Annotated in this window: 49 protein-coding genes and 1 riboswitch; of the genes, 39 read left to right on the top strand and 10 right to left on the bottom strand. The window is 30.6% G+C overall.

Annotated elements, in window-relative coordinates:
* Positions 1-431: 431 nt before the first annotated feature.
* The 9 genes from N4A57_RS06265 to N4A57_RS06220 all read left to right on the top strand — a co-directional run bounded on the left by N4A57_RS06265 (position 432) and on the right by N4A57_RS06220 (position 10,206).
* Positions 432-1,289 (top strand): SatD family protein, encoded by an 858-nt coding sequence (locus tag N4A57_RS06265; RefSeq protein WP_293656902.1) that lies wholly within the window; start codon positions 432-434, stop codon positions 1,287-1,289.
* Between the two features lie 80 nt (positions 1,290-1,369).
* Positions 1,370-1,726, top strand: coding sequence for a hypothetical protein (locus N4A57_RS06260; RefSeq protein ID WP_293656901.1), 357 nt, complete (start codon positions 1,370-1,372; stop codon positions 1,724-1,726).
* Between the two features lie 351 nt (positions 1,727-2,077).
* Positions 2,078-4,357, top strand: a complete 2,280-nt coding sequence (locus tag N4A57_RS18505; RefSeq protein WP_330671469.1) for an RtcB family protein — start codon at positions 2,078-2,080, stop codon at positions 4,355-4,357.
* A 9-nt stretch (positions 4,358-4,366) separates the two neighbouring features.
* The gene (locus tag N4A57_RS06245) at positions 4,367-4,474 is read left to right on the top strand and encodes a helix-turn-helix transcriptional regulator (RefSeq protein WP_293656900.1); all 108 of its coding nucleotides are present in this window, start codon (positions 4,367-4,369) and stop codon (positions 4,472-4,474) included.
* An 89-nt stretch (positions 4,475-4,563) separates the two neighbouring features.
* Positions 4,564-4,743, top strand: a riboswitch (cobalamin riboswitch).
* A gap of 151 nt (positions 4,744-4,894) precedes the next feature.
* Complete coding sequence (locus tag N4A57_RS06240) at positions 4,895-5,836, top strand: ABC transporter substrate-binding protein (protein WP_293656898.1); 942 nt, start codon at positions 4,895-4,897, stop codon at positions 5,834-5,836.
* Positions 5,829-6,833, top strand: coding sequence for a FecCD family ABC transporter permease (locus tag N4A57_RS06235; protein WP_293656897.1), 1,005 nt, complete (start codon positions 5,829-5,831; stop codon positions 6,831-6,833). Before N4A57_RS06240 ends, N4A57_RS06235 begins: the two co-directional genes overlap by 8 nt.
* Entirely contained in the window at positions 6,830-7,585 is a 756-nt protein-coding gene (locus N4A57_RS06230; RefSeq protein ID WP_293656896.1) for an ABC transporter ATP-binding protein, read from the top strand. The genes N4A57_RS06235 and N4A57_RS06230 overlap by 4 nt, the downstream gene beginning before the upstream one ends.
* A 425-nt stretch (positions 7,586-8,010) precedes the next feature.
* On the top strand, positions 8,011-9,117 hold the full coding sequence (locus N4A57_RS06225; protein WP_293656895.1) for an ABC transporter ATP-binding protein: 1,107 nt from the start codon (positions 8,011-8,013) through the stop codon (positions 9,115-9,117).
* A 48-nt stretch (positions 9,118-9,165) separates the two neighbouring features.
* Positions 9,166-10,206: a PucR family transcriptional regulator gene (locus N4A57_RS06220; protein ID WP_293656894.1), complete on the top strand. Its 1,041-nt coding sequence runs from the start codon at positions 9,166-9,168 to the stop codon at positions 10,204-10,206.
* Positions 10,207-10,384: 178 nt separating this feature from the next.
* On the opposite strand, the gene N4A57_RS06215 is transcribed toward N4A57_RS06220, so the two are convergent.
* Positions 10,385-10,942 (bottom strand): cupin domain-containing protein, encoded by a 558-nt coding sequence (locus N4A57_RS06215; protein ID WP_330671468.1) that lies wholly within the window; start codon positions 10,940-10,942, stop codon positions 10,385-10,387.
* 301 nt (positions 10,943-11,243) lie between these two features.
* Here N4A57_RS06215 and N4A57_RS06210 point away from each other — a divergent pair, with 301 nt between their 5' ends.
* On the top strand, positions 11,244-12,593 hold the full coding sequence (locus N4A57_RS06210) for a diguanylate cyclase domain-containing protein (RefSeq protein ID WP_293656893.1): 1,350 nt from the start codon (positions 11,244-11,246) through the stop codon (positions 12,591-12,593).
* A gap of 63 nt (positions 12,594-12,656) precedes the next feature.
* On the opposite strand, the gene N4A57_RS06205 is transcribed toward N4A57_RS06210, so the two are convergent.
* Positions 12,657-13,055 (bottom strand): hypothetical protein, encoded by a 399-nt coding sequence (locus N4A57_RS06205; RefSeq protein WP_293656892.1) that lies wholly within the window; start codon positions 13,053-13,055, stop codon positions 12,657-12,659.
* A 551-nt stretch (positions 13,056-13,606) separates the two neighbouring features.
* Between N4A57_RS06205 and N4A57_RS06200 the strand changes: the two genes are divergently transcribed.
* The 23 genes from N4A57_RS06200 (at position 13,607) to N4A57_RS06085 (ending at position 39,774) form a co-directional block, all read left to right on the top strand.
* A complete protein-coding gene (locus N4A57_RS06200) occupies positions 13,607-14,986 on the top strand; it encodes an MATE family efflux transporter (RefSeq protein ID WP_330671467.1) in 1,380 nt (459 codons plus the stop codon).
* 236 nt (positions 14,987-15,222) lie between these two features.
* On the top strand, positions 15,223-15,816 hold the full coding sequence (locus N4A57_RS06195) for an RNA polymerase sigma factor (protein ID WP_293656890.1): 594 nt from the start codon (positions 15,223-15,225) through the stop codon (positions 15,814-15,816).
* Positions 15,813-17,138 carry a DUF4179 domain-containing protein gene (locus N4A57_RS06190; protein WP_293656888.1) on the top strand — a complete coding sequence of 442 codons (1,326 nt, stop codon included), beginning with the start codon at positions 15,813-15,815 and terminating at the stop codon, positions 17,136-17,138. Before N4A57_RS06195 ends, N4A57_RS06190 begins: the two co-directional genes overlap by 4 nt.
* A gap of 107 nt (positions 17,139-17,245) precedes the next feature.
* Complete coding sequence (locus N4A57_RS06185) at positions 17,246-18,169, top strand: DHHA1 domain-containing protein (RefSeq protein ID WP_293656887.1); 924 nt, start codon at positions 17,246-17,248, stop codon at positions 18,167-18,169.
* A gap of 283 nt (positions 18,170-18,452) precedes the next feature.
* Positions 18,453-19,700: a serine/threonine transporter SstT gene (gene sstT, locus N4A57_RS06180; protein WP_293656908.1), complete on the top strand. Its 1,248-nt coding sequence runs from the start codon at positions 18,453-18,455 to the stop codon at positions 19,698-19,700.
* A gap of 234 nt (positions 19,701-19,934) precedes the next feature.
* Complete coding sequence (locus N4A57_RS06175; RefSeq protein WP_293656886.1) at positions 19,935-21,689, top strand: sensor histidine kinase; 1,755 nt, start codon at positions 19,935-19,937, stop codon at positions 21,687-21,689.
* Positions 21,664-23,037: a sigma-54-dependent transcriptional regulator gene (locus tag N4A57_RS06170; protein ID WP_293656885.1), complete on the top strand. Its 1,374-nt coding sequence runs from the start codon at positions 21,664-21,666 to the stop codon at positions 23,035-23,037. The genes N4A57_RS06175 and N4A57_RS06170 overlap by 26 nt, the downstream gene beginning before the upstream one ends.
* Before the next feature lie 221 nt (positions 23,038-23,258).
* Complete coding sequence (glsA, locus tag N4A57_RS06165) at positions 23,259-24,179, top strand: glutaminase A (RefSeq protein WP_293656883.1); 921 nt, start codon at positions 23,259-23,261, stop codon at positions 24,177-24,179.
* Positions 24,180-24,592: 413 nt separating this feature from the next.
* On the top strand, positions 24,593-26,032 hold the full coding sequence (locus tag N4A57_RS06160; protein ID WP_293656881.1) for an alanine/glycine:cation symporter family protein: 1,440 nt from the start codon (positions 24,593-24,595) through the stop codon (positions 26,030-26,032).
* A 119-nt stretch (positions 26,033-26,151) separates the two neighbouring features.
* Positions 26,152-27,564, top strand: coding sequence for a cache domain-containing protein (locus tag N4A57_RS06155; protein ID WP_293656880.1), 1,413 nt, complete (start codon positions 26,152-26,154; stop codon positions 27,562-27,564).
* 28 nt (positions 27,565-27,592) lie between these two features.
* Positions 27,593-28,672, top strand: coding sequence for a M24 family metallopeptidase (locus N4A57_RS06150; RefSeq protein ID WP_293656878.1), 1,080 nt, complete (start codon positions 27,593-27,595; stop codon positions 28,670-28,672).
* Between the two features lie 99 nt (positions 28,673-28,771).
* Positions 28,772-29,224 (top strand): MarR family winged helix-turn-helix transcriptional regulator, encoded by a 453-nt coding sequence (locus N4A57_RS06145; protein WP_293656877.1) that lies wholly within the window; start codon positions 28,772-28,774, stop codon positions 29,222-29,224.
* A gap of 188 nt (positions 29,225-29,412) precedes the next feature.
* Positions 29,413-30,795: an MATE family efflux transporter gene (locus N4A57_RS06140; protein WP_293656875.1), complete on the top strand. Its 1,383-nt coding sequence runs from the start codon at positions 29,413-29,415 to the stop codon at positions 30,793-30,795.
* 498 nt (positions 30,796-31,293) lie between these two features.
* Positions 31,294-31,878: a class I SAM-dependent methyltransferase gene (locus tag N4A57_RS06130; protein WP_293656873.1), complete on the top strand. Its 585-nt coding sequence runs from the start codon at positions 31,294-31,296 to the stop codon at positions 31,876-31,878.
* A gap of 189 nt (positions 31,879-32,067) precedes the next feature.
* Positions 32,068-32,334, top strand: coding sequence for a hypothetical protein (locus tag N4A57_RS06125; protein ID WP_293656871.1), 267 nt, complete (start codon positions 32,068-32,070; stop codon positions 32,332-32,334).
* Between the two features lie 486 nt (positions 32,335-32,820).
* On the top strand, positions 32,821-33,705 hold the full coding sequence (locus N4A57_RS06120) for an ABC transporter ATP-binding protein (protein WP_293656869.1): 885 nt from the start codon (positions 32,821-32,823) through the stop codon (positions 33,703-33,705).
* Positions 33,706-33,710: 5 nt separating this feature from the next.
* On the top strand, positions 33,711-34,508 hold the full coding sequence (locus N4A57_RS06115) for an ABC transporter permease subunit (protein ID WP_293656868.1): 798 nt from the start codon (positions 33,711-33,713) through the stop codon (positions 34,506-34,508).
* A gap of 33 nt (positions 34,509-34,541) precedes the next feature.
* Complete coding sequence (locus N4A57_RS06110) at positions 34,542-35,339, top strand: ABC transporter permease subunit (protein ID WP_293656866.1); 798 nt, start codon at positions 34,542-34,544, stop codon at positions 35,337-35,339.
* A gap of 548 nt (positions 35,340-35,887) precedes the next feature.
* Positions 35,888-36,463, top strand: a complete 576-nt coding sequence (locus N4A57_RS06105) for a ferritin family protein (protein WP_293656864.1) — start codon at positions 35,888-35,890, stop codon at positions 36,461-36,463.
* Between the two features lie 87 nt (positions 36,464-36,550).
* A complete protein-coding gene (locus N4A57_RS06100; RefSeq protein WP_293656863.1) occupies positions 36,551-37,255 on the top strand; it encodes a hypothetical protein in 705 nt (234 codons plus the stop codon).
* A 210-nt stretch (positions 37,256-37,465) separates the two neighbouring features.
* Positions 37,466-37,996 (top strand): hypothetical protein, encoded by a 531-nt coding sequence (locus N4A57_RS06095; protein WP_293656861.1) that lies wholly within the window; start codon positions 37,466-37,468, stop codon positions 37,994-37,996.
* Between the two features lie 90 nt (positions 37,997-38,086).
* Positions 38,087-39,457, top strand: coding sequence for a putative bifunctional diguanylate cyclase/phosphodiesterase (locus tag N4A57_RS06090; protein WP_293656860.1), 1,371 nt, complete (start codon positions 38,087-38,089; stop codon positions 39,455-39,457).
* A 95-nt stretch (positions 39,458-39,552) separates the two neighbouring features.
* Positions 39,553-39,774 carry a YdbC family protein gene (locus tag N4A57_RS06085; RefSeq protein WP_293656859.1) on the top strand — a complete coding sequence of 74 codons (222 nt, stop codon included), beginning with the start codon at positions 39,553-39,555 and terminating at the stop codon, positions 39,772-39,774.
* A gap of 69 nt (positions 39,775-39,843) precedes the next feature.
* On the opposite strand, the gene N4A57_RS06080 is transcribed toward N4A57_RS06085, so the two are convergent.
* Positions 39,844-40,365: a hypothetical protein gene (locus N4A57_RS06080; RefSeq protein WP_293656858.1), complete on the bottom strand. Its 522-nt coding sequence runs from the start codon at positions 40,363-40,365 to the stop codon at positions 39,844-39,846.
* A 64-nt stretch (positions 40,366-40,429) separates the two neighbouring features.
* Complete coding sequence (locus N4A57_RS06075) at positions 40,430-41,797, bottom strand: rhodanese-like domain-containing protein (RefSeq protein ID WP_293656856.1); 1,368 nt, start codon at positions 41,795-41,797, stop codon at positions 40,430-40,432.
* 179 nt (positions 41,798-41,976) lie between these two features.
* On the opposite strand from N4A57_RS06075, the gene N4A57_RS06070 reads away from it, so the two are divergent.
* Genes N4A57_RS06070 through N4A57_RS06060 form a run of 3 tightly spaced genes read left to right on the top strand, consistent with a single transcriptional unit; the run spans position 41,977 to position 44,091 of the window.
* Entirely contained in the window at positions 41,977-42,234 is a 258-nt protein-coding gene (locus N4A57_RS06070; protein WP_293656854.1) for a GIY-YIG nuclease family protein, read from the top strand.
* A complete protein-coding gene (locus tag N4A57_RS06065) occupies positions 42,231-43,499 on the top strand; it encodes a M20 family metallopeptidase (protein WP_293656852.1) in 1,269 nt (422 codons plus the stop codon). Before N4A57_RS06070 ends, N4A57_RS06065 begins: the two co-directional genes overlap by 4 nt.
* Positions 43,500-43,533: 34 nt before the next feature.
* Positions 43,534-44,091 (top strand): hypothetical protein, encoded by a 558-nt coding sequence (locus N4A57_RS06060; RefSeq protein ID WP_293656850.1) that lies wholly within the window; start codon positions 43,534-43,536, stop codon positions 44,089-44,091.
* Positions 44,092-44,326: 235 nt separating this feature from the next.
* On the opposite strand, the gene N4A57_RS06055 is transcribed toward N4A57_RS06060, so the two are convergent.
* On the bottom strand, positions 44,327-44,614 hold the full coding sequence (locus tag N4A57_RS06055; RefSeq protein WP_293656848.1) for a hypothetical protein: 288 nt from the start codon (positions 44,612-44,614) through the stop codon (positions 44,327-44,329).
* A gap of 141 nt (positions 44,615-44,755) precedes the next feature.
* On the opposite strand from N4A57_RS06055, the gene N4A57_RS06050 reads away from it, so the two are divergent.
* Positions 44,756-45,895 (top strand): amidohydrolase, encoded by a 1,140-nt coding sequence (locus tag N4A57_RS06050; RefSeq protein ID WP_293656847.1) that lies wholly within the window; start codon positions 44,756-44,758, stop codon positions 45,893-45,895.
* A gap of 77 nt (positions 45,896-45,972) precedes the next feature.
* Here N4A57_RS06050 and speB read toward each other — a convergent pair whose 3' ends face one another.
* From speB to N4A57_RS06030, 4 genes are all read right to left on the bottom strand, one after another.
* On the bottom strand, positions 45,973-46,830 hold the full coding sequence (gene speB, locus N4A57_RS06045) for an agmatinase (protein WP_293656845.1): 858 nt from the start codon (positions 46,828-46,830) through the stop codon (positions 45,973-45,975).
* Entirely contained in the window at positions 46,817-47,671 is an 855-nt protein-coding gene (gene speE, locus N4A57_RS06040) for a polyamine aminopropyltransferase (RefSeq protein ID WP_293656843.1), read from the bottom strand. The genes speB and speE overlap by 14 nt, the downstream gene beginning before the upstream one ends.
* A 21-nt stretch (positions 47,672-47,692) precedes the next feature.
* Positions 47,693-48,118: an adenosylmethionine decarboxylase gene (speD, locus tag N4A57_RS06035; RefSeq protein ID WP_330671466.1), complete on the bottom strand. Its 426-nt coding sequence runs from the start codon at positions 48,116-48,118 to the stop codon at positions 47,693-47,695.
* A 305-nt stretch (positions 48,119-48,423) separates the two neighbouring features.
* Positions 48,424-49,875 carry an aminotransferase class I/II-fold pyridoxal phosphate-dependent enzyme gene (locus N4A57_RS06030; protein ID WP_330671465.1) on the bottom strand — a complete coding sequence of 484 codons (1,452 nt, stop codon included), beginning with the start codon at positions 49,873-49,875 and terminating at the stop codon, positions 48,424-48,426.
* Between the two features lie 199 nt (positions 49,876-50,074).
* On the opposite strand from N4A57_RS06030, the gene N4A57_RS06025 reads away from it, so the two are divergent.
* Positions 50,075-50,644: an ATP-binding protein gene (locus tag N4A57_RS06025; RefSeq protein ID WP_293656841.1), complete on the top strand. Its 570-nt coding sequence runs from the start codon at positions 50,075-50,077 to the stop codon at positions 50,642-50,644.
* A gap of 81 nt (positions 50,645-50,725) precedes the next feature.
* On the top strand, positions 50,726-51,268 hold the full coding sequence (gene yfcE / locus N4A57_RS06020) for a phosphodiesterase (RefSeq protein ID WP_293656839.1): 543 nt from the start codon (positions 50,726-50,728) through the stop codon (positions 51,266-51,268).
* A gap of 44 nt (positions 51,269-51,312) precedes the next feature.
* Here yfcE and hydE read toward each other — a convergent pair whose 3' ends face one another.
* Positions 51,313-52,350, bottom strand: a complete 1,038-nt coding sequence (hydE, locus tag N4A57_RS06015; RefSeq protein ID WP_293656837.1) for a [FeFe] hydrogenase H-cluster radical SAM maturase HydE — start codon at positions 52,348-52,350, stop codon at positions 51,313-51,315.
* Positions 52,351-52,655: the final 305 nt, after the last annotated feature.

The following is a 52,655-nucleotide window of genomic DNA, read 5'->3' as shown; positions in this document are numbered from 1 at the left end:
TTGACTATTTATAATATGTATTTGGGGTAGTATATATTTAGCTGCAATCATCATAATATCTCCTAAATAAATTTGTACTGATTACATATTAATGCATTAATATTCATTTATCAATTTTTTCACCAAAATTAACGAAGAACCACTTTTAAAATTATAGAATACAATTTTAAAATGGAACGAAAGAATCAGGGGTTGAGAGGGATGAAAAGCAAAATTAAATATTGTTAATAGATAAATTACATCTATCCATATAGGATAGGTGTTTTGGAGGTAAGAATATATTATCAAAGGAACTAAAAATAATTAGGATTAGAAAAAACTTGGCCCGGGTTAGGACTCGGAAAAATCTTGGTCCGGGTTAAGGCCCGGAAAAATCTTGCGAAACAAAGAAGGTTATGATAATATACTCCGTAGAAAGGAAGTGAGAGATATTGAGTGATATTAGGAACTTGCATATTGAAGAATTAAAGAAAAGGTTTCAGTCATATGATACAATTAGCGTTGATGATTTTAATGATTTTTATAAAGATGTTTATGGAGAAATAAAAAGAAATACTGTAGATTGGCTGATATATAAATTGAAAAAGAGTAAAATCATTAGAAATGTATCAAGGGGACAATATGTTTTGGAAGATAATAGAAAAGGTCCTGTAACCGAATATGCTGTTATCACAATGGATATCATAAAATCTTCTGAAATGAGTTATAAGAAATTTAATTTAGAACTAAGAAAAAGAGTAAAAGAGTTAAATTTGGCAATTAAGCATAGTTATAACTGTGAAAGAGAATTTTTTATTTCACAAGGTGATGAAATTCAAATTATATGTCCATTTGAAAACGAAATAATATATTTATTAATAATTACATTGTGTTATTTACACCCATTTAAAGTAAGATATGCAGTTAGTTTTGGTATGATTGAAAGCGAATTGAAAAAGAATTCATGGGAAATGAATGGACCGATTTTTTGGAATGCGAGAGATTGCTTAACTAAATTAAAAAATAGCAAAGATTATGACGGATTAGTTATAAGTGAGTATAATTATACAGATAAACTTTGTAACAATATATTATCTTTAGTTAATAAAACTATAAGAAGAATTACTGATAAACAATGGGATGCAATTAGATGTGAATTATCAAAAAAGCATATCGATAGTGCTTTAGAAGAACTTGAAATTAGCAAAACGAGTTATTATGATAGATTAAATGTATCAAATATGGAAGAAATAATAAAAGCACTAGAAACAATAGTTGAAATTATGAAAAAAAGGAGATTAATTGTATAATGTTTACAAAAAATAAAGAACTAACAGTGGATAATATCATATAGTAGAATTATTCAATTACAAAGGTAGGGGGGATATGAATGCCTTGTAGACATGAATTTGGAATAATAGATTGCTTAGAAGAATATAGAGAGGAGTATGAGCCTAAAAAATATAATTGTACTTATGTAGAGGATGATTTATTAGATGAAATATATGATGAAGAGTTTAAAGCTAAAATAGAAAACCTTCACACTTTTGCACATAATACAGATAGACCGTATAAAAACCTTGCGTATTATGGAATAACTTTGATTCCACCAAAATCTCTTAAAAAATTTTTAGATATTATCATTGAGGCTAATGCAAAACATAAAGCAAAAGAACTTGAAATGTTGATTGATAAAATAGCTGATGCAATTAAAGAAAATAAATGGATGATTCATTATGGTATTTAAAGAGTAATTCTTTGAGGCATACAAAAGGGATACATAGTAGTATTGGCTATTTAACTCCACAGGAATATGAAGATTTAACTAAAAAAATCATATGAAAAGTTCAACTTTTTCTGTCTAATATATTGACATAGAACCAGTATAACTAACTATAAAAATTAGTATACTGGATTTTGTTATTTATCCTGAGTTGTCAGTAACTGCGTAAATGTAAAGGAATAGACGGATATAAAATGATTTATGTTAAGGCACTTATTTATGGAGTACCTTCTATAATTGATAGAAAAGGGAATTATTTGAAAGATTACACATTGTGTTACAATTAAAATAAAAACGAGTGAAAAGGAGATAGACATGCCAATAAAAAAATATGATAAGCCCAATAAGACTATACAGTGCATTAGACTCCTGAAAATACTCAAATCGAAAAAATATGTAAAAAAAGCAGAAATAGCATACCTATTAGGAGAAGAAACTACCAGAAATATAAATAACTATAAAAATACATTATATGATGCAGGCTATCCCATATATTATAAACCTGGCAAAAATGGCGGATATACTTTGGAATTTGATGCAATGTTGCCAAGTATGAAAATGAATGAATTTCAATTAAAATCACTAAGTGTAGCATATGAATACTTGTTAAAAGAGAGTAATGTTCCTAACAAAAACACATTACTTGATTACTTAGGTAATGGATTTTTAGAAAATGAGAAGACTTATAGTAAAGAGAAATTAGCACTTTATGGTCATTTTCCATTAAGTATGCCTCCACAAGAAATTGAAAAAAGATATTACATAATTCAGACAGCAATAGATTCAAAAAGAAAAGTGAGGATATTGTACAAGGGATATAAGCAAGATAACTATAAAATCATTCACCCGTACAAGCTTTTCAAATACACCAATTGGCTTGTTTTTGCTTATGATGAAAGTATTTCAAATAAGGCCTATTCAAGATTTAGTAAGTTTAAATTGCACAGAATGAAAGAGATTGAATTACTTGATGATGAGTACATTGAAGATACCAATTATAAGGAAGAAGAGTATTTTGATAATCAAGGGGCTAAAGAATCCATTACCCATGTAAAATTAAAAGTTTATGGACCAATGGGACGGATGTTAGATGAAAAGATCTATGGTGAGAATCAAGTGGTTACATGTCTTGATCCAAATAGACAAATTTATTTATTTGAAGCAGATATGCGTAATCCATTGGTAATAAGAAAATTCATTCTTTCATTTGGTTCAAGGTGCGAAGTGATTGAGCCAGCAGAAATAAGAGATGAAATAATAGCTGAAGTAAAAAATACACTGGCTTCTTATGAAAAATATTATTTTACTGAACAATCTTTGTGTAATAAAACGGATTATGATGGTGTTATAAATAATGAAGAGAGGTCAAATAAAATGATTATCAAAGGGAAATATAGTGAAGCTATAGTTTATACAGACATAATTGAAGAAGGTGCAATGAGTCAGATAAAAGAAATATGTGATATTGAAGCATTTGCTAATTCTAAGATTAGAATAATGCCAGATGTTCACCAAGGAAAAGGGTGCGTAATTGGATTTACCGCAAATTTGGGAGAGAAAGTGATACCAAATATTGTAGGTGTTGATATTGGTTGTGGTATGTTAACTGTGAAATTAGGGAAAGTTCATATAGACCTGAAAAAACTTGATGATTATATTAATACAAATATCCCAAGTGGAAAATCCATTAATCAGCATAAGCAAGTTGAATTTTTGTCAGTATTAGAAGAATTGAAATTGCTTAAGGATGTAAGACAAGACTTGAAAAAATGGAATAGAGCCATTGGATCCCTTGGTGGAGGAAACCATTTCATTGAGGTGAATATTGATGAGGAGGACAATAAGTATCTTGTCATTCACTCTGGTTCAAGAAATTTGGGACACGTAGTAGCTACTCATTATCAGAACCAAGCTATTGAATACCATTCTGGATACGATAATGAATATCTAGAAAGCAGACAAGAATTAATTCATACTTACAAACGTGATGGTAGACGAAAAGAAATTCAAAATGCCATTGTTGAATTAAAGGCGAAATTTTATAAAGATAAAAAACTTCCTGATGGGATGTGTTACTTAGAAGGACATAAGAGAGGGGAATATCTTCATGATATGTCAATATGTCAACGTTTTGCAGAGCTAAATAGAGAGATAATAGCGAAAAGAATTTTGACGTATATGTTTGGTCATGATGATTTTCAAAGTTTCCAAACCACTCATAATTATATTGATTTTCAGGACAATATCGTTAGAAAGGGAGCCATAAAAGCTTCAAAAGACACTGAAGTATTGATACCCATAAATATGCGTGATGGTTCAATCTTTGCTGTAGGTAAAGGGAATGATGAATGGAATTGTTCTGCACCTCATGGTGCTGGAAGGTTAATGTCAAGAACTAAGGCTTTTGAGTTAATTGAGTTCAAAGACTTTAAAGAAGAGATGAAAGGTATTTACTCTACTTCTATCACACCAAAAACTATTGATGAATCTCCAATGGCGTATAAATCAATAGAAGATATTCTAGATAATATTGGAGATACGGTAGAAGTAAAAGCCATACTTAAGCCAATTTATAACTTTAAGTCCCAGAATTAGTAGGTCAAAATGGATATTGCAAATCATGTATATATGTATTCTACCCACGTTTCCAAGTTATTTAAGAAAGAAACAGGTATGATACCTACGGAATTTAGAAATAAAAATATGAAATAAGGTATATGAAAAAAATATATAAAAACGGGAAATTATAAAGTAATTGCTTATGATTTCCCACTATGCTATAATTGATAACAAATCGCAATAAAATATAGTCGCTTTATGGTTTATTTATAAAAATGATGAAAAGGGAAATAGGTGAAAATCCTATGCAGCCCCCGCTACTGTAAGATTGACGACATTACAATATGCCACTGTGTTTAACGGGAAGGCGTGATGAAGGATGATATCAAAGCCAGGAGACCTGCCATATAAGCATTAAGTGTATTCTTCGGTGGGAAGAATTGCAATGTAACTCTTTTGTATTGCAGCAGCTCCCTACTTGATGGCTGTTTTTTTATTGCACAAAAACATAAAAGGAGATGTATTATGCAAAACAAATTAATCGTACTTGTACTTGTTCTATGCCTTGGTCTAATGGCTGGTTGTACAACAAAAGAAGTAGAACAAGTAACACCAGAGACTGAAATGCCTTATACTTACACTGAAAATTTTAATAATCAAGACCATGAGATGACAATTTCATCAGCTCCTAAAAAAGCTGTTTCCATGTCTCAATTTACAACTGAAATTCTACTGACTTTAGGGTTAGAAGACCAAATGGCTGGTACAGCCTTTTTAGAAGAAGAAATTTATTCACCCCTTGCAGATGCTTATAAAAAAGTACCTGTTTTATCAGAAAAATGGCCAGCTTATGAAGTTCTTATGGGAGCAGAACCTGATTTTGTTACTGGTTGGGCAGTGGCATTTTCTAAGCGTGGAGTAGAATCTTCTACTATCTTACAGAATAATATTCCAATTTATGTACCAAATTCTACAAAGTCAATGGATGCAACACTAGATACCCTATTTGTAGATATGATTGAAATGGGAAAAATCTTTGATGCTTCAGATAGAGCTCAAGCTTATGTTAAAGATCAGCAAGAACTTCTGAAAAATGTACAAAAGAAAATTCAGGACTTGCCTGAAAAACGTGTATTTATTTTTGATTCAGAAGATGAAGAACCCTTTACTGTTTATGAAGGTTTTACAACAAATCTTCTATCTATGATTAACGCCAAAAACATTCTTTCTGGTAAAGGTGTTGAAAGAACATGGGGTAAAGCTAGCTGGGAAGAAATAATACAAGAAGACCCTGAGTATATTATTGTTGTGGATTATGGTACAAGTATTCGTAACACACAAGATTTTGATGGCAAAGTTGCATCATTAAAGGCCAATCCAATTCTTAAAGATGTAACAGCAGTAAAGGAAAATCAATTCATTCGTGTCAAGTTATCAGAAATCGTACCTGGAGTTAGAAATGTTGAAGCCCTTGAAAGGTTAGCAGAAACAATTCATGGGGTGACTCTTGAATAAGTGTGAAAAGGGGCCTTTTATGGGCCTCTTTTTTTTATTAATCTTAATAATTAGCAGCTTAATATTAATATCAATTACGCTTGGTGCTGTTACCATTCCCCTAGGACATATTTTCAATAAAGAATTGACAAAGACACAAACCCTTATTTTATATGATATACGATTACCACGGGTTATTGTGGTTGCTTTAGCAGGGGCTTGTTTATCTATGGTTGGTGTTTTTATGCAAACTATTACGAAAAATCATTTGGCAGAGCCTTATATTCTTGGTATTGCTTCTGGTGCTTCTGCTGGTGCTGTTGCTGCAATCATCCTTGGAATATTTAACTTCCTAGGCTCGTGGCATGTGTACGGTGGTGCGTTTATGGGGAGCTGTATTGCAGTTGCCATGGTTATCTATTTTGTTGGCTATAGCAACAATCCTATTAAACTTATATTGGTGGGTGTTGGGGTATCTGCTTTCTTCTCTGCACTTACCACAATGATTATATATACTTCTACAAATGAGGCTCAAATTCGTAGTGCCATGTTTTGGATGGTTGGCAGCTTTTCGGGTATTCATTGGCATGACCTTCCAGGAATTTTAGGTGTGACTGTATTTGTTGCTTGTGTTGGAATTGTTTTTTCAAAAGATCTAGACATTCTCTTGCTTGGTAGAAGGGAGGCTCAGTTTCTTGGGCAATCTGTGAGTAGGTTCTATATATTTATTACTGTTAGTGCATCCCTAGCAGTCTCTGTACTCGTATCAAAAACTGGTGTTATAGGATTTATAGGTCTTATTGTACCACATATGAGTCGAAAATTAGTTGGGGTAAAACATGGCTATTTATTACCCACTTCTGCATTAGTGGGAGGGATTGTACTTATAATTGCCGATAACATGGCCAGAACACTCTTTCGTCCAGAAGAACTGCCCATAGGTATTATGACAGCCCTTATTGGTGCCCCACTTTTTATCCATATTATTCTTAAAACTTATGACAAGGAGGGTTTATGATTAGAATAGAACATCTCTCATATACCATTGGAAATAAGCACATACTAAATAATATTAACTGCCATATTGAAAAAGGACTAATTTATGGAGTTATTGGTCCTAATGGAAGTGGTAAAACAACCCTTTTGAAGCATCTTTACAAGGAAATTCCTTCAGATAAGAGTATTAGGATAAATGGAGAATATATAGAAGACTATACATATAAGGAGTATGCACGCTGTAGTGCTATTGTCACTCAAAATCAAGATATGATTGAAGGGAATTTATTGGTTAAAGACCTGGTATTAATGGGACGATATCCATATAAGAGACCATTTGAACCCTATGATGAGGAGGATTATGATAAAGTTGAAGGGGCACTGGTGAAAGTTGGACTTTTAACCTGTGCAAACCAAAGCTTTTCTACCTTATCTGGTGGTGAAAGACAAAGGGTTCTTATTGCAAAGGCCCTTTGTCAAGAAACAGAACTATTGATTATGGATGAGCCAACTAATCATCTTGACTTGAAACATCAGGTCACCTTAAAAAAATTGCTACAAGACTTTCAAGGAACGGTTATTTTAACATTACATGACTTAAATTTTGCAAGTCAACTTTGTGATAGATTGCTTCTACTCAAAGACGGTGAAGTATTGGTGGAGGATAATACTGAACATGTCCTAAGGAGTAAGTCACTTTCTGAAGCATATGAACTTGACTTTCATATTAAAACAGAAGAGGGCCATGTAAATATTACACCAATATACGAATAAAAAGATTAATAGATAAAAGCATCCTATAGGCTAGATTTTCTCATTTAATCCTTCTAAGGAAATTTCATCTATATTATCATTTGAATCACTGATTTTCCAATCTGAATATAATTTGTCCTAAATTTTAATTCTAACATTCATAGGACAGTGAACAGAATAGATTCCAAATAATGTTACACCTCGTAAAAGGAAAGGATATACTTACTTTAGGCATATTCAAAAAATAACCTAGTCAAATTCCTCAGTGACATGACTAGGTTATTTTTTTATATGCTTAATTAATTCATCTGTTAAGTGATGAACCTGACTTAGGTTTAGTCAATAGGTATAAAAATATGTAAAAATCTTTGTGACAATTGTCAATTTACATGTAAATCTCCTAAAGGTATAATTTTCTTAAGAAATGGGAAGAGGAGAGGGTAAAGATGGCAGGATTAACACTGAAAAATATTGAAAAAAAGTATCCAAATGGGTTTCATGCAGTGAAAGATTTTAATTTAGATATAGAAGATAAGGAATTCATTGTATTAGTAGGGCCTTCAGGGTGTGGAAAGTCAACGACTCTTAGAATGATAGCAGGACTTGAAGAAATTTCATCTGGTGAATTGTATATAGAGGAAAAACTTGTAAATGACATGGCACCTAAGGATAGGGATATTGCCATGGTATTTCAAAACTATGCACTATATCCACATATGACAATTTATGACAATATGGCTTTTGGCTTAAAACTTAGGAAAAAACCAAAGAAAGAGATTGAAGAAAGGGTAGTTGGAGCAGCTAAAATACTTGGTATTGAGGATTTGTTAAAAAGAAAACCAAAGCAACTTTCAGGAGGACAAAGACAAAGAGTTGCATTAGGTCGTGCCATTGTTAGAGAACCAAAGGTGTTTTTAATGGATGAACCCCTTTCAAATCTAGATGCAAAGCTAAGAGTACAAATGAGAGCCGAGATTAGTAAACTTCATCAAAAACTTCAAACCACATTCGTTTATGTAACCCATGATCAAACGGAGGCCATGACTATGGGAACAAGAATTGTAGTTATGAAAGATGGTATAGTGCAACAAGTGGCAGACCCTCAGACTATTTATTCTTCACCATCAAATATGTTTGTGGCATCATTTATTGGTTCCCCTCAAATGAACTTCATTAACTGCAAATTAATTAAGGATGGTAATAATCTTTATGCTGAATTCCAAAATAACAAAGTACAGATTTTAAAAGATAAGTCTAAATTATTAGAGGAAAAAGGATATGTAGGAAAAGAGGTTGTTTTAGGTATTAGACCGGAAGAAATATTCGTTAAAGATGATAAATTAGAAGGAGGGGACAATTCTATAGAAGTAAAAGTTGATGTAACGGAAATGTTGGGCTCAGAGACATATCTGTATTTAGATATGAAAGGTCATAACATGATTGCAAAAGTAGATCCAAGCACAAATGTAAAGATCGGACAAAAAATTCATGTTGCTTTTAATTTAGAAAAAATCCATATATTTGATAAAGAGAGTGAAAAAACAATATTCTAATATGAAAAGATAAGCCTATGAAGGATAGGATTAATAGGGGAATAGAACATGGATAGATGTAAAATAGAGCTATTATTTAGCAAAATAAAAGGGATTATAGATGCAGAAATAAATTTAATAGATTTATCTGGATATGTAATAGAAAGTACATGTGATAAAAAAATGGATACCTATGATTCACAATTTAAGGGATTACATATTGAAAAGGGTATTCTAAAAAAGGGAAATTATCTTTATTTCTTTTATATGGATAGATATATAATATCCATAAGGGAAACAGATGATCAAGCAGAGAAACTTGCAAAAATCTTGGGACTCTTTATGACGGAAGATAGTCATAATCCATATGAAGAAGAAGTTATAAAAGATATTCTTCTTAGACGAGCTGTGAAAAGTGACCTAAGAGATGATCATAAAATCATAAATAGAGATTCACAGGATCCCATGCAGGTTAGTGTGATTAAAATAAAGAAAGATATGGGACATGAAGTAAAAAGCCTAATCACACATATTTATCCCAAAGATTATTTTATAAAAATCAATAGGGATTTATTTGTATTTATTAAACATGACAAGGATGGATGGGAAGAATATGTGCCCAATATTTATGAATCCATGTATTCAGAACTGTTTTATGAAGCACAAATAGGGGTAGGTACAATTGTTTACCATATACAGGATTTGCCTACTTCCTATGAAAAAGCCATGGTAGCTATGAAATTGGGAAGTATTTTTTTGAATAATAAGGATATATCCTATTATAAGGATCTAGGAATTCCTGTTCTTATAGAGAATATGAATATGGAAAAATTAAAAGAATTTAAGAAAGATATGCATTATGAAATCGGAGAGGTTTTAAAAGATAAAGAATTGGAAATGACTATTTTACAGTTTTTCAAAAACGATTTAAATGTTAGTGAAACGGCAAAAAAAATTTTCATACATAGAAATACATTGATTTATAGATTAAATAAAATCTATAAGTTAACGGGTTATGACTTGAGGAAATTTGAAGATGCCATGAATTTTAAAATTGCAATGTTGATCCATGTGTATCTACAAGAGGATCAATTAGGGACTTATGACTAGGTGAGATTCAATTGTCAAAGTAGCTATTGGCTAATTTAGCATAACCTATTTAATGCATACTTACCATGCTAGGAAAAGAAAGATATTTACCTGTTTAGAAAAGTTGCTGTATAAGAAAAGCCCTGATTTCTTAGAATTTAGGGCTTTTAGTCTTTATTTAAATACTATTCTTTTCATATTAATGAGTGTGGTTCTTTTCATCAGCTTCAGCATCTGCTTTAGTTTCATGAACTGTACCACGTGGATGTTCAGGTGGTCCATAGATAGCATATAATTTAAGTGGTGTATCACCTGTATTGATTAAATTATGCCACTTACCAGCGGGTATCATTATCCCATAGTCATCATAGACTTTTTCCTGAAAATCCAATTTGTTTTTACTATCCCCCATTAAAACAAGTCCTTCACCTTCTTCAATGCGTATAAATTGGTCCCCTTTGGGATGAACTTCTAAACCTATGTCCTCTCCAACAGGTATGCTCATCAATGTAACTTGTAAATTGTCTCCTGTCCATAAAGCAGTACGGAAAGTATCATTTTGTTTAGTAGCCTCCTCAATATCAATTGTAAATGGCTCTGGACCATAATCTTTTAATTTAGGAATATACACTGGTGTGTTAATGTAGTAGGGACATGGATAGGTTTTATACATATTACACATGGGTGTGTAAATACAATAAGGGTATGGATAAGGATAGGGCCTATACATATTATACATACTGTTCATTCCTTTCATAGTCTTATAAAATTATCATATGTGCCACCTATAGAAAAGGTGCCTTGATTCACTAATACCCCATGGGATTGAGATCACATAACTATCTATTTACCCATCGTAAAGTATAGTTGCTGCTAACTTGTAATAAACCAGTTATATGCCTTAGTTGAAAAAATCCGTGCAAATTTCCCATGGGTATAGTAATATTAAGTTAATGAGTCCTTATGATTGGATATAAAAAATTAATTTAAATTTATAGGAAAATAAAATGACTTTCAATTAACATATTAATTAGGTTGAAAAATATGGGGGAATAGCATTGGGTGCTAAAACAAAGAAACAACAGTTTATATATTCTATAAGTATAGGTATTTTAACAAGTATAATACTTACTGTATTGTTTTTTTTCGGTATTGATAATATAGAAAGTAAGGACAAACATAGGGAAAAACTAGAAGTAATGGGAAGATTTCTTAGATTCCAATCTGAAGCAGAGGCTACGATAAGTGATAGCATAAATTTACTAGAAGGCTATTTAGCATATATACAAACAAATCCTAATATATCAGAAGAGGATACAAATAGATATTTGAAGCAGCTATTGTCAAAAAAAACAACTTTCATAAGAAATATAGGCATTTTGAAGGAAACTACAATTATATGGAATTATCCCAGAGAAGGTAATGAAAAAGCCATAGGTCAAGATTTAACAACTATACCTAAACAAAAGGATGAAGTAATAAGGGTAAAAAAAACATTAAAGGGCATATTTACAGGACCTACTAATTTAATACAAGGAGGAGTTGGATTCATTGCTCGCTTACCCATAGTAATTGATGAGGAATATTGGGGCCAGATTAGTGTTATTTTAGATGCAGACAAATATCTTAAATATATAGGTGAAATGGCAAAAGAAGCCCACCTTAATATAGCCATATATAATGAAGGGAACTTTCCATTAAAACCATTTTATGGTGATGATGAAATAATAAATAGGGAGGGTATAGTCCTAAACGTAGAAAAACTTAATAGTAGATGGAAAGTTGTTATAGAACCTTTAGGGGGATGGAAAGGCTATGAAAGGAAAATTCTCATTTTGAAATGGTTAGCCATACTAGTTAGCACTATAATTGGATTTTTCGTACATATGATCTTATATACAAGGTATCAGCTAAATTATCAAGCTACAAATGATCAATTAACAGGACTAAACAACAGATATGTCTTAGAGTACTATTATGAAACTGTCTTAAAAAAAGCAGAGGCAAATAATAGATTCATGGGTATATTTTTAATGGATATTAATGATTTCAAAAGGATCAATGATAATTATGGACACAAGGTAGGAGACTTGGTTTTAATTGAATTTGCAAAGAGATTGAAATCCATTGGAATAAATGAAAAAAGAGTATTTAGACTAGGTGGGGATGAGTTTTTAATTTTGGTTTCAGAAATTAATGAACTTAAAGATTTAGAAGATGTTCATGGAATAATAAGAGAAGAATCAGCTTTTACATTTGAATATAAAGATATGAATATGGAGGTTATTCCTAGTATAGGTCTTGCCACTTATCCCATAGATGGAGATACTTTAGATAAAATTATGAATGTTGCAGATACAAGGATGTATGAGGAAAAAAGATTAACAAAAGAAAAAAAAGTTAATTGAAAGATTCCATAGTAACAAATAACCCTTATTTGACTCAATTAGATTAGTCAAATAAGGGTTATTTTATTTTTTAGTGTCTGTATGGTTAGAGTTCTTGTTTTTTTCCCACTTTTTATAATCCTCAAGCAAAATCAAGGCTCTTTTAATTGTCTTATCCTTTACCTTTGAAGGATTTTTAAGAATTTGTGACATTTGGACTAATTGAATTTCTAAATATTTAGGATTGTTAAGTTTATTAGAAATAGAACCTGTATCAGATTTCTTTTTTGATGCAGATAGGGATTCCTTAAACATCAATAACAGGAAACTATTTTTCTTTTTTTTAGGAACTTGCTTGGCTGATTCATAAACTTGAGCGAATAAATTCTCTAAGTTTCGCCTTCTATAATGATAAAATGCGATAAGTAAACCAATTCCTAAAATTATTATTGCACCAATAATAAACATATTTTTACTGTCCACTAAGCTCACTCCTTTAGAAAAGATACTATCTATTTTACCATAAATTCCTGAAAAATACACAATTTATTCCAAAAGTAATTGAAAGATTTGTAGTAAAATGCTTTTTGAACAATATTTCAAGAAAAAATGGAACAAATTTACTAAGGCATATTCAAAAAATAAATTAGCCATTTCACTGGTTAGTTGAATTATTTTCTTGGTTATGGAGTTGATTACATATCTTTAATATGCTCACTCACCGTGCCTTGAAAATGAATAATATTTAGGAATAAGGGCATCTATCGATAAAAGATAGGTGCTTTTCATATATTATAAGGACAGAACCTAATCCTTATTGACCTTTGTTTATTCTAAAAGAGAGAAGGTCTACTATTTGATTAAAATAAAAATGGAACTATTGACAAATAAAGGAAAAAGAATTATCATAACAATGAGAATCATTATCACTATTGGGGAGATTAGTTTGATTAAGTAAAAGTTTTTTTATCCACAATAACCGACGGTGACGTCGACGATTCGAAATATAATGAAGAGAGACGAGGAGATGTGAAGTGAAAAATAGTAAGCAAAAAGAGATGATTTTGAATGAAAATCTATGGAAAGTCATGTTTCAATTATCTTGGCCTGCGGTAATTGCAATGATTTTGTATGGATTAAATACGGTAGCAGATGTGATTTTTGTAGGACGGTTTGTGGGGGAGATGGCTCTTGCGGGAGTATCTTTGGCATACCCTTTAACTCAGATAACTTTAGGGTTAGGATCTTTAGTAGGTGTTGGAGCTGGCTCAGCGCTTAGTATTGCCATAGGTGCTAATGATCATGATACTCAGAAAAAGTTATTAGGTAATGCTAATTACTTGAATATACTATTCACCTTGATATTTACAGTAATTGGTACTGTTTTTGCCACAGAACTAGTGAAAATGATGGGTGGTTATGGTGAAGAACTTATCTTTGGAGTGAACTATTTCAAAGTCACTGTCTATGGTTCCTTTTTTTGGATAGCAGGCCTTGCTGGAAATATGATTGTGAGAGCAGAAGGAAAGATGAAATCAGCTGCTGTTATGATGGGTATAGGTCTTATCGTTAATATTATTGCCAATTATATCTTAATTGTTATTTTAAAATTAGGAGTTAAAGGAGCTGCCATTGGTACTAATATAGGTATGATTGTATATACGATTACTTCTTTAGTTTATTTTAGTAGGAAAAAGGCAACCTTTGATGCAAAACCTTTTTCAATTAATAGGGATAAAAAGATTATGAAATCTATTTTGTCTATGGGAGTACCTTCATTTATTATGACAATTATGTGCTTAATTCAAGCAATTGTTGTATTGAATGCCTTAACTAATTTTGGAACCATATCTGATGTGGCTTTCTATGGGTTAACATATAGAGTATTTACATTTATGCTGACACCTATTTTTGGTTTGATGCGTGCCCTACAGCCTGTAATAGGAATAAATTTTGGAGCATGCAAACATGATAGGGTTATTAGGAGTTTCAAGATTTTTGCTATAGGAGGAGCATTGATTATGTTACCATTTTGGTTGGTTATGATGTTATCTCCTAAAATGATTCTGAGCTTAATGTTGCCTCATAAGAGTTTTGTCATTGGAGAAATCATGAATTTCAGAATTTATATGGCATTACTTCCACTATTACCAATGATATTTATGTCAATGACTTTCTTCCCTTCTATTAATAAGGGGAAACATGCATCTATTATGGGTATAGCTAGACAATTGTTGTTTTATGTGCCTGTTATGATCATAATGCCAAGATTTTTTGGTATTAAGTGGGTGTATATTGGTTCATTTTTAATCGATTCAATTATTATTCTATGGGCTACTATTATAGTGGCTAGGGAATTCAAGGTTTTAAAAGGAAGCAATGAAAAGTTCAATTTACATCTAGGGGGAAATTAATGATTTATAGAATCATAAGATTTATCTAATATTAATAATATTTAGGAATAAGGGCAGGTTTAGATGGGCAAAACTTAAATATGGCTGTAACTGATCAATATATTAAAAAATTTGTAGGAAATATATTAAAAATCAAATAAAAAAGGGCATGTGGACAATTAAAATCCATGTGCCCTTGACTTTTGTCTTTTTAAATTGTCTATTATGAAGGAAATTCTCATAAAAAATTTAAATATGTGTCACAAAAGAATGTTTATATACGTTATAAGGGTGAAGATACATGGAGATCTTGGAGAGGAAGATATGAGATGAAGGAAAATCAATTAGAAGGGAGCTTTGATAATCAGGAGATATTAGAAAGTATTGTGAAGTTATATGGACAACCTCTTTTAAGGTATTGCCACAATATACTTTGTGATTATGCAGAAGCACAAGATGCTGTTCAGATGACTTTTATCAAAGCTTATAATAAGAGGAAAAATTTCAAAGGGGGCACAAATTTATCATCATGGTTATATAGAATTGCATATACAACCTGTATTGATATGATACGGAAAAAGAAATTATTATTTTTTATTCCCCAGGAAAAAACAAAGAATGATGATTTCATAAGGGAAGATCTAAAAAGGGCTCTATTAACTTTATCTCCATTGGAGAGGGCATTAGTATTTAGTAGGGTTATTGATGAGAAAAGCTATTCAGAGCTTGAAACTGTGTACAAGAGCTCTGCTACCACATTACGAAAGAGATATGAACGGGCAAAGAAAAAACTGGCCAAGGTATTAAAGGAAACAAATCCATATTATAAAAGATTGGAGGAGAGAAAATGAAATATGATTATGATAAAGAGATCATAAGGGATGCTATAGGTACTATTAAAACCCCAGAGTATGATATTATGTCAAAGGTTAAAAAGAATATGGAAGTTTCTACATATCCAATGAACATTAGAAAAAAAGCAGTAATTACATTAGTTACATGTATGTGTTTCATGTTTACTATGGGAGTAGGTGCAATCCATATGCCTATTATAAATGACTTTATTTATAGGATAAATCCAAACATTGCATTAATATTTCAACCTATATGCATAAGTAGCGAAGACCAAGGAATTGAAATGAAGGTAATTGGTGCTATAAATGATGATGAAATGGCCATTATATATGTATCTATGAGGGACTTAATAGGTGATAGGATAGATGAAACACTTGATTTATATGATTTTTCATTTACAGGAGCTAATATGTACAACAGCCAGATTGGCAATTATGACAAGGATAATAAAACTGCAATAATGAGAATACAAGGAAATGGGGGAAAAGAAATTAATGGAAAAAAAGTGAGTTTTTCCATAGAATCATTTATTAGTAAGAAGAAAATTTTTGATGGAATAGATGGAAAAATAAATCTTTCCCAGATAGAGAAGGCTAAAGAAACCCAATTAATTCAAGCTGGTGGAGGGGGAGGAAAATTATATAATGATCTTTTAGTAAATGGAAAGGTCAGGGTTTTGCAGACAGATAAAATAAATATAAGTATTCCTAAAATTGATTTTATGAGTATTTCGAATATAGGATATGTGGATGACCTTCTTCATATTCAAACAAGATGGACTAAAAGTGGAATTGACGACCACGGATACTTTTACTTTGTAAATGAAATGGGAGAAAAAATTTATGGTGATGTAACTAATTATTATTTTAAAGGTGATGAAAATTCAAAGAAGAAAAGTGGCTACTATATTGAATATGTTTTCAATGTGAAAAATATAGATTTAAACAAGGCAAAATTAAAAGGATATTTTGTAACGGACAATAATTATACACAAGGCAATTGGAAAACCACATTTAAGATCCAATCTGTAGTAGAAGAAAAGAAAGAGTATTGTAATATTAAATTAGGTAAGGGAACTATAAATAGAGTATCCATATCTCCATTAGGAGTAACTTTAGTGGGAGATGAAAATATTGAACTAGAAAAAGCAAATGTTAAAGTCAGTATGTTGGATAATAAGGTAGAAGAATTTAATTCATCAACTAGATTTGAGAGTGATGATGAAGTGAAGATTAAATTTATTTCATCAAAGCCACTAGATATTTCTAAAGTTAAATCAATAAAGATTAATGATGAAATCTTAAAATTCAATTATTGATTGCCAAAGATATATATTTTTTAACAAGTTTCTACAAAGAGATAAATAATTGCAAGATTCTTGGTATATTGATATAATTTACATATTAACGTATAAGGAGGAGGACTATGTCTAAAAAATTTCGTTTAATTACACGAAGTGATTTTGATGGGTTGGTTTGTGCAGTTTTGTTAAAAGAACTTGACTTAATTGATAATATTAAATTTGTTCATCCTAAAGATATGCAAGATGGTTTAATAGAAGTAAATAGTGGAGATATAACTACCAATTTACCATATGTAGAAGGTGTTCATTTAGCCTTTGACCATCATTTGAGTGAAACTATTAGGGTAAAGGGAAAAAAAGAAAATCATATTATTGATCCTAATGCTCCGTCAGCAGCAAGGGTTTTATATGAATATTACGGAGGAAAAGAAAGATTTCCAAATATTTCAGAAGATATGATTGTTGCAGTGGATAAAGCAGATTCTGCCCAATTTAACATGGAAGATGTATTAGATCCTAAGGGTTGGGAATTATTAAGCTTTATGATGGATGCGAGAACGGGTTTAGGAAGATTTAGAGATTTTAGAATATCTAATTATAATCTTATGATGGATTTAATTGATTATTGTAAGGATCATGATATTGATAAGATATTAGAATTACCAGATGTGAAAGAAAGAGTTGAGTTATATAATCAGTATGACGGTCAATTTAAAGAGCAAATCAAAAGAAATGCACAAGTCCATGATAATGTACTTGTTATAAATCTTAAGGATGAAGAAACTATTTACCCAGGAAATAGATTTATAAAATATGCTCTTTTCCCTGATACAAATATATCTATTCAGGTTATATGGGGATTCAAAAAACAAAATACAGTACTTACAGTAGGAAAGTCTATTTTCAATAGATCTTCAAAGGTAAATATTGGTGATATAATGTTAAGCTATGGTGGCGGCGGCCATAAAAATGCAGGAACATGCCAAATTGATCATGATAAGGTGGATGAAGTTTTATCTGAGATTATTGAAAAAATAAAGGAATAACAAGTGTATACATACTAAACATGGCAAGGGGTGGTTTATAGCTACCTCTTGTTATATTTTAAGAAAACTTATTAATAGACAATTTTTTAAAATGTATTTATAAATCAACCAGGAGTCCTTGTAATTATACGAAAGTTATGGTAAACTTTCAGTGTTGTCTGAATTTTTAAAAGTGTTTGTATTGGCTAAATTGAAGGCATAATATGAATTTTTTTCAAGGAAAATACTTTTGGATTTGGACTGCATACAATTTTATTTTAAAAAAAGTCATGGGGGGAAGAAAATGACAAATTTATTAAGGCAATGGAATCAAATAAGTTTGGTTAAGCGAATCCTTATTGGTTTGACCGTCGGTATTATTTTAGCTACTATAGCTCCAGGTGCAGCAAAACCAATCGCTATTTTTGGTTCATTATTCGTAGGAGGGTTAAAGGCAGTTGCACCTATATTAGTATTCTTCTTAGTAATGTCTGCCATCTCTCAACATAAGGCTGGCCAAAAGACTAATATGAAATCAATCATCGTTCTTTATCTTTTAGGAACATTTTTAGCAGGTCTTGTGGCTGTTGTGGCAAGTTTCATGTTCCCAGTATCATTAACACTTGGAGCAGGTATTGATAGTATAACGCCTCCAGGAGGAGTTGTTGAGGTACTAAAAACATTATTGATGAATGTGGTTGACAACCCAGTAAAAGCACTTTTTAATGCTAACTACATTGGTATTTTAGCTTGGGCATTACTTCTTGGTCTTGCATTAAAAAATGCACCAGAAACTACAAAAACAATGATTAATAATTTCTCAGATGCTTTAGCTCAAATCGTAAGATGGGTAATAAACTTTGCACCACTTGGTATTATGGGTCTAGTAGCTGGTACAATCGCTACAAGTGGTATAGGAGCTTTACTAGATTATGGAAAGTTACTTGCTTTATTAGTTGGTTGTATGGCTTTTGTAGCACTTGTTGTAAATCCAATTATTACATTTGTTATGATCCGTCAAAATCCATACCCACTTGTATTTAAGTGTTTAAAGGACAGTGGTATTACAGCATTCTTCACACGTAGTTCAGCTGCAAATATTCCAGTAAACATGAACTTATGTGAAGAATTAGGTTTAGACAAGGATACTTACTCAGTGTCAATTCCACTGGGCGCAACTATAAACATGGCTGGTGCAGCTATTACAATTTCTGTATTAACACTTGCAGCAGTTCATACATTAGGTATTCAAGTAGATATGGGTACAGCTCTAATTCTAAGTATTCTTTCAGCAGTAAGTGCTTGTGGAGCGTCAGGAGTAGCTGGTGGTTCATTACTACTTATTCCTCTTGCTTGTAGTTTATTTGGTATTCCAAATGATGTGGCAATGCAGGTTGTTGGTGTAGGTTTCATTGTAGGGGTTATTCAGGACTCTTGTGAAACTGCACTTAATTCTTCAACAGATGCACTTTTCACTGCTGTTTCTGAATTTGCAGAGTGGAGAAAAGAAGGAAAAGAAATCCGCATTAAGAAAGCAAGTAAGGTTGCTTAGATATTTAGTTAAATCCTCTATTTTAGTTTTAAAACTAAAATAGAGGATTTATTTTTATGTAATTTATAAATATAAAATATAATTTTAAGGACAAGACACATAACTATTTGTTCAGTTAATAAAATTTATCGTTTAAGTAAAACTGTTGGAAAATACCATATATTGTTGTAAAATCTAAGTAATATTAGATTTATAAAAAATTATGACAAAGATTAAATAAATGGAGATACATATATGAAGATTAGTATTAAAAAGAAAATCATAGGACCCCTTTTGTTTCTAATGATTATGCCAATTATAGCATTGAGCCTCTTGTCCTATTGGAATAATTACAAACTTATAAATAATTATGAAGTGGCAGAAGTAAATAATGAATTAAATGATTTAATAGTATTGTTAAATAGTGTTGAAAAAAACCATTATAGTAAAGAGTTTATGATAAATTACATAAAGTCATTAAACAAAAATAATATGTTCATTATTGAAAATGGTAAATTCATATATAATAGCATTGGAAATGAAAGTATTAATGAAGATAAAATTTTAAATGGTATTTGGAAAGATAAGAGAATATCTAATAGATATATTTTAAATTATAGGGTGTATCATCAATGGAATTGGAAAATAGGTCATTTGATTGACAAAAAAGAAACATCCTATAACACTTTGAGTACCAATGGAAATATGCTTGTATTAATTATTCTTTTTGTCTTATTTTCTTTAGAAGCCATTATTTTAATTACAGATAATATATCAAAACCTATAGGAATACTTTTGAATGGCTATAGGGACATTATTTCAGGTGATTTCAAAAATGAAATAGACATTAAAAGGGAAGATGAACTAGGACTTCTAGGTTATGCCTTTAATGATATGAAAAATGAAATTGCCAATAGAACAAATAAGTTTATACAAATGAAAAACTTTAATGAAGATATATTAAGGAGTATTTCAACTGGGATTATTACCACTAATATAGATGGGAAAGTGATGAAATACAATGAAGCAGCTGTTCATATGATTGAAAGGGAGATAGAATCATGTGAACCTAATATAGGAATCATAAGGGTCATTCTTAGGCAAATAATGAGTACTTTACAAAGGGAAGAAACTATTAATAGGGTAGAAAATTTTCAAAGTAAAGAAGAAGGAAAAGACATTTATTTAGATATTACAACTTCATTGATGAAAAATATTAAGGGAGAAAAAATAGGTGTCATATGTAGTTTTAATGATATAAGTAGTAGAAAGAGAATAGAGGATAAAATAGATAGAATTAATCGATTGGCTTCTCTAGGTCAATTAACTGCTGGGTTAGCCCATGAAATAAGAAATCCTCTTTCTGGAATGAAAATGAGTTCTCAAGTCTTGAAAAATAGATTATATGAATATTTAAATGATACGGATAAAAAATTATTTGATGCAAATATTAATGAAATTGATAGATTAAATGGATTAATAACAGATTTGTTAGATTTTGCAAGACCCCACTTGCCTAGATTTCAAGTTGTAAAGGTCCATAATGTTTTAGATCATGCATTACAATTCTCAAATAAAATAATATGTGAAAAAAAGATTGCTGTCTTAAAAGAAGAGAAAAGTGAACCTATATTAGCATATTTTGACAAGGGTCAATTGGCTCAAATCTTCTTAAATATTATAGGAAATGCTGTAAAATCCATGAATAAAGGAGGAACACTAAAAATTACAATGGGGAAAAGTGAGAGGATAAAAAAAGAATATATTCTTATAGGTTTTGAAGATAATGGATGTGGCATTGAAAAGGAAAATATCACTAAAATATTTGACCCATTTTATACTACCTATGAAAGTGGTACGGGCCTAGGGCTTTCCGTTGTTCATAAATTAATAATTGCAAATAATGGGGAAATTGAAGTTGAAAGTAAGATACATGTGGGAACAAAAATAAAATTATATATACCAATCTATAAGGGAGACAATTATGAAAAAGAAAGTATTGATTATTGATGATGAAGAACTGATTAGATTATCATTAAAGGAAGGCTTAAAGGATTTTAATTATGAAGTGGAAACTGCAAAGGATGGAAATGAAGCAATAGATAAGATTAACTATTTTAGACCAGATATAATCCTTTTAGATATGAAATTAAAAGGTGAGAACGGATTAGATATTGCCCAAAGTATTAAGAAAATAGATGATGCCATTGAAATCATAATAATGACTGCATATGGAGATATTAAAACTGCAATAAAAGCTATAAAAGTTGGAGCAACGGACTATCTAAAAAAACCATTAGATTTAGATGAGGTAAATGTATCCATATCCAAAGCATTAAAAAATCAATCTATAAAGAGAAAGCTTGAGATTTATGAAAAGCGTGAATCCAAAACGAACCATGAATTAATTGGAGAATCTAAGGTTATGGAAGATACTATTAAAAAGATTAATATATTATCAAAAAATGATTCTGTTACAGTATTAATAAGGGGAGAAACTGGAACAGGTAAAGAAGTAGTAGCTTCATCTATTCATCAAAATAGTATAAGGAAAGATTCTGTAATGCTTAGCATTAATTGTGCTACCATACCAAGTCAATTATTAGAAAGTGAATTGTTTGGCTTTGAGAAAAATTCCTTTAGTGGTGCAAATTCAAGAAAGAAAGGTTTACTTGAACTTGCCCATGGAGGAACCCTATTTTTAGATGAATTAGGAGAAATTCCATTAGATATACAGACAAAATTACTAAGATTTTTGGAAACCAGAAAGTTTAAAAGAATAGGTGGATTAGAATACATAGAGGTGGATATTCGAATTATTGCTGCCACAAACAAAGACCTTGAAGAAGCAATCAGAAAAAAAGAATTTAGACAGGATTTATACTATAGATTAAATGTGGTGCCTATTTTTATACCTCCATTAAGGGAGAGAGAAGAAGACATACTAAAAATTGCAAAATATTTTCTACATATTTATTCTAATAAATTTGGTAAATCTTTTGCAGGCTTTTCAAAAAAGGCGGAAAATCAGCTCATGAAATATTACTGGCCTGGAAATGTGAGAGAATTAAAAAACATAGTAGAAAGAATTGTAATATTAAACGATGGAGAAGTCTTAGATGTGGAAAATCTTCCTATAGAACTTCAAAATAATCCTTCAACAAAATTAGGGTCAGCTGGAATTGATGATTTTACTATAGAAGATAACTTTTCATTAGAAGATAAAATATCAGAAATTGAAAGAATATATATTAAAAGGGCATTAGATGAGGCAAAGGGAAATCATACAAATGCTTCAAAATTATTAGGTATTTCTAGGTTTGCTTTAAAAAGAAGAATGGAAAAATATTTTGATTAATGTGCGAAATCGAACAGTGTGATTGATTTCGCACATTTTTTTTGTGCGGAATCGAACAAATCCATTGTTTTAATTTTAAAAATTATTTGTAATAAGCAAGAATAGGCTTTTTTTATTCTTATTTTCAAAAAAATAGATTGGCATAAATGTTGCTTATATATTAGATATCTATGCATTATATGGAAATTTCACATAAGAGAATAAACAGAAGGAGTAATAAAATGGAAAAATTACTAAAAACAATTATTGAAAATAATAGGATATGGACCAAGGAAGGTAAGGTAGCAACCTACATACCAGAACTTGCAAAGGCAAATGGAGATGCATTAGGCATTCATATAGTTGACTTTCAAAGTAATGAATTTTATGAAGGAGATTATGAAACTAAATTTACAATTCAAAGTGTTTCAAAGGTAATTACTTTAATTTGTGCCCTAATGGATAAGGGAAAGGAAACGGTATTCTCAAAAGTAGGCTCAGAGCCTTCAGCAGATCCTTTTAATTCTATGGTGAAGCTAGAAACAAGGGATTGTCATACACCATTAAATCCTTTTATTAACTCAGGGGCAATCGTTACCACATCTTTAGTTGCAGGAGATAACGGAATTGAGAAATTTCATAGAGTTCATGAAATGATGAAAAAGATGGCACATAATGACCATATCAAAGTGAATTATGATGTATATAAGTCAGAAAAGTTAACTGGAAATACTAATAGGGCCATAGCCTATTACCTAAAGGGTGCAGAAGTAATAGAAAGGGATGTGGAAGATATATTAGATGCATATTTTAAATTATGCTCTATGGAGGTTACTGTAAAAGATGTGGCAAAAATGGCTGCTGTAATAGGAAATGGTGGTGTTGCACCTTGGTCAAATGAAAGGCTTATTCCTGAGGATGTGAATCAAATTGTTCAAGCTATAATGATGACTTGTGGTCTTTATAATGCTTCTGGAGAATATGCAGTAAATATTGGTATACCATCAAAGAGTGGTGTAGGTGGATGCATTATGGCCGTTGTTCCTAAAAAAATGGGAATTGCCGTAGTGGGCCCTGCACTAGATGAAAGGGGAAATACTGTGGCAGGAACAAAAGTATTAGAGGAATTATCTAAAGAATTAGAGTTAAGTATATTTAATTAGTTTTTTATGAAATTGTATTATATAGATTTCTGGTGTATAAACTTGCTTTATGCGGGCCTATTTCAGGAAAATATATTGAAAATCTTTTACATTGAAGTCCTTGTCACAAGCGACAGTGTGAATCTTCGTATATAGGTTCATGTGTCATGTTTAAGTAGCATAGGATGTTGTGACGTTCCTCAATTTCAAAAATTTCCAATATATTTTCCCTTATAGGCAAGCTACTGTATAGAGAAAGCTTAGTGTTACGAAATCTATAGTTTTATTAATTAAAAATTGGCTTTAGGTGAGCATACTTCAGGAAACCATTAAAAATTTTTTCCTTTTTAGGCAAGTTACTGTATTGGGAAAGCTTTGGGTTAATAAATCTATGATTGATTAAAAAGATAAAAAATATAAAGGAGAGTGCTTTTATGACAGAAATTTTAAATTCGCTGATTTCTATGGGGAATACCGTATTGTGGTCTTATGTACTTATAGGAATGCTACTTGTACTTGGAGTTTATTTCACATTTAGAACAAAATTTGTTCAGGTTAAACTTCTAGGTGAAACTATTAAGGTCCTAGGTCAAGGAAGAAGTAGTGTTGAAAATGAAGATGGAGAAAAGGGTGTATCTGCTTTTCAAGCTTTTTGTATTAGTGTTGCATCCCATGTTGGAACAGGTAACTTAGCTGGAGTGGCAATGGCAGTGGCTGTTGGTGGTCCAGGGGCAGTTTTTTGGATGTGGGTAATTGCTTTAATTGGAGCTGCAACCAGTTTTGTTGAAAATACTTTAGCACAAATTTACAAAGTAAAGGACGTAAATGGATATCGCGGTGGACCTGCTTATTATATGGAGAAGGCATTAGGTCAAAAATGGATGGGTCTTACTTTCTCAATTATAATTACTATAGTTTTTGGATTAGTATTTAACTCTGTTCAAGCAAATACAATTTCGGCTGCATTTGAAACAGCCTTCGGAATTGACAAATTATATGTGGGAGTAGGTCTGACAGTACTTACATGTTTAGTAATTTTTGGTGGAATTAAGAGGATTGCAAAGGTTGCAGAAATGATTGTTCCAGTAATGGCTACAGCCTATGTATTAGTAGCATTATTCGTACTAGCTAAGAATATTAGCATAGTTCCAGAAACATTAAAGCTAATAATAACTAGTGCCTTTGGATTTAAACAAGCTGTTGGTGGAGGAATTGGAGCAGCTATGATGCAAGGTATTAAGAGAGGGCTTTTCTCTAATGAAGCTGGTATGGGTAGTGCACCAAATGCAGGAGCAACATCTACAGTAAGTCACCCTGTAAAACAAGGTCTTATTCAAATGTTTGGAGTGTTTGTAGACACTATTATTATTTGTACTGCAACGGCAATGGTAGTTTTAATTTCAGGAGAATATGCCACTGAAGGATTAACAGGAATACAGCTTACACAAACTGCTTTAAGTTCTCAAGTAGGAGCTTGGGGTAGTACTTTTATAGCAGCCTGTATTTTACTTTTCGCATTTAGCTCAATAATTGGAAACTACTACTATGGAGAATCAAATATTGAATTTTTAAATGGAAATAAAACATGGTTGTTAATTTTTAGAATATCAGTAGCAGGTATGGTATTTTGGGGCACCCAATCGGCCGTGGCAATTGTTTGGAATATGGCAGATTTATTTATGGGTGTAATGGCAGTTATAAACTTAATCGCAATTGCCATGTTAGGAAAGATTGCCTTTGCAGCATTAGAAGACTATATAAAGCAAAAGAAAGAAGGAAAAGATCCTGTCTTCCATGTGGATAATATTGAAGGTTTAAAAAATGTTGAATGTTGGGGCATATCTAAAAAAATAAATACTAAAAAGGTAGTTTAATAATATTAAAAAGATGATCCTATTTAATTAACTTTATGATAGGGTCATCTTTTAAGTTTCCATATATTTAAAATATGTTAAAATAAAAAGAAGCGTGTAAAGACTTGAGGGGGACAATTATGGACAGTATTCCACGTAGGTTTATATGGCGGTTTGTTATATTATTTGTTGTGCTAGTGTTGTTAATCGGCAGTTTTTACCTAGGTAATTGGAGGTTGATTCTGAAAAATCAATATATTGAATCATTTGACAGCTCTATTGTACAATTAGATAATTCAATATCTGAATTTATTTCTACCTTTGAAAGTGCCCTAGAAATGTTTTCTCAAAATGAAATGATACAAAATGTTTCTGATTATCCAAGGGAATATTATTTACCTTCAAGACATTTGTTTAAATCATTTCAGCAATCATACCCATTTACTGCTTTTGCTTATTTTGCTCCTAATGAAATGATCTTAGGGAATAAAAAATTAGTTACTTGGCCAGATACATCAGAAGAACTAGAGTATGCAGATTGGGTTGCAAATCAAAGACCATGGTATACTAATGCAGTAAAGGCAAAGGGAAAAACGGCATGGACAAAGCCCTATTTAGATGCAACAACTAAAAAACCAATGATTACTATTTCTAAAGTAGTAAGAAATTTTAACAATGAATTTAAGGGAGTTATAGCCATAGATTTCTTTTTAGATGGATTGTCTAACAAAATTGAAAACTTTAAGGCCTTTAAGCAGGGACATGCCTTTTTAATTGATAAGGATAAGGAAAATTATGTTTTTATAACAAAGGATATAAAGGACAGACGATTTGATAATATTATTGAATCAAACTGGATATATAAAATTTTTGAAAGAAAATCAGGAAGCTTTCCTATAAGAGAAAATAATGTAAACTATTACGTAACTTATACTACAAATGAAGTAACTGGTTGGAAAGTACTTGGAATTATAGAAGAAGAGAAAATTTATAAGAAGACAAAAAATATGATGAAAGAAATATTTACTAGCAGTTTTATTATTATATTTATAGGAATCATATGTATAGTATATGTTTTTAATGAAATCACAAAATACATAAAGGATTTGAGTAGTTTCTTTAATAAAAATGAAGGTTATTCTAATATGAAAGACCATAAAAATAATGATTTATCAAATAAATTTGATTTAGCATTATCAGAAAGTGAAAATGAAGAATATTTCATAGATAAATCAAGTTCATATATTGATTTATTATTTGAGGCTGAATATGAAATGGAGAAAATTGTTAATATACTGGATGATAAATTGGAAAGGTACAATGATTTAAAGGTATTGAAGGAATTAGAGAGTGCTATTGATAGATTAGTTTATTTTAGAAATGAATTTAATAAGAGTTCTTCAAAGGTTCAACAAATCCAAAGGGACAATATAGAAAATTACATGAATGTAGTCCTTAATAGAATAAAAGATATAAAAGAAAAGGATAAGGACAATAGGGTTGAAGTTTTTTATGAAATTGAGAAGAAGATTATTATAAATGACAAAGTTTAGATTATATAATCATAAAGGGGTGCTGAGAATGAAAAAAGAAAGATTAAATCGCATATTAGAAAATATGGATAAACACCATATTGAACAATTAATTATTACTTGTCCTAATTCTATTTTTTATTTATTAGAAAAATGGATTCATCCAGGTGAAAGAATGTTGGCCTTGTTTATAAATAAGGAGAAGAAGGCAAAACTTATTATAAATGAATTATTCCCAATTGAAGGTGATTTAGGTGTAGATTTAGTAGTTTATAATGATACTGAAAATCCTATAAATTATTTAGGTAAATTTATAAATAAAGAAATTTTAATGGGAATTGATAAGGAATGGCCCTCTAGATTCTTAATTGAACTATTAAATCAAATGGAGGGTCTAAAGGTTACAAATAGTTCCATTGTCATAGATGAAGTGAGAATGATTAAGGATAAGGAAGAATTAGATCTAATGAGAAAAGCTTCAAGAATAAACGACAAAGCTATGGGGGAACTATTAGAATATGTTAAAGAGGGTAAATATACAGAAGCTCAATTAGGAAAAATTTTAGGTACAATTTATGCTAAATACGGTGGGGATGGTTTTTCCTTTAGTCCACTCATTTGTTATGGAGAAAATGCTGCTGAACCTCATCATAGCTCAGATGATACTATATTAAAAGAAAATAGTTCTATAATTATTGACATAGGATGTTTTAGGCAAAATTATGCATCTGATATGACAAGAAGCTTTTTTTATGGAGAGCCAAGTGAAGAATATAAAGAGATATATGAACTTGTTAGAAAAGCAAATAAAACAGCCATAGGAGCAGTAAGACCAGGTGTGAAATTTAGTGAAATTGATAAAGCGGCAAGAAAGGTTATAGAAGATGGGGGTTACGGAAAGTATTTTACCCATAGAACAGGCCATAATATAGGGATTAATGTACATGAGTTTCCTGATGTAAGTTCAGCAAATCATATGCCAGTTCAAGAGGGCATGGTTTTTTCCATAGAACCAGGTATTTACATACCAGGCAAGTATGGAGTAAGAATAGAAGATTTAGTTGTAGTTACAAAGGATGGTTGTGAAGTATTGAATCAATATCCTAAGGAGTTAGTTACTTTAAAATAATATCTTATAATTATTACCAATTCTGAAAAGGTTTAATTAGCCAAGTCATATTTTATTATTAGGGTTGACAAAAACGTTTAGGTGGTATACGATTCTAGTATGATAGAAAAAAATGTAAAAACAGTAGTAGAAAAATTTATGATGATGATTGAAAAATTATCTAGTTCAAGTAGGAAGCCTAGAGATTATGGTACTGATGTGGACATATATCGAAGTGAGATTCATATAATGAAGGTAATAGGAGATTACTCTAATTTACATGTTTCAGAAATCGCTAGGAAATTTAGAGTAACAAAGGGTGCAATATCACAAATTCTAAAAAAACTTGAAAGGAAGGGTTTAGTTGAGAAATATTTAGATGAAACAAATAACACTAGATTATTAGTTAAATTGACAGATAAGGGAAGGGGGGCATATGAGCACCACGAGGAATATCATAGAAAGTACGATAAAGATATTTTCACATATTTAGAAGAGCTAGATGATCATGAGTTAGAGGTTTTATTGACATTTATTGAAAAGGTGAGTGACATGGCGGAAAAACATATGTAATGTTTCCGCTTTAGTTTCCACAAAACGTATACATGCTAAACATCATCCTGTAATAAGTTATAATAACAGGTGAAATTTATGAATATATAAGGTACTATATTTTTTTATGAGAAACGTATACCATATATACGTTTTTGTGAAAATTCATATATAAATAAAAATAATAATATTAAGAAGGGGAGAGAAAAATGAATGAGAGAATTAGAATTATGAATGAAGAAAGAATTTCTACAGTATTATTGAAATTTGGAATACCTGCAATTGTAGGTATGCTCATTAATGCCATATATAATTTTGTAGATGCCATATTTGTAGGGGGATTAGGAACCAGTGCAATGGGGGCTGCTGCTATAGCATTTCCCATATCAATGGTTATTATAGGCGTTGGATTGACACTGGGAAGTGGTGCAGCTTCTTATATTGCAAGACTATTGGGAAAGGGAGACAGGAAACAGGCAAATAAAACTGCTTCTACAGCATTTTTTGGTAGTATAATTTTAGGGGTAATGATAATAATACCATCTTTAATTTTTATAGAACCATTATTAAAGTCCTTTGGAGCAACAAAGAGCATATTACCCTTTGCCAAGGATTATGGGTATATTTTTATTGGAGGTTCGGTATTTAGTGTTATGAATATAACATTGACTAATATAGTGCGGGCTGAAGGGGCCGCTAAAATGGGTATGAAAGTATTAATTGTAGGTGCAATACTAAATATGATTTTAGATCCAATCTTTATATATACTTTAGATTTTGGAATAAAAGGAGCTGCCATTGCCACAGTAATATCACAAGTGGTGACTACAATTTTATTGATTAATTTTTTTTATAGTGATAAAAGTAGTATTAAATTATCAGTTAAGTATTTCACCCTATCTAAAGAAATTTTGCTTGAAATATTTAAAATAGGAACTCCAACTCTTATTTTTCAGATATTATCAAGTGCATCCATGGGTTTAATAAATTTAGCGGCTGCTCCTTATGGAGATGCTGCCGTAGCTGCAATGGGTATTGTTAACAGGATATTTGCCATAGGAAGTTATGTCATATTTGGATATTCAAAGGGTTTTCAGCCTATTGCAGGATATAGTTATGGTGCAAAAAAATACGGTCGTTTGAAGGAATCAATAGATATTTCCCTTAAATGGACAACGTACTTTTGTCTTGCTTTAGCAATAACTCAAAGTATATTTGCAAGACAGATAGTATCTGCGTTTAGTAATGACCCTAGAGTTCTTCAGATAAGTGCTAGAGCTTTAAGGGCTTATAGTATTATGTTTCCATTCTTTGGTTTTCAAATAATTTATATGACATTATTTTTAGCATTAGGAAAAGCAAGGGAGGGTGCCATATTAAGTCTAGGAAGACAAGGCATGTTTTTGATACCTACTGTTCTAATTTTACCTAGAATAATAGGTTTAGATGGAGTAATTTTTTCTCAAGGAATCGCAGATTTTTTTACAACATTACTAACATTGTTCTTTAGTATTAAGATAAACAATAGAATTAAGAGTATGTTAAAATCAAGTCCAATAGGCAACAAAATTTATGAAAAAAGGAAATCTTAGTGTGGCTAAATCTATATTAAATAATAATATTATAATACTTCAAAGGAATAAAAATCTAGTATGGGATTTTTCACAGGTCATACAATCGGAGAAGTTAAGAAAACTATAAATGAAGACATAGAAAAATTAGAAAATTTTATAGCCCACCAAATTCCAGACTTAGCTTAAGCAGTGGTAACACCTATTATAGTCATATCATATCGTTTATATTTAAATTGGAAACTAGGATTAGTTTTATTCATTCCAATTATTTTAGTATTTCTAAGTCAAATGGCCATGTTTAGGGGTATGAAAAAATCCATGAAACATAATGAAATGGAAAGGGCTAAAAAATGGTCAATTTAATAATGTGATTGAAAGATAAGAATGATATAGAGAAATCTGTGCCATTCTTATTTTTATTATTTAGATAAAGTCCCTTATTAATTCTAATTGAGAAGTTTATACTATAAGAATATAATTATATTATGAATTATACAAATTTAGGGAGGAATTATAATGCATAAATTTCAACCAAAGAATAAGAGTAAACTTGATAATGAGTGGAGAAGAGAAAATCTACCTCCACAGGATACCCTTGAAAAATTAGGGTTAGAAGCAGATGATACGGTTGCAGATGTGGGGTGTGGGATAGGATATTTTACTGTTCCTGCTGCACAAATTGTAAATGAAGAGAATAGTGTTTTTGCTTTAGATATTTCTGAAGAAATGTTGGAGGAAGTTATAAAAAGAGGAGAAGATGCTAAAATTACAAATATTCATGTCATACAGACTAGTGAATATGATTTAAAAATTCCTAATGAATCTGTTACTTTTGTACTCCTTGCAAATATAATTCATGAGGTTGAGGATAAAGAAAGATTTTTAAGAGAAGTAGCTCGAATATTAAAAGATAAAGGAAAAGTTGCAGTAATAGAGTGGGAGAAGAAAGAAACAAAAATTGGACCGCCAATTGACCATAGGATTAGTAAAGAAGAAGTAAGTCAATTGTGTAATGATTTAGGATTGCATATGAAGGAAAATCTTGAGTTTGCAAAATGTTTTTATGGTCTTATAGTAGAAAAAAATAGAATATGTCTATGAATGATGGGAGATGATTGAACTAATCAATTATTTCCTTATTTTTATATTTATATTTCTTAAAAGGAATAATATATAAGAACCATAAAATGGAATTCTAAATAGAGGAAAAAAGGGAAAATTAAATACATAGATAATTTAGACTTAAGTTGAAAGAATGGAGAATGATATATTAAAAAAACATTATAGAAATTGACTAAGGAGTGGAAATTACACATGGGAGAAAAAGAAAAGGATTACTTAAAAGATAAAACATGTAAAGCTAATGTTGTGAATTTAAATTGGAGAAGAATTCCTAAAGAGATAAGGTGTGAACTTATTAATGAGGTTTATTGTGGTCACTGTGACGATTGTGTAAAAATAATAAAATATTATATAGATGAAAGTGAATATGAACTGATTTTGAAAGGGAAATGTTCAATTTGTGGAAAAGACTTGGAAAAAACTATAGAAAAATAAGGACTCTGTATTCATACATATGAGAGTCCTTATTTTTTTCATATGCATAAGGCATATTCAAAAGGGTGTGTGTTTATAACTTTTGTATACAAATTTTATAAAAATTCATAGGTAAGATTTAGTTGTTTATTTTCTAAATATGAAAAAAATTCATATTTAATCTAGCAGCCACATTCTGGCTCAGGATTACAACACATACAGAATATAACAACTAACAATAGGAAAAAGAATAATAAACTGCTGTTACAGCAACCGTCCATGTATTTACACCTCCTTCATCTAGGAAGTAAATTTAGCTAATTGCTAGCTAATATAGACTATGTGTTAATATGATAGTTTGTTACATTGAATTTTGTTATAAGAATAATAGAAAATTTAATGTAAATAATATGGTTAATAATGTTTAACTTGTAATAGATGCCTTAGTGTTACGGAATCTATAACAATAATTAAAATAAAATTATACTTTAAAGGGATGTTTTAAAAATGAATGTTATTGAAACTAATAATTTGACTAAGAACTATGGAAAATCAAGGGGCATTGTGGATGTTAATTTTACGGTTGAAAAAGGGGAAATTTTTGGATTTATTGGGCCAAATGGTGCTGGAAAATCAACTACTATTAGGACCTTGTTATCTTTAATATATCCAACTAGTGGAAGTGCTAAGATATTTGGGAAGGATGTTGTGGAACATGGCCCTGAAATAAAAAAAGAAATTGGATATTTGCCCTCAGAAGTTTTTTATTATGACAATATGAAAGTTATTGACCTTCTAAAGTATTCAGCTAGCTTTTATAAAAAGGACTGTACCAATAGAATTAATTATTTAGCAGAGGTAATGAATCTTGATTTAAATAAAAAAATTCATGATTTGTCCTTTGGAAACAAAAAGAAGGTTGGCATAGTTCAAGGCCTACTTCATGAACCTAAATTAATTATTCTTGATGAACCCACTAGTGGATTAGATCCTCTTATGCAGCAGAAATTCTTTGATTTATTAGAAGAAGAAAATAAAAAAGGTGTAACAATATTTTTTTCTTCCCACATTTTAAGTGAAGTTCAAAGGTTATGTGACCGGGTGGCAATTATTAAAGAGGGGGAAATAATAAAACTAGAGAAAATTAGTACTTTAAAAGAAAATAATTATAAAAAGTTCAAAATTGAAATCACATCAAAAGTGGATGAAGATTACTTTAATATTGAGGGTGTAAATAAGTTAGAATCCAAGGGAAATAGAATTAGTTTCATGTTTAAGGGGGATGTTAATAGGGTTATGGGAAAAATTTCATCTATTAATATAAGTAATATTTGGATAGAAGAGCCGGATCTTGAAGAAATTTTTATCAATTATTATTCAAAGGAGGAATAAATAGGATGAATATATTCCTACATGAATTAAAATCTTATGGAAAATCTACTATTTTATGGAGCGTAGCATTAGTCCTAGTTGCCACTGTATTTTTTTTATTATATCCTTCATTTTCAAAGGATGTGGAAAAGATAAAAGGACTAATGGAAGGTTTTCCAGAGGCCATACGAATAGGAATGGGAATTACACTCGAGAGTTTTGCTAGTATATTAGGATATTATTCCTTTCCCTTCACCTTTGTACTTTTAATTGGGTCAATTGAAGCTATGAATTTTGGCATATCTGTAGTATCAAAGGAAGTAAGTGAAAGAACAGGAGATTTCCTTTTAACAAAACCAATTAGGCGAAGAAAAATTTTAACATATAAGATAATGGCAATAGTCACCCTTTTAGTGATTACTAATATAATTTACATAGTAGCTACAACCATAATAATTTCTATTGTAAGTAATAAGGATTATAGTTTTCAAATATTTTTTATGATTTCCATAACTTTGTTATTTGTACAATTAATATTCATGTCATTAGGCGTTGCCATGTCAGTAATGTTACCTAAAATTAAATCTGTCCTATCTATTTCCCTTGCTACTGTATTTCTTTTTTATTTTATAAGTTTCTTAAGTTCAAAGGATCCTAATGATATGATTTCATATATAACTCCCTTTAAGTATTTTGATCCTGCTTATATTATAAAAAATAGTACATATGATAGACCCTTTCTTATTATAACTTTAGTGTTTATAATAGTTTCTATTACAGGGACTTATGTGATTTATTCTAAAAGAGATATTCATACTGTTTAGTTAATTTATTTGAAAAACTAGGAGGGGTAGTATATGAATATATTTACTAGGGAAATGAAGGCGCATGGAAAATCATTGATTATATGGTGTATAGGTATGGTTAGTATGATTGGCTCGGGTATGGGGAAATATGCAGGATACTCTAGTTCGGGTGAGTCTATAAATGATATATTAGCTATATTTCCCAAATCCCTATTAAGTATAATGGGCATAAGTAGTTTTGATTTATCAACTGCCATGGGCTTTTATGGTGTTACTTTTTTATATCTTCTATTAATTGCTAGCACCCATGCTGTTATGCTAGGTGCTAATATTATAGGGAAAGAAGAGAGGGATAAGACCGCAGAGTTTTTACTTGTAAAACCTGTTTCAAGGAGTGAAATCATAACTTCAAAGTTATTAGCAGCTTTTTTGAACATTATAATTTTGAATTTGATCACATTTACTGGATCAATAGTTGTTGTAAATTATTTTAATGAAGATGGTACCATATTAAGAAATATGATAACTCTAATGGTAGGTATGTTAGGGCTACAGATTATATTCTTATCTATAGGCTCATTTATTGCTTCGGTTAGTAGAAATTATAAGAAAGCTTATTCTGTTGCCACTGGTGTAGTCCTCACAACTTTTGTTCTTTATATGGTAATAAATATGTATGATAGGCTTGAGAACTTAAAGTATCTTACTCCTTTTAAGTATTTTGAAGCCCAATCTATAATATTAGGGAAGGGAATTGACTTTGTTTTCATAATATGGTCAATTGTAATTATAGGATTATCACTGGCAGGTACTTATGTATTTTATAATAAAAGAGATTTTGGCATATGAAAGAATATGCCTAATATATATAAAATAGAAATCCATTACTAGGAAGTAATGGATTTTTATTTTTTATATACATTAATTATGGGATTATCTAATATGCACCATATGGGTTAAACCCACAAAAGGACCTATACAATTTGTGCTAGCCATGTACCTCCTCCACCACTTATCTTTTATGTAAATTACAGCTGATAGTATAAAATATCATGTTTATACTTAGTATGTTACTCTAATTAATTTAATCCTTTGTAAAGTAGGTAAGGTTATTTTCTATTAGAAAAAGTCAAAATAAGGCATACAGAATAATACAACTAATAGGAAAAAGAAAAATAATAAGATAGTATTATCTTCAAAAATATTTGATAAAGCTTCAACAGTCATTAATGTGCACCTCCCTTGTTAAAACGCAAATTTAGCTGTTAATATAAAATATGAAAGACTTACAAAGTTGGTTACAGTATTTTTAGTTTGACGAAGAAGGAATAATGTATATGTATATAGAAGTGTATATAGTCTGAAAAGTGAATCATACAAGGAGAAGGAGGAATAATATGGGACAAATAAAATGCTTAATTTGTGGAATGAATATAAACCTGAAAAACTATAAATTAAATGAAAATACCTTTTTAGAAAAAAATGAAAAAGATCACATAATAAATTGCCCTTTTTGTGGAGTTGGAAAAGTTTATTTAGATAATAATAGTCCATTATTTAAAGTGGAGAGTGAAGATTTAGATAAAGAAACTTTAAAAGTATTAGATAAGGCCATGAAGCTAGAAGTGTTTAATGGTGAGTTTTATAAGGAAGCTAGCCAGTTGGCCCAAAATAATGAAATAAGAGAATTATTTAGGGAACTAAGCTTTGTAGAATTTATGCATGCTAAAGTACATAAAATATTAGGTGGTTTTAAAGAAATGCCTAACCTTCATAAACCAGATTATACTAAACATGATAATGATGACCTATTGTTAGAAGAAGCTAGAAAGAGAGAAAAGCATGCCATAGAGTTTTACAATAAAAATAGTAAGATAGTCTCTAGTCCTGTGATAAAGGAAGTATTACAGGCCCTATCCCAGGTGGAAAAACAACATGAAATAATAGCAGAAAGTAGAAAAGAAAAATCTTAAGAAGTTACATAGGGTAGCTTCTTTTTTTTATGAAAAAGTCATTTGTAGGTATAATATGGTATATGTTTAGTATAAGGGGTGATTATATTGACAAATGCTTTTAATGTAATGTTAGGTAGAGATAAATATGTTCTTTTGATGAATGAGGATACAAAGAATAAAAAAACCAATATTCAATTGAAGAAGGATGAGGATTATAAAAGTACTACACTATACTACACTAGTTTGAATTATTTGGGAGTTGAGATATATAATAAGATATGGAATGTTACAGGTGATTATGTTTTAGTATTTTACTCTCAGCCAGAGGGAAACGGAGAGTTCATATCCTATGATGTGTTAGGAATTAAGGAGAAAACACCTAGGATTTTAATAGGAGAAAAGGTTTTATTTCAGGGGAGTGTATTTTTTTATGATACTAGGCTGGTTAGGGGCGTAGGAAATAAATATAAAGTATGGAAAATGGGTCATAAGCAATTTACCTTTAAGCCCTTTATAATACCGCCCTATCCAAATGCTCATATTATAAGATATGGGATAGATTCAAGGGGAAATACATATGTACATCCCTACAACGAAAGGATAAAGATTGGAAGTATAGTTCAGCTATTAAAAAAAGGCTTAAATAATTATACGGATAGAATATTAATATCTAGTGTACCAGATAATTGTGTGAAATATATGAAAGCAGGATTATTTCAAGTGAGTAAGAAAGGGAATGCTAAAATAACCATAGTTCCTCAAGGACAGAATTTAGATAAGAGTAAAGAGATTAATCTTATAATATATTAAATTAATCATATTAAAGACCGTTGTGAAAACCATTGAAGTTGTGCACAATTTGGTGATTCATTAACACTATTGACAACTTGTGTAATACTGGTATCCTAGTTATAGAGGAAAAATAAGAAAAATATCCTAAAATGGAATGAAATGTAGAAGTTTCTTGAAATTCAATATTCTAAAAAGATTAAAAATTAGGAAAATATTTGGAGTGAAAATATGAATCTGCTAAAGAGAGTAAAAGAATTGATCTATGATAGGGAAGGAATATGTTTAGAAGAAAAATATTTTTTATGCATGAATATACTTGCCAGTATAACTATGGTATTTTTAATATTTATTAGTCTCATAATAGATGTTTATCAAGGGAGAATGTGGCTAATGTATATTGGGGCAATTTTGTGTACATATATATCCTATGAGTATATATATAATAATAATAAATTACAAAGATTATTTATAGGAACTATAATTGGATTAGCCATATGGGGTTGGTTTTCTAGTGGAGGATTACATGGAGGGCACTCCTACTATTTCATATCTATTATGATATTAATAACAATTTTACTTAGGGGTAAAGAAAGAAATCTACATATGGGAACTATCATATTGGTACTTTTTATTTTAATATATATAGAAACTCTGTATCCACATCTTATATATGGCATATTAGAGACGAAAGAAATGTACATAGATAGAATTGTAGATTTGTTTATAAATATAATAATAACATCTATTTTCTTAATGTAGATTATAAAAGAATTTGATAAGGAGAGAAATGATGTAATAGAAAAAAATAGAAAATTAATAAAGTCTAATGAGTTGTTAAAACTGAAAAATATGGAAATTATGGAAAAAAGGAAATTATTAGATGAGTCCTATAAGGAATTAGAAGACAAAAAAGAAGAGATTCAGTTTTTATATTACAATGATACACTTACTAACATACCCAATAGGGTTCATGGACAAAAAAATCTAAGAGAAATAATAGCCAAAAATCATTCCAATAAGAAAATTGCTGTTGCACTTATGGGAGCAGATAACTTTAAGCATATAAATGAAACGTTTAACCACAATATAGGAGATAGATTATTGAAAAACATAGGAAAGAGATTGCTAAGTTCCTTTACCTATAATAAAGTAAGTCGATTGGGTGGGGATGAATTTATGGTTGTTATTGGGGATATAAACTCTCATATGGATGTGGAAAAGAATGTTAATAGAATAATGGAAGAAATGAAAAAGGATTTTCATATTGAAGAGAATATTATAGGCATAAATTGTAGTATAGGAGTGGCAATATATCCTTCCCATAGTACAGATATAGATAGTCTATATAGATATGCAGATATTGCTTTAATGGAAGTGAAAAGAAATGGAGGAAATAATCTTAAAATATTTAAGGAGGACTTATTAGAAAAATCTTATAAAGATATACAAATGAAAGAAAAATTGATGGAAGCAGTAAGAAATCATACATTAGATATATATTATCAACCTAAAGTAGATATACATAATAATAATATGGTAGGATGTGAAGCCTTATTAAGGTGGAATCATCCTGAAAAAGGCTATATTTCTCCTGAATATTTTATAGGATTAGCAGAAAAATATAACTTAATGAAAGAAATAGATAATTATGTATTCATAAAGGTTTTGAAACAGCTAAAAAATTGGATTAAAGAAGGCTTTGAACCAGTCCATGTGGCTATAAATATTTCAGCTGAGAGATTTTATGATTATGATTTTACAAAAAGAGTATGTACTTTCATTGAAGAAATTAATATAGATACTAATCTTTTGAATTTTGAAATTACAGAAACTAATATAATGAAAAATCCTTATAAGGCAAGGGAAACATTAAACTTAATTAGAGGAAAGGGAATATCCATATCATTAGACGATTTTGGAACTGGATATTCATCGCTAAATTATTTAAAACTGTTTCCTATAGATACATTAAAGATAGACAAGTCATTCATAGAAGAAATTTGCTATGATAAGGTAAATAGAACCATCGTAGAAGCAACTATAACCATGGCAAAGGTACTAGACCTAAAAATTGTAGCAGAAGGTATAGAAGAGGAAGAACAACTAGCCATGTTAAAATATATGGGGTGTGATGAATATCAAGGATACTATTTTAGCAAACCTATACCAGCAGGGGAATTTGAGCTATTATTAAAGAAAAATAGTGAGTCCTCTATATAGGTATTAACTTTTTAGAGTTAGGTTATGGTATAATTAATAGGGTTTAAACTATAGAAAAAATTTTAAGATTACTAAGTATATAAGAGGTGAATGAAATGGCTGGAATAAAATATGAAATAATTAAAACAGAAGGAGTAGTATCAGAATCATCTAGGGGTTGGACAAAGGAACTAAATTTAATAAGTTGGAATGATAGACCTCCTAAGTATGACCTAAGAGATTGGGCAACAGATCGTGAAAAAATGGGAAAAGGTGTTACTTTATCTAAAGAAGAATTGAAAAACTTAAGGGATATATTAAACGAAATGGATTTATAAAATAAAAAAGTTCTTTAGGCATATGAAAGAAATAAACTAGTTTATTTCTTTCATATGCCTTAACTTATGTTAAGGAACTTTTTTGTCTTTCAAATAAAATATTAAAACTAATATACCTAGGGGATAGAAGCTATTTAGTGTAAATAGGGTTCCTTCAAATATACCACTTCTTACTTCTTCATAGGTTATAAATAGAGTTCCTATTGTACCAAAGAAAAGACATATGTGAATTAGTGATGATTTACGTTTTTTCATAATTAGTATTAAAGTAAAATAAAATAGGACATATCCTATTAACCAACTCATATTTTTAAAGGTAAAGTAATCATTATATATATCTAATATTAAATTAGCAAATGATCCTATAAAGGCCATATATACGCTTAATAAAAATATTTTCTTGTATTTAAAATTAAATATAATATAGACTAATAAACCTATTAAAAATATTATTTGTGAAAACTGAAATAAGACTTCACCTAGCTGGAAAATAGATTTGAATTTTAAATAGAGTTTTAATTTAGGGATAAAATCTAAATAAAGTCCAATTATTGATAATAAATTTATGAAAATAATTATAATTTTACTCAAAATATGACCTCCCTTATAAAAAGAATAAAACAGAAACAAGGAGCTGTAAAGCTCCTTAATCCTGTTATTTTTTAGGAGTTCCAATTTCAATAGGATTATTATCTGGATCAAGGCTCCATTGGAACCAACCATCATCAAATACACTTATGTTCTTCCATCCTAGTACGTGGGCATCTATGAATGTTAAGGATGCTCTCCATCCTGTACCACAATAGAAGGACATTTTGTCATCTTTATTTAAACCAATTTCCTTGTAGTAATTTTCCACTTCAGAAATACTTCTATGAGTTCCATCTATATCTTCAAAGTTTGACATATCTTGAGATGTATTTCCTGAGTTAGCCCATATGGCTCCCTTTATTCTACCCTTTCTATCAAAGTAGCTATAACCACTAGTTTTACCTATATATTCATCCCAAGTTCTAACACTTACTAATTTACCATCCTTTAGAACTTCCTTAGCTTCTGGAATATTTATTATTAAGTCTGGATTTTGAGGGATTTTAGCTCCAAAGTCTTTAATAGATTTAGGTTCATTAACAGTAGTTTCAAGTTCTAAACCAGCATCTAACCAGGCTTGTTTTCCACCATTTAGTACACGAACATCGTCAACTCCCAAGTACATCATCACAAGGGCAACTCTCTCAGCTCCCATAGAAGGAGTACCATATACGATTACTGTAGTATCCTTTGTTATACCAAACTTTTTAACTACTTCTTCAAGTTCAGCATCAGTCTTTACATTCCACTCAGGACCCTTTTCTATTTCGTTAGTATCAAACTGAAGGGCTGTAGGTATATGACCTTCTTTATAGATGTCCATTCCGTTGTAGTTAGACTCAAGTAGTGCGTAACCTTTTCCTGGGTAAGTTTCTGGGTTTTTACCATCAATTAAATCCTTAACCCATCTAGGAGAAACTAAAACTTGGTAGTTTTCATATTGAATTACTTCATTAGATTCATCCTTAGACCAATCTAAGAACTTATAGTTTGAAACTTTATCATAACCTAAACTAGTTAATTTATTATATAGGTTTTCACTAACTTTTCCATGATCAGAATAAACTACAATATCCTTATCCTTTGTGATTCCCTTTTCACTCAATAAATTATTTAACTCACTATCATCCTTAACCTTGTCTAACCATGTGGCAGGAAATTGAATAGCACCAGGAATATGTCCTCCACGTACATTTTCACTTTCTTTAAAACCGTTAAAAGCTTCATCTGAACGGGTATCTACTAATACTGTATTTTCACTTTGTAACTTTTCAGTTAAAGCAGATGTATCGATATAGCCCATTTCCTTTGATTCGTTACTAGTCGTTTCTGCTTTTTCACTTTTATCAGAACATCCTATGAAAATAGAAGTTACCATTAAAAGTAAAGCAGCTAATAATATGAATTTGTTTTTTAATTTTGTCTGAAACACTTTTATTTACACCTCCGAAATTTGTCGAAAATTAATACACTTTAAATATAGTCTATAAAAATTCTAAATATTTTACAAATAGAAAAAGTTTATAGAATTTTATATGATATAAAAATTTTATATAGTATAATTTAGTATTATAATGGTTTTGAATTATATATAAAGAAAAGGGTGGTTAAATGCACTTTGCTTATATGGTAAGATGTAGTGATAATTCCTTATATAGTGGATATACAAAGGGGAATAGTCCCAAAAGAAGGGTTCAAATGCACAATATGGGAATTGGTAGCAAATATACTAGAACTAGGTTACCCGTTAGATTAGTATATTTTGAGAAGTTTGAAAATAAAAGGGAAGCAATGAAAAGGGAATATGCCTTTAAAAGACTTAGTAAAAAACAAAAGGAAAAGCTAGTTGAGGAATTTGGAATAGAATGAAAATTGTATTAATGTGCCTAATGAGTGAAAAGTTTGGTGCATTTACTATTAATAATTTCAGATTCTTATTTAGTATGATTTGTGTAGTTATGATCGGAGGAGGGATTATGGTGAAAGAGATTATTATAAATGAGATTAATAGAATAAGTGATGAACTTATAAAAATAAATGACTTTATGTACGATTATCCAGAACTGGGGAATGAAGAATTTAAAAGTTCCCAATTATTAAAGGATATTTTAAAAAAACATGGCTTTTCAGTAGAAAGGAATATAGCTAATCAAAAAACTTCATTTAAGGCAACTTATGATAGCAAAAAGGACGGTCCTACCGTTGGATTTTTATGTGAGTATGATGCTTTACCGGACATAGGGCATGGATGTGGACATAACATGATAGGTACTATGGGGCTAGGTGCTGGAATTGGTCTTAGTAAGGTAATAGATCAAATAGGAGGAAAAATAGTCGTATTAGGAACTCCAGCTGAAGAAACGGATGGAGGAAAGGTACACATGGTAAATGGAGGAGTATTTGAAAACATAGATGTGGCTATGATTGTTCATCCAGCTGCAAAGAGTTTTAATAGCGGAACTTCTCTAGCTATGGATGCCATAGAATTTGAGTTTATAGGTAAGCCAAGCCATGCAGCAGCTGAACCAGAGGCAGGTATAAATGCCTTAGATGGAGTCATTATGACATTCAATGGTATAAATGCCTTAAGGGAACATCTAAAATCAGATGTTAGAATCCATGGGATCATAAAAGAAGGTGGTGTGGCTGCTAACATAGTGCCAGAGCGAGCTGTGGCTCAATTCTATGTGAGAGCTAAAAAAAGAAAATATTTAAATGAAGTTGTAGAAAAGGTAAAGAATATAGCCAAGGGTGCTTCTTTAATGACAGGAGCTAAATTAAATGTTAGAAATTATGAGATAAGTTATGACGATATGGTAACTAATAAAGTATTGTCAAAGGTATTTCAGGATAATATGAAATATATGAAGGTAGATGATTTAGAAGAAAATAAATCAGGTCTTGGCTCTATAGATATGGGTAACGTAAGTTATGTAGTACCATCAATACATCCTTACATAGGCATAAAAGAAGGTGTAGTGGCCCATACTAAAGAATTTGCAGATAACACTATCACTCCTAAGGCCCATGAAAGAATAATTCAAGGAGCAGCAGCCATGGCCTTAAGTGGATATGATGTAATAGTAGATAAAGAATTGTTAAAATTGATTAAGGAAGAATTTGAGAATAAGTAGGAATTTCTTAATTATAGTATAAGGTGGGGGTTAAATGGAAAAAAGACTAATAATCATGCTTATAGGAATAATTTTATCAGTTACAATGATATCTTGGATGAAAGAAGATAATTCAAAACCAATTATAGAAGCTAATAATTCTGAAGGTGAAGTAGAGGGGACTAAAAATGATGATATATTAATAAACCTAAGTCTCAGTACTTTTGGACAAATTTATAAACTAACAGAAGATGTAGAATTCAATCAAATCTATTTATCATCATATGATAGGAAAAGAAAGCTTGATATGGAAACTATTACTTTAAATAAAGAGAAATTTAAGGATGTTTATGAGGCGTTATTGAAGTTGCATTGTGTAAAATCAAGTAAGAACGAAATAGCTACTACTAAAAATCCTTATGACTACTCTATTGACTTCAATATTAAAGAAAACCACAAGTATAGGTCTTTTAATGTGGGGTTTGGTAAATCATATTTACTAGTTTCTCTAGTAGGAGTGAACGATTATCTATATAAACATGAACTTTTAGAAGAAGATTACTTGAAAATAAAAGAATTATTAGATAGGGTTAAGTCTAATAACTCATATTGATGATGTAGTTTAGACTCTTATTATGGATTTACTATACAAATGAAATCTTATATTATAGTATCAGTATTCATATTATTTAGATTAATCAACTAAAGAAATATGATAGTTATTTATCATATCTTTTTATGAAAATAATAATATAGAGAAGATTATAAAGAATTAAAGGATTTTTAAATTACAATAAAGAACTATTCATGGGGAATGAAAAAAGATAAAGGGAGTAAAGTTACTCCCTTTATCCAATATCAAAATTCAATACATTTTCCTCTGTATCTTGTTCGATTATGATTATGTAAGAATCTGTAACCTGTATCTTCAATATGGTAGATGAAATTTCTTCCACATGAAATTCATCATTAAATTCTGTCATTTCTTCAGCATTTTTAGAAATGAACCTTAAAAAGTAAGTTATAGGTAGACCATTAATTAATTGGGTTTTACCATCTTTAAACTCTAGTAGACTAATAGGTGCCTTAAAATTTTGTATTACTAAATCCATTAATTCTTGCATACTAACTTTCATAACATAACTCCTTTTTATAAGTGTAGTTTATATCAGTTTTGTAGATCTAATTATTATTAAAAAAATTTAATATATAAGAAAATAGTAACATGCTAAAATTGTAAAATCAAGTCATTTAAAGAAAATATGGAGGTATATAAGATGATTTTAATCAAAAATGCTCATATTTATACTATGGGTGAAAAAAATTATGAACATGGAGCCCTATTAATTAAGGATAAAAAAATAGAGTATGTAGGGCCTAATTTAGAGGAAAAGGATGCTGAAATAGTAATGGATGCAAAGGGGAAATTTGTCATGCCTGGTATGATTGATGCCCATTGTCATTTAGGCATGTGGGAAGATGCCGTTGGTTTTGAAGGGGCAGACGGAAATGAAATAGTAGATCCTGTAAGTCCTCAGCTTAGGGCTATTGATGCAATTAATCCTATGGATAGATGTTTTGAAGAGGCACTACTTGGGGGGATAACTACTGTGGCAACAGGACCTGGTAGTGCAAATGTTATAGGGGGTCAATTTTCTGTTATAAAGACCCATGGAGATAGGATAGATGATATGATTGTAAAGGAAACCCTAGCCATGAAGTGTGCCTTTGGAGAAAACCCTAAGAGATGCTATAGTAATATTAAAAAATCTCCCTCTACTAGGATGGCCACAGCTGCCATTATGAGGGAAGCCCTTATGAAGGCTAAGGAATATGTGGACAATAAGAAAAAGGATAAGGATACTAAATTCAATATGAAGTATGAAGCATTAGAAAAGGTACTTAGTAAGGAGATTCCATTAAAGGCTCATGCCCATAGGGCTGATGATATTTTAACGGCTTTAAGGATAGCTAAGGAATTTGATTTAGATATTACATTAGAACATTGTACAGAAGCCCATTTAATAACTAAATATTTAAAGGAAGGTTATCAAAAGGGAATAATAATAGGACCCACACTATCTGAAAGATCTAAAATAGAACTTAAAAATCTTACCTTTAAAACGGCGGGCATATTAGAAAAGGAAGGTATTGAATTTGCCATAATGACAGACCATCCAGTGATTCCACTACAATACTTACCCCTATGTGCAGGATTAGCAGCAAGGGAAGGTTTAAAGGAAGACACTGCCCTTAGAAGTATAACTATAAATCCCGCTAAAATATTGGGTATAGACCATAGGGTAGGAAGTCTTGAAGTTGGAAAGGATGCAGATGTGGTGATTTTTGATGGACACCCCTTTGACTTGAGAAGTAAAGTGGATAAGGTAATAGTAAATGGGGAAATTGTAAAATAAAAAACAGGTAGTAAGTGGGAGCTTACTGCCTGTTTTTTTATTTTTAAAGAATATTATCCACCAGTTACCAAGCTAGTTTATTTAGATAATATACTCAATGTTAATTCTCTTAATACTTTACAAGCGACAGCAGTAGACATGCCACTTTGGTCATAATGGGGTGATAATTCAACCACATCAGCACCTACAATGTTTAAATCTTTTAATAATACTATGGCATCTATAAGTTCTTTAAAAGTAACACCACCAGGTTCTATAGTACCAGTTCCACAAAAAACAGATGGATCTAGTATATCTAAATCTATAGTTACATAAACGGGTTTTCCTTTTAAAGATTCAACTGTGTTATCTAAATTAGTAAAGTCAAATTTATTTAAATTGGTGTGTTCTTTAGCCCACTTAAATTCCTCTTTCAACCCTGAGCGAATTCCAAATTGATGTATCTTATTGTCGCCTAAAAAATCCCAAGTTCTCCTTATGACCGTGGCATGGGAAAGTTTCTCTCCCATGTAATCTACTCTTAAATCAGTATGAGCATCAAAGTGGATAATGTGTAAATCCTTATATTTGTCATATAAGGATTCCACAGCAGGTAGAGTTACTAAATGTTCTCCACCTATCATTAGGGGAATCTTATTAGCTTTTACTACTTTACTCGAGAAATCTTTTATCATATCTAAGACTTTTTTTGTATTACCAAAGGGAAAGTCTAAATCTCCATAATCATATAATTTATAATCTTCTAAATCCATATCCATATAGGGGCTATAAGTCTCAAGTCCATATGAATCATTTCTCATATGCATGGGACCAAACCTAGTGCCAGGTCTAAAGGAGGTGGTTCCATCAAAGGGAGCACCAAATAGTACTAAATTAGATTCTTCATAATCATTTTCAAAACCTATAAATGATAAAGTATTTTTAGTGAGAGCCACTTTCAATCATCTCCTTAACATATGTTGGAAGCATGAAGGATCCTATATGAATATGCCTATTATAGTATTTTGTCTTTAACCCAAACTCTTCCCACTTAGAAGGATTAAAGTCTTTAATTGGATCATATTTCTTAGATGCAAATCCAAATAACCAATGGCCAGATGGGTAGGTAGGCATATGGAATTGATATACCTTAGCAATTGGAAAAATTCCTTTAATCTTTTCACTTGCACGTATCATTTCCCTTGCATCACCTTCATAATAAGGACTTTCGTTTTGATTAACTAATATTCCCTCTTCAGTTAAAGCCTCAAAACAATTTCTATAAAACTCCCTAGTAAATAATCCTTCTCCAGGTCCGATAGGGTCAGTAGAGTCAACTAATATTAAGTCATATGTATTAGGTTTGTTTTTTACAAACTCAATACCATCTTCATAAAATAATGTAACTCTAGGATCATCTAATTTAGATGATGTAATAGGTAAATATTCTCTAGATACATGAACTACCATCTTATCTATTTCAACCATATGAATTTTTTCGATGGAAGGATACCTAGTAAGTTCCCTTACTGTACCCCCATCTCCACCGCCAATAACTAATACATTTTTAATATTTGGGTTAGTTGCCATTGGCACATGAGAGATCATATCATGATAGATGAATTCATCCTTTTCTGTTACCATCATTAATCCATCTAATGTTAGAAACTTTCCGAATTCATCACTTTCGAAAATATCTACACGCTGAAAATCACTTTGTCCTGTAAATAAATGATTACTTACTTTAATAGAAAATTTCACGTCTTCAGTGTGTTTTTCGGTATACCATAATTCCATAATATCTATTCCTCCTCGAGTCTAAGACGCAGCATTATCTACAGGTTTAAATGTAACAGTTCCTAAATCTTCTTTTGAATAATGCTTTATTTTATCTACTAATCCCCTTGGAACTTCTGTAGTTTCACTTTTTTCAGACTCTAGTTTTTCTGCTAAATAATCAAAAGCAATCCATGGATCTACACTATCTCCACATGTGAATAAATCCACTGCGGCATAGCCATACTCAGGCCATGTATGAATAGTAAGATGGGATTCTTGAATGATTACAGCTCCACTTACACCCCATGGATTAAACATGTGAAAGGCACTTTGTACAATTGTGGCTTTTGCCTTTATTGCAGCTTCGTTCATGTATTTTTCAATTAATGCGTGGTTGTTTAGCACCTCTTTGTCACAATTGTAAAATTCAACTAATATATGTCTCCCTAATTGTTCTATCTTCATAATTGTTCACTCCTAAAACTTGAAATTTAAACCTTTTGACCTATCTTTACAATACAGTATGATTTTTTAAAATTAATTACTTTTAAAGTATACAGTTTAGTAAAAATAAACTTTGTGTTTAAAAATAGAATGGTTTTTTACTGCTAAACTTTTAGTTTATTTTTAGTGTTTGTTTTCTATTACTAAACAAATAGTTTATTTTTACTAAATATAAATATACTATGTTTTTAAAAAAAGTCAATAGTTTTTATATAAAAAATTTCTAGTGAAGGAAGTAAAAAAAGAAGCCCGTAAAAAGACTTCTCTTAGGCTCCTAATATTTTAATATTATTAATTTCAGGATCATGGGAATCTGTAATTAAAACATGTTGATTCTTTAGCTCTTCTATATAATCAACTATTTCTTTACTAATTCTTTCACCAGGACTTATTATAGGAATACCTGGAGGGTATGCCATAATAGATTCTCCACTAACTTCTCCAATAGAATCTTTTAAGGGAATTATTTTTGTTCTACTATAAAAGGCGTCCCTAGGTGAAACTATTATATCTGGGTTTTCTAATAATATATTATAGTTAAAAGATTTAGCTCTTTTGTAGTTTTTACTTATATGGGATAGGCTATTAATTAGTTTATCCACTGAATTTTTATCATCTCCCAAACTAATTATTGCAAGTATATTATTAATATCTCCAAGTTCCACTTGGATCTTATATTTATCTCTTAAAAGTTCATAGACTTCAAAGCCTGTAAGGCCCAGGTCTGAAACTTTAATGCTTAGTTTTGTTTCATCAAAATCATAAACACCCCTATTATTAATTAATTCCTTAGAAAAAGCATATAAGTGTGGTATTTTATTTATTTTTTCCCTAGCATATCTACATACGCTAAGAATGTGAGAAAAAATTTCTTCACCACGGGTAGCCAAAATTTTTCTAGAACCATCTAAACTACTCATTAAAAGGTAGGATGCACTAGTTGTTTGAGTTACATTTAAAATATTTCTAATTTTCATGGGAGAAATATTTTTTTCATTTAATAAAATTGCAGAACTTTGAGTCAAAGATCCCCCCGTTTTATGAAGGCTTATGGCAGACATATCCGCTCCAGCTGCCATGGCAGAGATAGGTAGGTCATCATGAAAATGAAAATGGGCACCATGGGCTTCATCTACTAATACTAACATATTATGTTCATGGGCTAAATCAACAATCCTCTTTAAATCACATGTGACACCATAGTAGGTAGGATTTATAATAAATACTGCCTTTGCATCTAGATTACTCAAAATTGCTTTTTTCACAGATTCATAGGACATACCCATGGCAATGCCTAAATCCTCATTAGTTTCTGGTTGAATATAAACGGGGATGGCACCACTTAAAACTAATCCGCTTACGGCAGATTTATGAACGTTTCTAGGCATGATAATTTTATCATATGGACCACAAACGCTCATTATCATTCCTTGTATTCCAGAAGATGTACCATTTACTAAAAAGAAACTATGGTCGCACCCATACGCATTTGCTAAAAGTTCCTGAGATTTTTTTATGACGCTAGTTGGGTTAGACAAATTATCTAAACATTTCATGGAATTTACATCCATTTTCATTAGATTAGATCCAAAAAGATCCCTAAGCTCCTTTGTGCCTTTACCAAATTTATGTCCAGGTACGTCAAAGGGTGTTATGCTACTATTTGAATATTTTTTTAAAGCATCAATTAATGGTGTGGAAAATTGGTTTAAAGACACAATATTGTCACTCCTTTATATTTGAGTTTCATATTGTAAAGATAAGGTCAGTAAAATTTTATCACATATGTTAGAAATGTCAATGAGAAAAATTGTTTGTGATACTGTCAAAAATATTCTTATATATTGTTGAAAAATGAAGTATTAAATAGTATACTAAGGAGGTCAATAAAACAAAAAAAGAGATGGAGTTAGGCAAATGGCAAAGAGAGTAGCAGTTTTAGGTGGACCACGTTGTGGTAAAACAACTTTAATACAGCAATTATATGTTGATATGAAAATTATGGGAATTGATGCAGGTTACGCATTAGAATATTCTACAGAATATTTAAGAGACAAGGGAATGATTGAATCCATAAGTGAACAATACGGAATCTATTTAGGGCAAAAGAGAATAGAAGACAATTTAGAAGATCACGAATATGCATTGACAGATTATGCCACATTTGTTCCCTATATATACGGTAGATTCATGCTAGGAAGTAAGAGAAGAAATAAAAAGGAAATTGAAATACTAAAAGATCTATATGTTTTAGCTATTGAAGACATTCCTAGATACGATCACATAATATACCTGCCTAGAGAATTTGGATATAAAAAAGATGGAGTGAGATGGCAAGATGAAGAGGTTGCAAAACAAGTGGATGAAGCTATCCTATCTTTCTTAAAAGCAGAAAATGTCCCATTTATTCAGCTAAGTGGATCAACAAAGGAAAGAGCAGAGAAGCTATTAGAAATTCTTAAAGAGGATATGGTAGAGGACAAATAATTATTTTTAAAGGGTGCATAAATGAGTATGTACTCTTTTTTGCTATAATAATAATTATTATTAAAAGAAAGGTTGATAATTATGAAATTAATGTTTGTATCTGATATACATGGTTCCATATATTATGCTAAAAGGGCCATAGAAATATTAGAAAAGGAAAAAGCCCAGGCGTTAATCCTATTAGGAGATATATTGTATCATGGGCCAAGAAATCCGCTACCAAAGGAATATAATCCAAAAGAAGTGGCAGAGTTATTAAATAAATACAAGGATAAAATAGTAGCTATTAGGGGGAATTGTGATTCAGAAGTGGATCAGATGGTGTTAGATTTTCCCATAAGCGCAGATTATAATTACATATTACATGGAGATAAAAGATTATTTTTAACCCATGGTCACATATATAATGAAAATAACATGGATAGATTATCTAGTGGTGATGTATTAATCCACGGTCATACCCATATTCCTGTCGCTAAAGAAGTAGGAGATAAGTATGTGATAAATCCAGGTTCCATAACATTACCTAAAGAAAATAATCCAAACTCTTACGGGGTGTTGGAAAATAATTTATTTCAAATTAAGGATTTGAGAGGAAATGTACTAAAGTCAATTTCCTTATAAATGTGCTTAACCAAAAAGAGAATCCATATGGATTCTCTTTTTGGTTATAATCTAACACTGTCTCCACGACCCATATTAACTTCAAATCCAACGCTTTGGATTCTCTTTTGGATACATACTCTGCAATGGGCTGCTTCGTCCCCAGTACAGATTTTGTTATCATAAAGGGAATAAAGCTCACGAACATTAGTGGGAGAAAGGTTTGGCATAACCACATTAGCCCCTGCTTGTAGGGCCTGTTCTCTACCTTTGCTGTGAATAGTTCCCACGGCTGTAGTGGAAGGAAGTAGACAGTCAGGAATTAATAGTCTAGTTAAAGCAAGCATTATTAAAGTTTTTTCAAGGGTACCACTTTTCTCTTCTTTAAGGGGGGTGTCCTTGTGAGGTAAGTATGGTCCAATGCCTATCATATGAGGATTTAGTCTTTTTAGAAATAATAGATCCTCCACTAAATCTTCGTTTGTTTGATGGGGAAGTCCTACCATAAAACCTGCTCCCACCTGGAAGCCAATTTCCTTTAAATTATAAAGACATTCAATTCTGTTTGATAATTTCATTCCTGGATGGAATCTATTATAAAGATCTTCAGAAGCAGCTTCATGTCTTAATAAATACCTATCGGCTCCTGCTTCGTATAAGGCTTTATATGTATCATAATCTCTCTCTCCTAAGGACAGGGTAATGGCTGCATCGGCATATTTACTCTTTATGTCCTTTATTAGGGTACAGAGTTTTTTTGTATCATAATAAAAATCTTCACCACTTTGTAATACAAAGGTTCTATATCCTAGATTATACCCAATTTCACAACACTGGATTATTTGATCGTGACTTAATCTATATCTATGAGCGACCTTATTAGAAGCACGAATACCACAATACATACAATCCTGTTTACAATAATTTGAAAACTCTATAAGACCTCTCATGTATACTTTGTTATCATAGTATTTTTTACTTGTTTCATGGGCATAGTTAAAAAGCTTTTCTTTGTAGGTTTCATTCATATTATCTAAAATATAAAGAAGCTCATCTTGAGATGCCTCATTTTTTTCATAAAGATTACTTAGGAATTTATCCATAAATTACACTCCTTTCGTCAATAATATTATATAAGATAATTCTTAAGAAATAAAAAAATAAAAATTTACAAGCTATACAAAAATTTACAAGAAATCCATTGATAAAATTTTTATTTACTTTAAATTAACATTATAGATTTCTGGTGTATAAACTTGCTTTATATGGGCCTATTTCAGGAAAATATATTGAAAATCTTTTCCACCCAAGTCCTTGTCACAAGCGAAAGTGTGAATCTTCGTATATAGGTTCATGTGTCATGTTGGAGTAGAATAGGATGTTGTGACGTTCCAGGGTTCCAAAGATT

This window comes from Anaeromicrobium sp. (assembly GCF_025210435.1).
In the GTDB taxonomy this organism is placed as follows: Bacteria; Bacillota; Clostridia; order Peptostreptococcales; family Thermotaleaceae; genus Anaeromicrobium.
This window is presented reverse-complemented; position numbering and strand designations above follow the sequence as displayed.

Bases quoted from the DNA above. Each gene is read 5' to 3' on its own strand.
- N4A57_RS06225 (WP_293656895.1), top strand. From the start codon at position 8,011: ATGGCAGGATTAACACTGAAAAATATTGAAAAAAAGTATCCAAATGGG.
- N4A57_RS06025 (WP_293656841.1), top strand. From the start codon at position 50,075: ATGGCAAAGAGAGTAGCAGTTTTAGGTGGACCACGTTGTGGTAAAACA.
- hydE (WP_293656837.1), bottom strand. From the start codon at position 52,350: ATGGATAAATTCCTAAGTAATCTTTATGAAAAAAATGAGGCATCTCAA.
- N4A57_RS06060 (WP_293656850.1), top strand. From the start codon at position 43,534: ATGGAAAAAAGACTAATAATCATGCTTATAGGAATAATTTTATCAGTT.
- glsA (WP_293656883.1), top strand. From the start codon at position 23,259: ATGGAAAAATTACTAAAAACAATTATTGAAAATAATAGGATATGGACC.
- N4A57_RS06065 (WP_293656852.1), top strand. From the start codon at position 42,231: ATGAAAATTGTATTAATGTGCCTAATGAGTGAAAAGTTTGGTGCATTT.
- N4A57_RS06090 (WP_293656860.1), top strand. From the start codon at position 38,087: ATGGAAATTATGGAAAAAAGGAAATTATTAGATGAGTCCTATAAGGAA.
- N4A57_RS06220 (WP_293656894.1), top strand. From the start codon at position 9,166: ATGGATAGATGTAAAATAGAGCTATTATTTAGCAAAATAAAAGGGATT.
- N4A57_RS06085 (WP_293656859.1), top strand. From the start codon at position 39,553: ATGGCTGGAATAAAATATGAAATAATTAAAACAGAAGGAGTAGTATCA.
- N4A57_RS06150 (WP_293656878.1), top strand. From the start codon at position 27,593: ATGAAAAAAGAAAGATTAAATCGCATATTAGAAAATATGGATAAACAC.
- sstT (WP_293656908.1), top strand. From the start codon at position 18,453: ATGACAAATTTATTAAGGCAATGGAATCAAATAAGTTTGGTTAAGCGA.
- N4A57_RS06120 (WP_293656869.1), top strand. From the start codon at position 32,821: ATGAATGTTATTGAAACTAATAATTTGACTAAGAACTATGGAAAATCA.
- N4A57_RS06260 (WP_293656901.1), top strand. From the start codon at position 1,370: ATGCCTTGTAGACATGAATTTGGAATAATAGATTGCTTAGAAGAATAT.
- N4A57_RS06175 (WP_293656886.1), top strand. From the start codon at position 19,935: ATGAAGATTAGTATTAAAAAGAAAATCATAGGACCCCTTTTGTTTCTA.
- N4A57_RS06110 (WP_293656866.1), top strand. From the start codon at position 34,542: ATGAATATATTTACTAGGGAAATGAAGGCGCATGGAAAATCATTGATT.
- N4A57_RS06170 (WP_293656885.1), top strand. From the start codon at position 21,664: ATGAAAAAGAAAGTATTGATTATTGATGATGAAGAACTGATTAGATTA.
- N4A57_RS06155 (WP_293656880.1), top strand. From the start codon at position 26,152: ATGGACAGTATTCCACGTAGGTTTATATGGCGGTTTGTTATATTATTT.
- N4A57_RS06240 (WP_293656898.1), top strand. From the start codon at position 4,895: ATGGCTGGTTGTACAACAAAAGAAGTAGAACAAGTAACACCAGAGACT.
- N4A57_RS06185 (WP_293656887.1), top strand. From the start codon at position 17,246: ATGTCTAAAAAATTTCGTTTAATTACACGAAGTGATTTTGATGGGTTG.
- N4A57_RS06050 (WP_293656847.1), top strand. From the start codon at position 44,756: ATGATTTTAATCAAAAATGCTCATATTTATACTATGGGTGAAAAAAAT.
- N4A57_RS06140 (WP_293656875.1), top strand. From the start codon at position 29,413: ATGAATGAGAGAATTAGAATTATGAATGAAGAAAGAATTTCTACAGTA.
- N4A57_RS06215 (WP_330671468.1), bottom strand. From the start codon at position 10,942: ATGAAAGGAATGAACAGTATGTATAATATGTATAGGCCCTATCCTTAT.
- N4A57_RS06055 (WP_293656848.1), bottom strand. From the start codon at position 44,614: ATGAAAGTTAGTATGCAAGAATTAATGGATTTAGTAATACAAAATTTT.
- yfcE (WP_293656839.1), top strand. From the start codon at position 50,726: ATGAAATTAATGTTTGTATCTGATATACATGGTTCCATATATTATGCT.
- N4A57_RS06070 (WP_293656854.1), top strand. From the start codon at position 41,977: ATGCACTTTGCTTATATGGTAAGATGTAGTGATAATTCCTTATATAGT.
- N4A57_RS06160 (WP_293656881.1), top strand. From the start codon at position 24,593: ATGACAGAAATTTTAAATTCGCTGATTTCTATGGGGAATACCGTATTG.
- N4A57_RS06145 (WP_293656877.1), top strand. From the start codon at position 28,772: ATGATAGAAAAAAATGTAAAAACAGTAGTAGAAAAATTTATGATGATG.
- speE (WP_293656843.1), bottom strand. From the start codon at position 47,671: ATGGAATTATGGTATACCGAAAAACACACTGAAGACGTGAAATTTTCT.
- N4A57_RS18505 (WP_330671469.1), top strand. From the start codon at position 2,078: ATGCCAATAAAAAAATATGATAAGCCCAATAAGACTATACAGTGCATT.
- speD (WP_330671466.1), bottom strand. From the start codon at position 48,118: ATGAAGATAGAACAATTAGGGAGACATATATTAGTTGAATTTTACAAT.
- N4A57_RS06105 (WP_293656864.1), top strand. From the start codon at position 35,888: ATGGGACAAATAAAATGCTTAATTTGTGGAATGAATATAAACCTGAAA.
- N4A57_RS06130 (WP_293656873.1), top strand. From the start codon at position 31,294: ATGCATAAATTTCAACCAAAGAATAAGAGTAAACTTGATAATGAGTGG.
- N4A57_RS06230 (WP_293656896.1), top strand. From the start codon at position 6,830: ATGATTAGAATAGAACATCTCTCATATACCATTGGAAATAAGCACATA.
- N4A57_RS06245 (WP_293656900.1), top strand. From the start codon at position 4,367: ATGGATATTGCAAATCATGTATATATGTATTCTACCCACGTTTCCAAG.
- N4A57_RS06095 (WP_293656861.1), top strand. From the start codon at position 37,466: ATGAATCTGCTAAAGAGAGTAAAAGAATTGATCTATGATAGGGAAGGA.
- N4A57_RS06190 (WP_293656888.1), top strand. From the start codon at position 15,813: ATGAAATATGATTATGATAAAGAGATCATAAGGGATGCTATAGGTACT.
- N4A57_RS06115 (WP_293656868.1), top strand. From the start codon at position 33,711: ATGAATATATTCCTACATGAATTAAAATCTTATGGAAAATCTACTATT.